Here is a 57,105-nt window from a genome sequence, read left to right on the forward strand (position 1 = left end):
AGGCCAAACGCCATGTTGTCGTAGACCGTCATATGCGGATACAGCGCGTAGTTCTGGAACACCATCGCAATATTGCGCGCTTTGGCTGGAACGTCATTCATTCGTTTGCCGTCGATCAACAGCTCACCGCCGCTGATCTCCTCAAGCCCGGCAATCATACGCAGGGTGGTCGATTTACCGCAGCCCGACGGACCGACAAACACGATGAACTCTTTATCGGCAATCTCCAGGTTGAAGTCCTTCACCACATGCACCTGGTTATCGTAGATCTTTTGAATATGTTGTAACGAAAGCTGTGCCATGTTGATTCCTTTACTATACGTTTTGCCAGAAGGCCGATAACCGCGGCCAGGTCAGGGAGTCCGTTGAGGGCAACAATAATTGCGCCCCGGTTAAGCCCGCGCCGATCCCCACCGAGCGCATACCGCTGGCGTTAATGGCTTCAATGCCCGCCTGCGCATCTTCAATGCCGATACATGCCTGTGGCGGCACGCCCAGCCCAGCACAGGCGGCGAGAAAGATTTCCGGGTCCGGTTTCGAATTTTTGAGTTGGGAAGCGTCCGCGCAGAAGGTGAAAAACTCGCGCAGCTCCAGCGCCGCTAAAATCGTCGGCGCATTCAGGGAGACAGAAGCCAGCCCAACCGGGATCTGCTGTGCACGGAGATCTGCCAGCAAATTGCGAATGCCGGGCAGCACAGCATTAACCGTCAGTTCGCGCAATGAATGGACGTAAAGCAGATTTTTGCGATACGCCAGTTGCGCCCGGTCCTGTGGGTTAAAATCGGCCTCTTTACCCCCGTGCTGCAGAATTCGCCGCAGGGACTCATCGCGGCTGATCCCTTTTAGGGATTCGTTAAACTGCGCATCAATGCTGATGCCAATTTCAGCGGCAATCTGCTGCCACGCCTGGAAATGCAGATGCGCGGTATCGGTGATTACACCATCCAGATCGAAAATTACCCCTTGCAGTTTCATTCACCCTCCTGATGCGTGGTAGCGGTCCCATTGAAGGGCAAAATAAAATCCCCTAAACAGAAAACAGATTCTTCAGAGACTGAAATAAGCTGACCGTTCAAACGCAGTGAAACGGGTGCAGAAGTCCGAATCGCAATGCGCTGCGCGTCAAGAGTGACCTGTAATTCGCAGCCCTGCCAGAACAGAGGGAAAGACAACTGTTGCCACTGCTCAGGTAACGCCGGATTGAGATGCAATTCACCGTCACGCACGCTCACCCCGGCAAAACCCTGAATCGCCCCCAGCCAGATAGCGCCAGTTGCGGCTGCGTGGATACCGTCATCACAGCTATGCGGATCAGCACCAAGATCGATTTCAGTCCCCTCCCGCCAGAACTGATAACTTTGCGCCAACAGGCCACAGCGTGCGGCAACAATGCCGTGGATCGCTTTACTCAGTGAAGAGTCGTGAATGGTGCGCGGTTCATAAAATTGCAGATTGGCAAGACACGATGCCGCTGAGTACTGCTCCGGCAGCATGTAATTGAGCATCACCACATCAGCTTGTTTGAGGATCTGCATCTCGTTCACTTCTGCGCGTGAATAATCCAGCAGAATGGTTTGCTTCCCCGCCGCCGCTTTGTATTTCGCCAGATTAATCGCTGGTTTCGCCATAAACGAATCATCCTGCGGCAAAACGCCGTCGGGCTGAATTTCTGGCAGCCGCAGTTCTTTAAGGAACATTTCGGCGCGATGGATAAACGCATCGTCGCTACAGCCAAACTGACGAGCGATATTCAGCGCCTGCTGGACGTTGTAATACGCCATATAGCTTGTGAAGGCGTTATTATTGACATGTTCGGTATATTCGTCTGGTCCAATAACATTGTGAATTTCCAGACGATCGTTTACCTGTACAGCGCGGCTAATCCAGAACTTTGCGCTTTCCAGAAGTAGCGCCATGCCTTCATGAGCAATGAAACTTTCATCCCCCGTGGTCTGCCAGTATTGAACAACCGCCCAGGCGATATCGGCGACCAGATGATGTTCCGCCTGCGCCGAGGCCACTTTTTGCCGCAGCCCGGTGCGAATGTTAATGGCGGCAAATTCCGGCGTCTCTTCTTCGCCGCTGCGCGCGCTTTCCCACGGAAATAGCGCGCCCTGCCAGCCGTTGCGTCGCGCTTTCTCCTGCGCGCCTGGCAAGTTGTGCCAGCGATAACGCAGTAAACTTCTGGCAATCGTCGGTTCGCTAAACAGATGGAACGGCAGTAAAAATACTTCCGTATCCCAGAAAACGTGGCCTTTGTAGCCTTCCCCGGTCAAACCTTTTGCCGCAATACTGCTGCGCTCGTCGTGAGCAGGCGTCATGATGCGTAGGTGATAAAGCGCATAATCTAACGCTTGCTGATCGTGCGCATCGCCACCGTTTACCGTGATACGACGTTTCTGCCACCATTGACGCCAGTTTTCTGTGGATGCTGCAAGAAGTTGGTCGTAACTCTGCTGTACACACATTTCAAGCTGACGAAGCGATGCACTACCCCACTCGTCTAAAGCGACGTGTCTGTCGTCCCGCCAGTCGATCCACACCCGTTTTTGCAGCGTCAGCGTTTTGCCCGCAGGTAGTTGTGCACTGGTATGTTGCAGCAAGCGGCGCTCTTTGGCGGTATAGCATTGCTGCACGTCACCGCTCACCTGGCAGCAACAGCTGATGGCCACATCACTGCGTCCATCCTGAGTGGTATAGATCCCCTGCATCAAATGCTGACCAAACACCCGCACCTGGGTTTCGTCGAGATGTTGTCGTCCGTGGTTGGTTTGCGTGGCGTCAATGCCTGTTGAAATCAGCACTGACGCGTCAGCGTCCAGCGGCGTAATGCTGATTTCCAGCGCCATCAGCGGCAGTTGTTCTGCCGAAACAAAGCGACGGCTGGCGATGGCATAACGTGCGCCGCTGGCTGAAGACCAGACGACATTGCGACGTAATTCTCCACTGGCGAAGTCAAGCTCGCGCTGCCACGTTTCGCGGGATAGCGCAAAAAGTTCACCATTCAAGGTAATCTCCATCCCTATGACGTCAGGCAGGTTCACCAGTTCGTTGATGTCATTTTTCCCCGCGCGATGATAAAGCCCCGCCAGATACATACCGCGTGTCTGGCGCGTATAATCTTCTTCATGGCTGGCGCGAAGCCCAAGATAGCCGTTCCCCTGCGCCATCAGCGAAGCATACTTGTTCAGGGTATGCTGGCTGAAATGGGGTTCCGTTAACGTTACTGGCCTGGTCATAATTCCACACGCGTCCCTGTTTCTGCGGATTGATACAACGCCGCCACCAGTTGCTGGATGATGTACCCCTGCTCGGCGTCGGCTATCATCACGGGCTTACCTTGTACGTGGTTGATAAAGGCTTCCATACTGCGCAGATGACGGTTGTCGTCTGCCATTTCCCGTTGCATCAGCGTCATTAACTCACCGTTGTTATCGGTGTAGATATGTGCTGGAAACAGCGTCGCCCCGGCTTTATCACCACAAAAGCTGACATTCATAATCGACTGTTCGCGGATGTTGAGTGCAAATGAGGTCTCAAGCCACAGAATGCCGCCGTTATGAAATTCAATGGTGCCAAACAGCGAATCTTCGACGCTGTAGGTTGCCGGGTCCCACTCGCCAAATTGACCGCAGCTCTTTTGTGTGCCGATCTTTTGAAAGCTATGCGCGGTCACGCTTTTCACCGCCGGAAAGCCCAGTACATACATCGCCGCATCCAGCATATGAATGCCGATGTCAATAAGCGGCCCGCCGCCCTGCAATTCTTTATTGGTAAAAACGCCCCAGCCGGGAACGCCGCAGCGACGCAGGGCGCGGGCGGTGGTAACGTAAATCTCTCCCAAAACGCCGTTGGTCACCTGTTCACGCAGCTGTTGCGTATCGAGTGCAAAACGATGGTGAAAGTCGTAGGCCAGCACCTTGCCCTGTTTGCGCGCGGTATCGCACATTTCCCGCGCCTGTTCTGGCGTCATGGCGGGCGGTTTTTCGCACATCACATGGCAGCCCGCTTCCAGCGCCATCAGGGTATGTTCGTAATGAAAACGGTTAGGTGAGCAGACGCTAACCACATCAGGTTTCACCGCCAGCAGCATGGCCTGCGGATCGTCCCACACGGATGCATTCCCGTATTTTTCTGCCAGCGCCTGCGCCTGGGAAAGGCGGCTGTCACAGACAGCCACCAGTTCCAGATCGTTGCGGGTGCAGTAGTACGAAGCATGAACTTTATCCGCCACCTGGCCCGCGCCTATGATCGCGACCCGCAGCGGAGAGCTTGTCATTGCACTTTTCACAAAGACCTCTTAGCAGGTACGCAACCAGGCCAAAGAATCACGGTACGCCTGGGCAGGATCTTCTGCCCGGATACGCCCTTCGTACACCACATAGCCCTGATAGTTATCCGCGCGCAGCTGTTCAAACAGCGCGTGGAAATCCAGGGTGCCGCTGCCCGGCTGGTAGCGATGGTTATCGGCAATATGCACATGACCGAGCAGGTCGCGGTTGTCATGCAGCGCCTGCGCCAGGTTATCTTCTTCGATATTCATGTGATAGAAATCGCCGATAATCTGTACATGTTTAAGATCGTTTTCGACGATGTAACGACGAGCATCGGCGAGGGTGTTGATCATGTGATCCTGATAGCGGTTTAACGGTTCGAGGTACACCACGGTTCCGGTACGTGCGGCCGCCTGTTCCAGTACGCACAGGGAATCACTCACCATTTTGCGGTCGCCGTCCAGGCTACGCGGCGAGGTCATCGGCGGTAAGCGGAAGGTAAACATGCCCCATGCAGCAGGAACGACGATACCTTTACCGCCCACTTCGGCCAGCGCTTCAAGAATGCGTTCGATCTGCTTTAAGCCATTAAGACGACGCTCTTCGATAAAGTCGCCAATCCAGCCGTCATAGCCGCCGCAGGCGGTGGTCACCGGTAAGCCGGTTTCTTTGATTGCCGCTTTGACTTCTTCGATATTGTTGACCAGCAGTTTGCCGTCAATCTCAAAACTATCGAAGCCCATCTCTTTGATATAACGAAATTTCTCCAGAATGTTTTCTGGAAAGAACGCCTGATTCTGTGTGCCGATTTTCATTTTTATCATTCCTTTGAATTAAAACGTGACGCCCATTTTGATGCTCTGTTCCGGATGCTGGTCGACATACTGCATGTAGCTTTCCGGGCTATTGGCAAAGGTCACCACCGGGTCGATTAAATCTTCGCAATTGAGATAACCGTTCATCAGCAATTCCCAGCAGGTTTCTTCAATACGCTTGCGGCTCCAGCGCGGATAATCCGGATTCGGTTCGCTGCACGCGCGAGAGAAGACAATTTTGGCGTTATTGAAATGCGCTTCGCGTCCGAGGTTAAAACCTTCGGCAAACGGTTTGGCAAACGCGACATACGAGATGGTGCCGCCGTAGGCCAGACCGCGGAGCGCCGATTGCAGCGCGTCGGCGTAGCCGCTGGTTTCGATAATCACATCGGCACCCTGCTTGCCGGTCAGCGTTTTGATCTCTTTGCCTACGTCAGTGCCAATGGGGTTAAGGCAGAAATCAGCACCGTGGCGACGGGCAATATCACAGCGATGGGCGATAGGATCGACGCCAATTACCACCGATGCGCCAGCGCGTTTCGCCAGTTGGATGGCAATTTGACCGATCGCGCCAAGCCCTACCACCACGACAAAATCCCCTACGCGTACGTTGGCATCGCGCACGCCGCTCATGGCAAACTGCGCCGGGTCGTAACAGACGGCGTTTTTCCAGGAGCTGCCTTGCGGCATTTTGCGCAGCTTGTAGTTATTCACTGCGTTAATGATGACCGTCTCGGAGAGCGGGCCGTAGCCGCATACGCTGTCGCCCACCGCGTAGTCGGTAACGTCGCTGCCGCACTCGATAATGTCGCCAACCACCATGTTGCCAAGCTGGAATTTGCCAAACTCAATGCCGCGCGGCGCATCTGCGGGACGCGGGGTGAACATCTGCCACTCGCCGTTAAAGTCTTCATCGATAAACGGGCTGGCGGCGCGGAAGTCGACCACTTCCGTTCCGTGTTTCGGTGCGCCGAAACGCACGCGGATCTTCACTTCATTGGCTAAAATCGCCCGATCTTCATACTCAACCAGCGCAGCAACGCGCGGTGCTGTGGCTACTAACTTTTTCATGTAAAACTCCTTGTAAAGAAACTGGCCGCTTTAGCCCTTCACGCCACCGGCGGTCAAACCACTCTTAATAAAACGTTCCGAAAGCGCATACATAATCACCACCGGCAATGCGGTCACCAGCGAGGCCGCCATCATGCGTCCCCAGATGTAATCAGGCGTACTGAACAGCGCGTTCAGGCCCACTGGTAAGGTGAAATTGCTGGCGCTGGAGAGGAAAATCGACGCAAACAGATAGTCGTTCCACGCCACCATAAAGCAGTAGACGAACACCGATATCAGCCCGGACATCGCCAACGGCACGGTGATACGGAAGATAATTTGCAGACGGTTGAGGCCATCCATCATCGCCGCTTCTTCGATCTCATCAGGGATGGTGTCGAAGTAACTTTTCAGCATAAACACGGCGGTGGGCAGAGTTTGCGTCACCATGGTAATGATCAGCGCCATCTCGGTGTCGTAAATGCCAAGCGCGGTGATGATTTTGAACAGCGGCACCACCAGCAAAATGCCGGAGAACATGTACACCGTGTAAAAGCTGGCGTTGATGGTCATCCGCCCTTTAAAGCGCAGGCGGGAAAGCGCGTAAGCCCCGAGAATGCCGAGAAATACTGCTATCACGGATGAAACTACCGACACCACCATGCTGTTACGGAAATAATCGACAAACGGGAAAATCACCGGGTTAAAAATGTCGACGTAATGCTCCAGCGTCCACTGCTGTGGCAGCAGCGTAGGATGCAGCGAGATCGCCTCTTTTGCGCTCTTGAACGAGGTCATCAGCATCACAAAAAACGGAAACAGCATGATGATGAGAAACAGCGCCAGCCCGCAGTAAAAACCGATGCGACTGAGTGTGCGTTTATTTGTTGCCATTGAGGTTCACCCGTTTCCTGGTCAGCAGAATGACAGCGAAAATAATGATGAAGAGCACCACCGAGATCGCCGCCGCTTTCCCTAGGTCATTAAAGGCAAAGGCGGTTTTGTAGAGATAGACACCGAGAATATCGACCTTGGTCGTCAGCAGATAAACATCCGCGAACATGTAGAACATCCAGATGGTGCGCAGCGTCACCACCGTCGCCAGGACCGGCATAATCGCGGGCAGCGTGACGATACGAAACCGTTGCCAGGCATTAGCGCCATCCATCTCTGCCGCTTCGTACAACGATTTATCAATGGTCTGCAAAATCGCCAGAAACGAGATAAAGGCATACGGGAAGTAGCGCCAGATGGCGAACAGCACCACCAGCACAAAGCTACTGCCCGGATTATCGAACCACAGCGGTGCCTGCTCATAGAGATGCAGAAGATCGACGCCGAGGTAGTTCACAATGCCGTAGCCGTTGTTGAACATGTATTTCCAGGCGAACACCAGCGAAATAGACGGCGTTACGTAGGAGAGGATCACCAGCGAACGCGCGGTTTTGCGCAGGCGGAACTCGCGGTTGAAAAACATCGCCACGGCCAGCCCGAGCACGGTGCTGCCCGCCACCACCAGTGTGGTATACCAGACCGTCATCCACAGCGAGTGCCAGAAGCCGGGATCGGAGAGAATACGCACATAGTTACTCACCCCAACAAAGGTTGACTCGATGTTGGGATTGAGCGGCAGACGTAAAAAACTGATTTCGATATTCGACACCATCGGCCACGCCACCAGACCGCCCAGCAGTAATAAGCTGGGCGCGAGAAGCAGCAGTGCAAAAGGCATATCGGAACGACCTGAAAAAAGCCTGTTCATTGCGGATTCCTGTCCTGGGTTTAGTGCTGTTCGATCAGTTCATCCAGCTTTTTCTGGCTCGCTTGCAGCGTGCCAGGGAGATCGGCTTTCCCCACGGTGACGTTATGCACCATTGAACTCACCACGCCAGACCCCGTCACATCGCCCATGCGGGTAAAGTTTTTATCCCCTACTGCGCCAAAGACCTGAATATTTGGCAGTTCGCTGATTAACTGATTTGGCAGCTCACCCAGCGCCTTGATCACGTCGTTGTCTTTCCAGGTGGCGGTAGTCACCACCGCTTTGTTCACCGGCAGCGCCGCGCCTGGCGACATCATCACCCAGTCGGCAATGTTGTCCGCCTGCTCCATAAAGGTGACAAATTTTTCAGCCGCTTCGGTCTCTTCAGTCTTTTGCCCGGCGGTAATGGTCAGCGAGGTCAACATGCCGTAGACCGCAGAGTTTTTCTCCGTTGGCACCACGAAACCGACGTTTTTCGGATCGCCTTCTTTAATCATAGCCGGAAGGATATAGGTGGAGTAAATCGCCATCGGCGCGGTGCCGTTCATAAAGGCATCTTTCACTTCCATGATGTCGTTAGAACCCGGCATGGTGTTGGCGGCAAGGTCGCGGTAATAGGTCAGCGCCTGCATCATCTCTGGGGTATCAAGGGTGATTTTGCCTTCTGCGTTAAAGACGTTGGCCTGGTTGGATAAGGCAAACTGGGAGAAGGATTGTTCCGTCAGCACACTTTCTGCCGTAGGCAGCGCAATGCCATATTTTTTATTCGCCGGGTCATTCAGTTTCTGCGCGACATCCAGCAATTGCTGCCAGTTTTTCGGCTCCTCCAGCCCGGCTTTTGCCAGCACATCTTTGCGATACCAGATACCGCCAATCCATGCGCTGACAGGAACACCGGTCCAGGCGCTACCATCTTCGGTGCGCACAATCCGCAGAACGCCGTCATAAAACGCGCCTTCACCGACATTACTGATGACCGTAGCAACCGCTTTGCGATCGATAAGCTGTTCTTTGTCCATCACTTTGGCGTAGTCATGGCTGGTTTCGATCACTTCCGGCAGCGAGCCGCTACGGGAAAGGGTAATGACTTTGGTGTTATAGGCATCTTCTTCCACCGGCACTTGTTTAACGGTGATGCCTGGGTTTTCTTTTTCAAAACGCGCAATTAACTGACTAATTATCGCCTGGCGTTCCTGTTCCACCGAAGAATGCATAAACTCGATGGAGACATTCGTTTTATTTTCTTCTTTACAACCTGAAATCAGGGCGCAGGAAACCAGTGCTGATAACAGCACGATTTTTGATTTAATCATGAGATGTTCCTTTTTATTTAATCCACATAACCTGCCAGGGGCGCAGCGTTATTTCATTACCCACTATATCAACTTCACTAATCAGATCCCGACCGTGCAGGTCAGTAATATTTATATGCTGAATATTTTCACTGACATTAAACAATCCTGTCAGACAATTACCATCCGCGTTGCTTCTTTGAATACACATTACGGATGAATTAACCGTGTCGATGGTAAAATCATTATCCGGATGAAACTCGTTATGACTTCGACGAATTTTAATTAGTCGCGACAATTCATGATATACCGCGTGCCTTAATGTATCTTCATCGTTCAGTTCTCGGGTTATCTCTTCGCTGTAATATTTTTTACGGTTAATCGCACGGTTATATCCCAGTTTTTCGACACCTGCGTAATCATTACGCGAGCCAAGAATACTTTGAATATATATCGCTGGCACACCGGGGAAACTTAACAAAATCGCATGGGCAAGGATAAACCTGGCGCAACGTTCTACATCGCTACTCTCGCGGCGGCTTAACGCATCCATATAGGTCACATTTATTTCATAGGGACTGCGCGTACCGTCGGGATTATTTTTCCAGTTTACTAATGCCCCTTCCTGCTGTAATGCCTCGACAAGCGCTAATATTTCGCTTTCGGGTAACAAGCCACGCAGTGGGTTCAGCCCGATGCCATCGTGAGAGGCGAGGAAGTTAAACCAGGTGGTGTTGCTGGAAGGTAGTGTCAGGTTTTGCGCCCACGCACAAAGCGCCTCAACGTTCTGTTTTTGCACCGCATGCAGCACCAGCGGCGGCAGCGAGAACTGGTACACCATATGCGCTTCGTCATCACCGTTGCCAAAGTAAGCAATGTTGTCTTTGTGCGGAACATTGGTCTCGGTAATGATCACTGTACCTGGTGCTACGTCATCAATAATCGACCGTAACAGTTTGATAATCAGATGTGTTTTTTCCAGATGGATGCAGCTTGTTCCCGGCTCTTTCCACATAAAGCCAACGGCATCCAGACGGACATATTCTGCGCCCTTTTCCAGGTAGCACAGCAATACATCCACCATCGCCAGTAACACTTCAGGGCTACGGTAATTCAGGTCAATTTGATCGTCACTAAAGGTGGTCCATAAATGGCGCGTTGAATGATCGCGCATCTGGAATGGCGTTAATAACGGTAACGCACGCGGGCGAGTGACGACGCTGAGATCGGTTTGCGGGTCAACGGCAATAAAAAAATCTTCAAAACCTGGCTGCTGTTGTAAATAGTTTTTAAACCATTCACTTTTTGCCGACATATGGTTGCAGACAAAATCAAACATTAAATGACTGCATTCACCGAGTTGCTGAATATCCTGCCACTCCCCCGCTTCACTAGCGACCTGTTGATAATCAATTACCGAAAAGCCATCATCAGATGACCATGGATAAAAAGGTAATAAATGAACATGTGAAAAAATGCTTTGCAGCCATTGAGGGTAAAACTGATTAAATGTGGGTAGTGGTTTTAAATCATTACTGTGAAATTGATCGGCATAGGTGATTAACACGACATCACTTTCATCCCAGTGTTTTTTACGTCGCAGTGTAATTAATCGTTTCGCACTCTCAAGACGCGTTACAAGTTTCTGTAAATGAGTTGCGGTAAATGTTCCACCGTAGATTTCGTCCAGGTAATCCGTAATTTTCTGTTTCATGTTGCCTTTCCGTGGTAGCGGTCCCATGAAACGAGAGACTACTCCGCAGAAAATAAACTGTCAATTGAGCACAAGGGTTTTAGTCACGCAGGAAATCATTTTTTACCAGGGAAAAAGCGTATTTGTGAGCTGACGCAAATAATCTATGGGGATGTAAATAAGGTGTGACAGAAAAAGTAAACGGCGCATAAGCGCCGCTTAGGGTGGATTCTTTTAACCTTTGACCTTCGGCATTGCGATGTCTTTCAGGCCGCCAGCGTTCTCAACGTGGGTATATCCCATCTCGCTAAGGATCTCTTTTGCCTGCCCTGACTGGCGTCCGGCATTGCAATACACTTTCACGGTGTCGTTTTTATCCGGAACGGCGGTGGCAATGCGCTCTTTCACTTCCTTCAGGGGAATATTGATGGCCCCCTGAACGTGCTCTTGCTGATACTGCTCAGGAACACGAACATCGATCCAGTGTTCAGCGGCGAAAACGGGCAGTGAAAACACCAGTGCCAGAGCAAGTAAGCCTTTTTTAAACATGTAAGCGTCCTTCTATGGATGAAAATTGCCATCCATTATACGCCTGAGATTTAACAATTTTTGCGAAATTCCCCTCACCTTTTATAACGCTGTGCCAGTTTATTGGCAGCCCGACTTAACAGCGGTTCCAGCGCCACAGCCAGCAACATTTTCAGCGGTCGGCGAGCAACTGATTTTATCGCCCAGCCCGCCACACCCGCCGGGCCATAGCGCAGTGCGGTAAGAAGTACCAGCTTGCCTGCTAATTTGAACCCAGGCTTCACCTTTTGCCCGGCCTGTTGCCAGCGAGTATTCATAACTTTCCTCACAGTTGACGGAAACGGCTACGTAACGTGAAAGTATCGGAAGTGACATAACGTTCCATCTCGCGTAAACGCGTTTCACTTGCCGCCAGTTCACGGTCGACTTCATCCAGCAATTCGCTGCTGGAAGGTAGCTGCTCACCAAAGGCCATGTTGTCCGGCATTGGATCAAGCGCAAATGACAAAATGATGTAAGCAACCAGGGTAAACAGCGCCAGACCGAAGAAAATCGACAGCACCACCAGGATACGCACCAGTTTTACTGGTACATCAAAATAGTTGGCAATCCCGGCGCAGACGCCACGGACCATGCCCTGCTGTGGAATACGCCATAATTTTTTATTGAGATTAATGCCCGCCATTAGCGATCCCTCCAGTTCGGATGTTCTGCATCAAGAATGGATTCCAGCGCCTGAATACGTTCGCGCATCCGTTTTGCTTCATCAGCCAGTTGCGCTAATCGCTGCTGCTCACTTTGCGACAATTCACTGCGACCAGAACGATTGCTGTAATGCAGCCATAACCAGATCGGTAAAACAAACAGCACAAAAATGGTTAACGGAATAGCCAGAAATAGCGCGCTCATAAGGACTCCTTAGACGATGAGCGGCGGCGCGTTCGGACGCCGCCTGGATGTTATTATTGATTGTCTTGCTTCATTTTGGCTTTTAATTGTGCCAGTTGCTCGCTGATTGCATCATCGGCTTTCAGTTCGGCAAACTGATCGTCCAGCGATTTTTGTTTACCGAAGCTGTGGCTTTCTGCTTCCGCTTCCATCTGGTCGATACGGCGTTCGAAAGATTCGAAACGAGCCATTGCTTCATCCAGTTTGCCACTGTCCAGCTGACGACGCACATCGCGCGACGAGTTTGCCGCCTGATGGCGTAACATCAATGCCTGCTGGCGAGCGCGTGTTTCGCTCAATTTGTTTTCCAGCTCGCCGATCTCTTTCTTCATACGCACCAGCGTATCGTCCACCAGCGTCACTTCATGTTCCAGGCTCTTAATCAGATCGGTCAGTTTCTGTTTTTCAATTAACGCCGCACGCGCCAGATCCTCTCTCTCTTTCAGCAGTGCCAGTTCCGCTTTTTCCTGCCATTCAATTTCACGAGCCGACGCTTGTTCAATACGGCGAGTCAGCTGTTTCTTTTCTGCCAGCGCACGCGCCGAAGTAGAACGTACTTCAACCAATGTATCTTCCATCTCCTGGATCATCAGACGCACCAGTTTCTGTGGATCTTCCGCTTTCTCTAACAGAGCGTTGATGTTGGCATTCACGATGTCGGCAAAGCGAGAAAAAATACCCATAATGTTGTCCTCTTGATTTCTGCGTTCAGGATTGTCCTGCTGAACTGTTAATACAATTTGCGTGCCAATTTTTTATCTTTTTGATTTATAAAGATCTGATTGAAGAATCAACAGCAACATGCCAGGATGAATTAGCGAATTACACTAACAAGTGGCGAATTTCATCATGGCAGAATACAAAGATAATTTACTCGGTGAGGCGAACAGCTTTCTCGAAGTGCTGGAACAGGTTTCGCATCTCGCACCGCTGGACAAACCGGTGCTCATCATCGGCGAGCGCGGCACAGGTAAAGAGCTGATTGCCAGCCGTCTGCATTATCTCTCCTCCCGCTGGCAAGGGCCGTTTATTTCCCTTAACTGCGCGGCGTTAAATGAAAATCTGCTGGATTCCGAACTGTTTGGTCACGAAGCGGGCGCGTTTACCGGTGCGCAAAAACGTCATCCTGGGAGATTTGAACGTGCCGACGGCGGTACGCTATTTCTTGATGAACTCGCTACGGCACCGATGATGGTGCAGGAAAAATTATTGCGTGTGATTGAGTACGGTGAACTGGAGCGCGTTGGCGGTAGCCAGCCATTGCAGGTGAATGTGCGGTTGGTATGCGCGACGAATGCCGATCTCCCGGCGATGGTCAATGAAGGCACTTTTCGCGCTGACCTGCTCGACCGGCTGGCTTTTGATGTTGTGCAACTGCCACCACTGCGCGAGCGCGAAAGCGACATTATGTTGATGGCAGAACACTTTGCCATCCAGATGTGTCGGGAAATCAAGCTGCCTCTGTTCCCGGGTTTTACCGAGCACGCCAGAGAAACATTGCTGAATTATCGCTGGCCGGGAAATATTCGTGAATTGAAAAACGTGGTGGAACGTTCAGTGTATCGCCACGGCACCAGCGATTATCCGCTTGATGACATCATTATTGATCCCTTTAAACGGCGTCCGCCTGAAGACGCTATCGCCGTTTCAGAAACCACCTCGCTTCCAACACTGCCGCTGGATTTACGTGAGTTTCAGATGCAGCAGGAAAAAGAGTTGCTGCAACTCAGTTTGCAACAAGGGAAATATAACCAGAAGCGCGCGGCTGAATTACTGGGGTTAACCTATCATCAGTTCCGCGCGTTGTTGAAAAAGCACCAGATTTAGCGAAGTTGGGCAATACAACTTGCCGGATGCGGCGTGAACGCCTTATCCGGCATACATAATCAATACGTCGTTTGCAGGCCTGATAAGCGCAGCGTATCAGACATTATTGCGTTGACCCTGCTTCTGCGTATTAATCTTTCAGCGCATCCTGCAAAATTTTCATTGCCGCATCGAATTGCGCATCCGGGATGGTCAGCGGATACAGGAAACGAATCACGTTGCCGTATGCGCCACAGGTCAGCAGAAGCAGCCCCTGCGCCAGCGCGCGTTGCTGGATTTTCTGTGCAATCGCCGCTGACGGCTCGCCCGTTTGCGGATCGTTAAACTCTGCCGCAATCATAGACCCCAGACCGCGTACCGCCGCGATGGCCGGAACGCTTTCTTTGGCATCAATCAACGTGTTTGTCAGGCGCTGGCCCAGTTGATTCGCGCGTTCACAGAGTGATTCTTTGTCGATAATATTGAGCACAGCGTGCGCGGCAGCCACCGCCAGCGGGTTCCCGGCGTAAGTACCACCCAACCCGCCCGGCGCGGGCGCGTCCATAATATTCGCGTTACCGACCACGCCCGAAAGCGGCATGCCGCCCGCGAGGCTTTTCGCCATCGTCATTAAGTCCGGCTTATCGGCGTAGTGATCCATGGCAAACAGTTTACCGGTACGCGCAAAGCCGCTTTGCACTTCATCGGCAATCATCACAATGCCGTGCTCGTCGCACAGGCGGCGAATGGCGGCAACCAGCTCTTTTGGTGCAACGTTGAAGCCGCCTTCGCCCTGCACCGGTTCGAAAATAATCGCCGCCACCTGCTTCGCTTCAATGTCAGATTTAAACAAGCGTTCGATGGCGTCGAGAGAGTCCTGCGTTGAAACGCCATGTAAATCTGACGGATAAGGTACGTGATATACCGAACCGGGGAACGGGCCGAAGCCGATTTTGTACGGCGCGACCTTTCCGGTCAGCGCCATGGTCATATATGTACGACCGTGGAAGCCGCCGCTAAACGCAATCACGCCAGGGCGTCCGGTATGGGCGCGGGCGATTTTCACCGCGTTCTCCACCGCTTCCGCACCGGTGGTGAAGAACGCAGTTTTAGCCTGCCCGCTCACCGGGGCAAGGGCGTTGATTTTCTCCGCCAGGGTGACGTAGCTTTCGTACGGCACAATCTGATACGCCGTGTGGGTAAACTGTTGCAATTGCTGCTCCACCGCCGCGACCAGATCAGGGTGGCGATGCCCGGTATTCAGCACCGCAATGCCTGCGGCGAAATCGATGTATTCGTTGCCCTCTACGTCCTTCAGCATGGCGTTTTCTGCCGACTGGGCGAAGAAGTTACACATCACGCCAACCCCGCGAGGGGTAGCAGAAAGACGACGCTGATGGAATTCATTGTTGCTCATGTTTCACACCTTTTGACTCTTCACTGTTAATCGGAAATTAAACGCCCAGACGATCGCGCAGGCTGTAATAAGCCGCGCCCATCGCGGTAAATGGCACGCGCAGCGTGCGCCCGCCGGGGAACGGGTAATGCGGCAGATTGGCGAAGGCGTCGAAGCGTTCGGCGTCACCGCGCAGCAGTTCAGCAATCAAACGCCCGGCAAGATGGGTACAGGTGACGCCGTGGCCGCTGTAACCCTGCATGTAATAGATGTTGGTATCAAGGCGACCGAACTGCGGCATGCGTGACAGGGTCAGCAGGAAGTTGCCCGTCCAGCGGTAATCAATTTTCACGCCCTTCAGCTGCGGGAAGGTTTTCAGCAGTTTCGGCACCACAAGGCGCTCAACATCGTCCGGGTCGCGTGCGCCGTAGGCCACGCCGCCGCCGTACAGCAGGCGGTTATCGGCAGTCAGGCGGTAGTAATCAAGAAGATAGTTACAGTCTTCCACACAGTAGTTTTTCGGGATCAGCGAACGGGCTAAATCTTCCGACAGCCGTTCGGTGGTGATCACCTGCGTGCCGCACGGCATGCTGCGTTTCGCTAGTTCCGGCTCTACTTTATCGCCCAGATACGCATTCCCGGCGACAATCACATATTTCGCCGTCACCTGACCATTGGCAGTCCGCACCACGGCTGGCGTGGTGTGCTGGATCTGCGTCACGGCGGAAAGCTCATACACGCGCCCTCCGTTCAGGCGGATGGCATCGGCTTCACCAATGGCGAGGTTTAGCGGGTGAATATGCCCACCGCTGTGATCCAGCAGCGCACCAGTGTAGCGATCGCTGGCGACCTCGCGGCGAATAGCGTTGGCGTCCAGCAGCTCCAGCTGTTTATTGCCGTAGCGTTCCCAGTTCTCTTTCTGCTCTTCGAGTGTGGCGAGCTGTTTATCATTCATCGCCACAAACAGGCCGCCGGGGCGGTAGTCGCAGTCAATCTGATAACGTTTGATACGTTCGCGGATGATCTCTCCGCCTTCAAACATCATGCTGCCGAGCATACGGGCGGTGTCCATGCCGTAGCTTTTTTCGATCACGTCGATGTCGCGGCTGTAGGAGTTCACAAGCTGCCCGCCATTGCGTCCGCTTGCGCCGAAGCCGATGCGTGAGGCTTCGAGAACCACTACATCAAAGCCCGCTTCCGCCAGATGCAGCGCGGAGGAAAGCCCGGTATAGCCGCCGCCGACCACGCAAACATCGCAGGAAATCGACTCATTCAGCGTGTCGAATGGTGCGTATTTATTCGCACTGGCGGCGTAATAACTGCTGGTATGTTCGGTCATTTCAGGCCTCCAGGCTTATCCAGATAGTTTTCAGTTCGGTGAATTTTTCAAGGGCGTGCAGGGATTTGTCGCGCCCGTTGCCGCTCTGCTTATAGCCGCCAAACGGCACGGTCATATCGCCGTCGTTGTAGTTATTGACGAAGACGGAGCCGGCTTTCAGGCGGCGACTCATGCGGTGCGCGCGGGAGAGGTCGCGCGTCCATACCGCCGCGCCAAGTCCGTACTGGCTGTCGTTGGCAAGCTGTAGCGCCTGTTCTTCTGATGTGAAACGCGTGACCACCAGCACCGGACCGAAAATCTCTTCGCGGCTTAAGGACGCATTCGGGTCTACCTCCACAAAGATGGTCGGGCCGATGGCGGCAGCCAGCTCGGCGTTACGGCCATCCAGCAGCAGTTGCCCTTTGCTTTCGCCTTCCCGAATAAAGCTATGGACCGAGTCGGCGTGGGCGCAGTCGATTAAGGTGCCCATGGTGGTTGCGGGATCAAGTGGATGGCCCGGCTGCCAGTTTTGCGCCTGCTGTTTTAACAGGGCTAAGAATTCATCGGCGATGCTCTCTTCCAGCAACAGGCGCGTTCCGGCGATACACACCTGCCCCTGGTTGTAGAAGATGCCTGCTGCGGTGGCGCTTGCTGCCTGTTGTAAATCCGGGCAGTCGGCGAAAACGATGTTGGCGCTTTTGCCGCCCGCCTCCAGCCAGACACGTTTCATGTTGCTGTCGCCCGCGTCCTTCAGCAGCTGTTTCCCGGTGCGGGTTGAGCCAGTAAAGGCAATGGCATCGATATCGTTATGGCGCGAAAGCGCCTGCCCGGCTTCATGACCAAAACCCGTCACCACGTTCAACACACCATCCGGCAGCCCCGCTTCTTTCGCCAGCCCCGCGAGACGAATCGCACTGAGCGGTGATTTTTCAGACGGTTTTAGAATCACGCTGTTTCCCGCCGCCAGCGCCGGGCCGAGTTTCCAGCAAGTCAGCAGCAGCGGGAAGTTCCACGGCACGATGGCGGCAATCACGCCGACCGGTTCACGCACGATCATCGCCAGCTCATGGCTACTGGTGGTCGCCACTTCGCCATACACTTTGTCGATCGCTTCGGCGTACCAGCGAATGGCGCGCGCCGCGCCGGGAATATCATCACGCAGGCTGTGACGAATCGGTTTGCCGGTGTCGAGCGTTTCCAGCAGTGCCAGCTCTTCGGCGTTGGCTTCCATTAAATCGGCGAGTTTATTCAGTACCGCTTTACGTTTAGCCGGAGAAGAGAGTGACCAGTCGCCGCGTTCAAATACGCCGCGTGCTGCGCTCACCGCACGGTCGATATCGACGCTCTTGCCGCGGGCAATTTTCGCCAGCGGTGCCTGGGTGACCGGATCAACGGTTTCAAAGGTTTCATTTTCCGCAGCTGCAGAATATTCACCGTTAATAAATAAGCGGGTTTCAATGGCGAGACTTAACGCTTTATCCTGCCAGTAAGCCAGATGATGAAAATTCATTATGACTCCTGTTTCACGTCTATCAGATATATGCAGTTTGTGAACGTCAGGGCGCAGAGATCCCCGGGCCGTATGCCCGTTTATTTCTGGCGACATTCTTTATGGATTGCCGGGCGCATTGCGCTTACCCGGCTTACAGAACAAAAAGATTAAAACGTGGTGGGCGTATGGGCGCTGATAATTCGGCAAATACCTGCCGACGTATTACTGAAACTGTGCGGGATGCCGGTATTAATGGCATAACTTTGCCCCGCGACGAGATGATAATCCTGACCATTAATGGTCAGAACAATTTCACCTTCCAGTACAGTGCCTATTTCCTCACCCTGATGCTTAATTCTTTCCCCAGTGGTTGTGCCCGGCTGGTAAGTTTCAAAGATCATCGCCAGCGTGCGATTCGGGTTACCGTTATGAACCAGCTTCATTGACACACCCTGACTGCCCATCTCAATTAAGTCGTCCTGATTAATGACGACCTGCGGCTCATCAGGTTTTTCCGGCTCGGAAAAGAATTCCGAGAGTGACAGACCATACACCTTCAGCAGCTTTTGCAGCGTACTGATGGCAGGGCTGACTTTATCTTGTTCTATCGTACTGATAGCACTGTGAGTCAGCCCGGAGAGTTCGGCGGCACGACGTTGTGAAAGCCCCTGCTGCTGGCGGATTTCCGACAAGCGTTTTCCTGGCGCCAGTCCCTCATCACTCATATTTGCATTTCCTTAAACTGTAGTGGTCAGAGTCGCTGTTTTTCAGCGATATGGTGCTGACAAGCGGTGATAAAGCCCTCGAACAATATACGCGAAAGCGCGTACTCGCTACTGTTCCATTCCGGGTGCCACTGTACGCCCAGCGCAAAAGGATGATTGATGACGCTAACCGCCTCAACTAAGCCATCCGGCGAGCGAGCTTCAACACGCAACCGTGGGCTAACGACCTTCGCCCCTTGTCCATGCAGAGAGTTTACCCAAAAGTTGCTACATTCAGGTAACAACGCAGACAGCAATCCCCCCTCTTCAACCTGAACTTCATGCGACGGTGCATATTGCTGCTCCACCGGCAGTTCGGGATCTTCCCGATGTTCCAGCAATTCAGGCTGTTCGCACAGCTTGCGATGCAACGAACCACCGGTTGCCACCACCAGTTCCTGTAAACCCCGGCAGATGGCGAAAATGGGGATGCGCCTTTCGAGTGCGGCATTAATTAACGCCATGCTCAGAAGATCACGCCCGGGATCGGCGTCAGGCTCATCGCCGTTTTCACCATATAGGTGCGGCTGCACATTGCTGGGACTACCAGGAAGATAAATACCATCGAGTTTCGGCAAAAGTTGTTCAAGTAACGACGGTTCCGCCAGCGCATGTGGTAGCGCTATTGGCAAACCGCCTGCGTGGATGATGGCATTCAGGTACTTTTCTTGCAGAGTCTGGGTCGCATGACCCTTAAGCCTGTTCCTGCACATTACGACACCGATAACCGGATTGTTCATTATATTTTCCATGCTCAATCTCACAAAGTGGACTAAATTATCGCCATTACTGCGCTTTAAATGACCTTTATGTTCAATATTTTTTCAATCTAGCAGCGTGTTTTCATTTTTGCAAACTCAATTTAACATTTGACAAACATTTAGTTTGCATACAGATTCGAATGGTGGTCATTATATTTTACGCTTTGATAACGAGCGGAAAACAAACCAAAGGCGAAGAATCATGGAAACCAATATCGTTGAAGTAGAGAACTTTGTTCAGCAGTCAGAAGAGAGGCGGGGTAGCGCCTTTACGCAGGAAGTGAAACGCTACCTGGAGCGCTACCCGAATACGCAATATGTTGATGTTTTACTTACCGATTTGAATGGTTGCTTCCGTGGAAAACGTATTCCTGTTTCAAGCCTGAAGAAGCTCGAGAAAGGGTGTTATTTCCCGGCCTCGGTGTTTGCAATGGATATTCTGGGCAACGTAGTAGAAGAAGCGGGCCTGGGTCAGGAAATGGGCGAGCCGGATCGTACCTGTGTTCCTGTTCTCGGTTCCTTAACCCCTTCTGCCGCCGATCCAGAGTTTATCGGTCAGATGCTCCTGACCATGGTCGATGAAGATGGCGCTCCCTTTGACGTTGAGCCGCGGAACGTTCTTAACCGCCTGTGGCAGCAGCTGCGCCAGCGCGGATTGTTCCCGGTCGTAGCGGTAGAGCTGGAGTTCTATTTACTGGATCGCCAGCGCGACGCTGAAGGGTATCTGCAACCGCCCTGCGCGCCCGGCACCGATGACCGCAATACACAAAGCCAGGTTTACTCCGTTGATAATCTCAACCACTTCGCCGACGTGCTCAATGATATTGATGAACTGGCGCAGTTACAGCTGATTCCGGCAGATGGCGCGGTCGCTGAGGCCTCGCCGGGTCAGTTTGAAATCAATCTTTACCATACCGATAACGTGCTGGAAGCTTGCGATGATGCGCTGGCACTAAAACGCCTGGTGCGTCTGATGGCAGAAAAGCATAAGATGCACGCCACTTTTATGGCGAAGCCGTATGAAGAGCACGCGGGCAGCGGGATGCATATCCATATCAGTATGCAAAATAACCGTGGCGAGAACGTGCTTTCTGACGCGGAAGGCGAAGATTCGCCGCTGCTGAAAAAGATGCTTGCCGGGATGATTGACCTGATGCCGTCATCAATGGCGTTGCTGGCACCAAACGTGAACTCGTATCGCCGCTTCCAGCCGGGGATGTATGTACCGACGCAGGCGTCGTGGGGCCATAACAACCGCACCGTCGCCCTGCGTATTCCCTGCGGCGATCGCCATAATCACCGCGTGGAATATCGCGTGGCGGGTGCCGATGCCAACCCGTATCTGGTGATGGCGGCGATTTTTGCCGGTATTTTGCATGGCCTTGATAACGAACTGCCATTACAGGAAGAAGTCGAAGGTAACGGGCTGGAACAGGAAGGCTTACCCTTCCCGATTCGCCAGAGCGATGCCCTGGGTGAGTTTATCGAGAATGATCACCTGCGCCGCTATTTAGGCGAACGCTTCTGCCATGTCTATCACGCCTGTAAAAATGATGAGCTGTTGCAGTTTGAGCGCCTCATCACAGAAACAGAAATTGAGTGGATGTTGAAAAACGCGTAATACCCCTTGCGGGGTTGTTTCATCGGCCTGAGCGGAGCCAGGCCTGACATTTGCTGGTAATCCAGACATTTCCCGGATGTCGCGTTATGGAGCGCAGGCGGCAACGGGCTTCCGTTAACGATTAAGACTGTGACGAGGAAATGAGATGATGCCGATGATTAAATCCCCGCATGGCGAGGGAGGCTGCGTATGCGCCCCTCCTGCGACTGACTGGACTCCGCCCCCTCTGCTTCCCTTGCTAAACAGGTTTGATTTCAGGTCGACACGACCGCAAACCTTATTACGCAGGGGAGGCAGCAATTATGGCTATTAATTCACCACTGACTATTGCTGCGCAACCTGGCAAAACCCGTCTGCGAAAATCACTGAAATTGTGGCAGGTGGTGATGATGGGTCTGGCCTATCTCACGCCGATGACCGTATTTGATACTTTTGGTATTGTCTCCGGCATTAGCGACGGTCACGTTCCGGCGTCCTATTTGCTGGCGCTGGCGGGCGTGCTGTTTACCGCTATCAGCTACGGCAAACTGGTTCGCCAGTTTCCGGAAGCCGGTTCGGCCTATACCTACGCGCAAAAGTCGATTAACCCGCACGTCGGATTTATGGTCGGCTGGTCATCGCTGCTGGATTATCTCTTTTTGCCGATGATCAACGTCTTGTTGGCGAAAATCTATCTCTCCGCCCTCTTCCCGGAAGTGCCGCCGTGGGTGTGGGTGGTAACCTTCGTCGCCATTTTAACCGCCGCGAATCTGAAGAGCGTCAACCTGGTTGCTAACTTCAATACCCTGTTTGTACTGGTGCAAATCTCCATCATGGTGGTGTTTATCTTCCTGGTGGTTCAGGGACTGCATAAAGGAGAAGGCGTTGGCACCGTCTGGTCACTTCAGCCGTTTATCAGCGAGAACGCGCACCTGATCCCGATTATTACCGGGGCTACGATTGTCTGTTTCTCGTTCCTCGGTTTCGATGCGGTGACCACGCTTTCAGAAGAGACGCCGGACGCCGCACGCGTGATCCCGAAAGCCATCTTCCTGACGGCAGTCTACGGTGGCGTTATCTTTATCGCTGCGTCGTTCTTTATGCAGCTGTTCTTTCCCGATATCAGCCGCTTTAAAGACCCGGACGCCGCACTGCCTGAGATTGCGCTGTACGTCGGCGGCAAGCTCTTCCAGTCGATTTTCCTCTGTACCACGTTTGTGAACACGTTAGCGTCTGGCCTGGCGTCGCATGCCAGCGTGTCGCGTCTGCTGTATGTGATGGGGCGTGACAATGTGTTTCCGGAGCGCGTGTTTGGCTATGTGCACCCGAAATGGCGCACGCCAGCGTTGAACGTCATTATGGTCGGGATTGTCGCGTTGTCGGCGCTGTTCTTCGATTTAGTTACCGCCACAGCATTGATTAACTTCGGTGCTCTGGTGGCATTTACCTTCGTAAATCTGTCGGTGTTTAATCATTTCTGGCGGCGTAAAGGAATGAATAAAAGCTGGAAGGATCACTTCCACTATTTGCTGATGCCGTTGGTTGGCGCGCTGACGGTGGGTGTGCTGTGGGTTAACCTCGAGTCAACGTCACTGACACTCGGTCTGGTATGGGCTTCGTTAGGCGGCGCATATTTGTGGTATCTGATCCGCCGCTATCGCAAAGTGCCGTTGTATGATGGTGACAGAACGCCGGTGAGCGAAACGTAATAGTCGGATGCGCGGCGCATTATCCTGCCTGAGGGTAATGCACCGCGCCATTAACTATAAAAAGATGTATGACCCGGATCACGAGTGCTATCATCCGCCCTTATGCTTAGCGCATTAACCCCAGGGGCAAATAATGAACCACGATATCCCGCTAAAATATTTTGATATTGCCGATGAGTACGCGACCGAATGCGCAGAGCCTGTCGCCGACGCTGAACGCACACCGCTGGCCCTCTACTTCCAGTTACTGCTCACCCGTTTGATGAACAATGAAGAAATCAGCGAAGAAGCCCAACATGAAATGGCTGCTGAAGCGGGGATTAATCCCGTACGCATTGATGAGATCGCAGAGTTTTTGAATCAATGGGGTAATGAGTAATTATTTCATTGCAGACGATCGGTCAGTATCGTTGTCCGGATAAAGCGTTCACGCCGCATCCGGCTAACAATGACACGCACTGCAGTGTGCCTCAATGGGTTTCTCACGATCGTACCGCTCTGCTCCTCGCTAAGTTGTTCTGTGAGTTATAGTTATAGAGAAATCACGGGTACGAATGTTGAACAGATGGCGACGCCACCTGTTCAACGACCAACCACACGGCCCTCATTACGACCCCTGAACACAAACGGTAATGGCAAATGTCATTAAATATTAGTAAGATAGCCTCTTTACATAAAATCCCTTAATATTATGCGCCAGGTATTATCGTCTCTTTTGGTGATTGCTGGACTTGTGAGTGGTCAGGCAATCGCCGCGCCTGAATCCCCCCCGCATGCTGATATCCGCGACAGCGGTTTTGTCTATTGCGTCAGCGGGCAAGTCAACACCTTTAACCCATCCAAAGCGAGCAGTGGGTTAATTGTCGATACCCTTGCCGCCCAGTTTTATGATCGACTGCTGGATGTCGATCCCTATACCTATCGCCTGATGCCGGAACTTGCCGAAAGCTGGGAAGTACTCGACAACGGCGCGACCTATCGCTTCCACCTGCGTCGCGATGTTCCGTTTCAAAAAACCGACTGGTTTACTCCCACTCGTAAAATGAATGCCGACGATGTGGTGTTTACCTTCCAGCGAATTTTTGACCGCAACAACCCGTGGCATAACGTTAATGGCAGCAACTTCCCCTATTTCGACAGCCTGCAATTTGCCGATAACGTGAAAAGCGTCCGTAAACTGGATAATCATACCGTTGAGTTCCGTCTGGCTCAGCCGGATGCTTCTTTTTTGTGGCACCTCGCGACCCATTATGCTTCGGTCATGTCGGCAGAATATGCAGGGAAGTTAGAGAAAGAAGATCGCCAGGAGCAACTCGACCGTCAACCGGTCGGCACCGGTCCGTATCAGTTGTCGGAATACCGCGCCGGGCAATATATTCGCTTACAACGTCATGATGACTTCTGGCGTGGTAAGCCGTTAATGCCGCAGGTGGTGGTGGATTTAGGCTCCGGCGGCACCGGACGTCTGTCGAAACTCCTGACCGGGGAATGCGACGTTCTGGCCTGGCCTGCCGCCAGTCAGCTATCCATTTTGCGTGACGACCCGCGCTTGCGTTTAACGCTGCGCCCGGGGATGAACGTCGCCTATCTGGCGTTTAACACCGCTAAACCGCCGCTAAATAATCCGGCGGTCCGCCATGCACTGGCACTGGCGATTAATAACCAGCGCCTGATGCAATCCATCTATTATGGTACGGCTGAAACGGCGGCCTCTATTTTACCGCGCGCCTCGTGGGCCTATGACAACGAGGCTAAAATTACTGAATACAATCCGGCAAAATCGCGCGAACAGTTGAAGGCGTTGGGGCTGGAAAACTTAACGCTGAAACTGTGGGTGCCCACACGTTCGCAGGCGTGGAACCCCAGTCCACTGAAAACCGCCGAACTGATTCAGGCGGATATGGCACAGGTTGGCGTAAAAGTGGTGATTGTGCCGGTAGAAGGTCGTTTTCAGGAGGCGCGGTTGATGGATATGAGCCATGATCTGACGTTATCCGGTTGGGCGACGGACAGTAACGACCCGGACAGTTTCTTCCGTCCGTTACTGAGCTGCGCGGCAATTCATTCACAGACCAACCTCGCCCACTGGTGCGATCCGAAATTCGACAGCGTATTGCGTAAGGCGCTCTCTTCGCAGCAGCTGGCGGCGCGTATTGAAGCCTATGACGAAGCGCAAAGTATTCTGGCGCAGGAATTACCTATTCTGCCGCTGGCGTCGTCATTGCGTTTGCAGGCCTATCGGTACGATATCAAAGGTCTGGTACTTAGCCCGTTTGGTAACGCCTCCTTTGCTGGGGTGTATCGCGAGAAACAGGATGAGGTGAAAAAGCCATGATTATCTTCACCTTACGCCGTATTTTGTTATTGATTGTCACCTTGTTCCTGCTGACCTTCGTTGGCTTCAGCTTGAGCTATTTCACCCCACATGCGCCGTTACAAGGCGCGTCACTGTGGAATGCCTGGGTGTTCTGGTTTAACGGCCTGATCCACTGGGATTTTGGTGTTTCCAGCATTAACGGTCAACCGATTGCCGAACAGTTAAAAGAGGTCTTCCCGGCGACGATGGAGCTGTGCATCCTCGCCTTTGGTTTTGCGCTGATTGTTGGCATCCCCATGGGAATGATTGCCGGGATTACGCGCCATAAGTGGCAGGATAACTTGATCAACGCCATCGCCTTACTGGGCTTTTCAATCCCGGTGTTCTGGCTGGCGCTTCTGCTGACGCTGTTTTGTTCACTCACGCTAGGTTGGTTGCCCGTTTCTGGGCGTTTCGATTTGCTCTACGAAGTGAAACCGATTACCGGTTTTGCGTTGATTGATGCCTGGCTTTCGGACTCACCGTGGCGGGATGAAATGGTCATGAGCGCAATCCGCCATATGATATTACCCGTGATCACCCTGTCGGTTGCGCCAACAACTGAAGTGATCCGACTAATGCGTATCAGCACTATCGAAGTGTATGACCAGAACTATGTTAAAGCAGCGGCGACCCGCGGTTTGTCGCGCTTTACTATTTTGCGTCGCCACGTTCTGCATAACGCGTTACCTCCGGTTATTCCTCGCCTGGGCTTACAGTTTTCTACCATGCTGACGCTGGCGATGATCACCGAAATGGTCTTTAGCTGGCCGGGTTTAGGGCGCTGGTTAATTAACGCTATCCGCCAGCAGGATTACGCAGCCATTTCCGCCGGAGTGATGGTGTGTGGCTCACTGGTCATTATTGTTAACGTGATTTCTGATATTTTGGGTGCCATGGCTAACCCTCTGAAACATAAGGAATGGTATGCCTTACGATAGCGTATACAGCGAAAAGCGCCCGCCGGGCACGCTGCGTACCGCCTGGCGCAAATTTTATAGTGACGCCTCTGCGATGGTCGGCCTGTACGGCTGCGCGGGGCTGGCTGTACTGTGTATTTTTGGCGGCTGGTTTGCGCCTTACGGCATCGACCAGCAATTTCTCGGTTATCAATTATTGCCGCCGTCATGGTCGCGCTATGGCGAAGTTTCTTTCTTCCTTGGGACTGACGACCTCGGACGCGATGTTTTAAGCCGTTTACTGAGCGGAGCTGCGCCAACCGTAGGCGGCGCATTTGTGGTGACGCTTGCCGCGACGATCTGTGGCCTGGTACTGGGCACCTTCGCCGGGGCGACGCACGGCCTCCGCTCAGCGGTGCTTAACCATATTCTGGATACCTTACTGGCGATCCCTTCCCTACTGCTGGCAATTATCGTTGTAGCGTTTGCCGGACCGAGTTTGTCTCACGCCATGTTTGCCGTCTGGCTGGCGCTGCTGCCGCGTATGGTACGTTCGATTTACAGCATGGTGCATGACGAACTGGAAAAAGAGTACGTTATCGCCGCCCGTCTGGATGGCGCATCAACGCTGAATATTCTCTGGTTTGCTGTGATGCCAAACATCACCGCCGGGCTGGTCACCGAGATCACCCGCGCACTGTCGATGGCAATTCTCGATATCGCCGCGCTGGGCTTTCTCGATCTCGGCGCACAACTCCCCTCGCCTGAATGGGGAGCGATGCTCGGTGATGCGCTGGAACTGATTTATGTCGCCCCGTGGACTGTCATGCTGCCAGGTGCGGCAATTATGATTAGCGTGCTGTTGGTTAACCTCCTTGGCGACGGTGTCCGTCGTGCAATTATTGCGGGGGTGGAATAATGCCATTACTCGATATTCGTAACCTGACCATTGAATTTAAAACCGGTGATGAGTGGGTTAAAGCCGTCGACCGCGTAAGTATGACCTTAACCGAAGGTGAAATCCGCGGTCTTGTTGGCGAATCAGGTTCCGGCAAAAGTTTGATTGCGAAAGCGATTTGTGGGGTGAATAAAGATAACTGGCGTGTTACTGCTGACCGTATGCGTTTTGATGATATCGATTTGCTGCGTCTCTCCGCACGCGAACGGCGCAAGCTGGTTGGTCACAACGTGTCGATGATTTTCCAGGAACCGCAGTCGTGTCTTGACCCTTCAGAACGTGTGGGTCGCCAGTTGATGCAAAACATCCCAGCCTGGACCTATAAAGGCCGTTGGTGGCAGCGTTTTGGCTGGCGCAAACGCCGTGCCATTGAACTGCTGCACCGCGTGGGGATTAAAGATCACAAAGATGCGATGCGCAGTTTTCCCTATGAGTTGACCGAAGGTGAATGTCAGAAAGTGATGATAGCCATTGCACTGGCGAATCAACCGCGTCTGCTGATTGCTGACGAACCGACAAACTCAATGGAGCCAACAACCCAGGCGCAAATCTTTCGCCTGCTGACGCGTCTCAACCAAAACAGTAATACCACTATTTTGCTTATCAGCCATGACTTACAAATGCTTAGCCAATGGGCGGATAAAATTAACGTGCTTTACTGCGGTCAAACGGTGGAAACCGCGCCAAGTAAGGAGTTGGTGACAATGCCACATCATCCTTATACCCAGGCGCTGATCCGCGCGATACCAGACTTCGGCAGCGCGATGCCGCATAAAAGTCGCCTCAATACGCTGCCCGGCGCTATCCCGCTGCTGGAACAGTTACCGATTGGGTGTCGTCTGGGGCCGCGTTGCCCGTATGCACAACGAGAATGCATTGTGACGCCACGTTTGACGGGGGCGAAAAATCATCTCTATGCCTGTCATTTCCCGCTGAACATGGAGAAAGAATGAGATGATCGAAACGCTGCTTGAAGTGCGTAATTTAAGTAAAACGTTCCGCTACCGGACCGGTTGGTTTCGTCGTCAGACCGTAGAAGCGGTAAAACCCTTGAGCTTTACGCTACGTGAAGGCCAGACACTGGCGATTATTGGCGAGAATGGTTCGGGTAAATCCACGCTGGCAAAAATGCTGGCGGGAATGATAGAACCTACCAGCGGCGAGTTATTGATTGACGATCATCCGCTGCATTTTGGCGATTATTCCTTCCGCAGTCAGCGTATTCGCATGATTTTTCAGGATCCTTCGACCTCGTTGAATCCCCGTCAACGTATCTCGCAAATTCTGGATTTTCCACTGCGTCTGAACACCGATCTGGAACCGGAACAGCGTCGCAAACAGATTATTGAAACGATGCGTATGGTTGGGCTGCTACCGGATCACGTCAGTTACTATCCGCATATGTTGGCACCCGGGCAAAAACAGCGTCTGGGTCTGGCGCGCGCGCTGATATTGCGCCCAAAAGTCATTATTGCCGATGAAGCCCTCGCCTCACTGGATATGTCGATGCGTTCGCAGTTGATTAACCTGATGCTGGAGTTACAGGAAAAACAGGGCATTTCGTATATTTATGTTACCCAGCATATCGGAATGATGAAGCACATTAGCGACCAGGTGCTGGTGATGCATCAGGGCGAGGTTGTCGAGCGAGGCAGCACCGCAGATGTGCTGGCATCGCCGCTGCATGAACTCACCAAACGGCTGATCGCCGGTCATTTTGGCGAGGCATTGACGGCGGATGCGTGGCGTAAGGACCGTTAGTGTTTTGCACCTCATCCTGACAGGGCCCCCCTCAGGATGAGGTGTTCATTACTTTTGATTGTCGATTCTGGTGAGAGCAACCAGCAATGCCAGCGTATAACACACCGTAATTGCCAGACTCATTTTTAACAGTGTTTCTCCGCCAATTCCCGACAATGGCGCGGCTATACCGCCGAAGACAAACATGCTCATCCCCATCAACGCAGACGCCGTTCCAGATTCCTGCGTCCCTACTGCACTCATAGCCTCTGCCCCGCCAACAGTGCCGATGCCGCTACAAAATGCGATGGTGAAAAATAATGCCACCAGTGCCGGAATGGGCAATTGTGTCCATGCGCATAAGACCGTGAGCAATGCACACAAAATTGCCGCTATCAGGCCACCTCGCAACAATGTCATCGCGTTAATCCGTCGCGCCAGGCGCGAGAAGATCCATGAAGCAATGATAAGTCCGATGCCGTTAAGGCCAAACACCAGGCTAAATTGCATTGGACTAAAGCCAAATTCCTTCTGCAACACGAACGACGAAGAGCCGATATATGCAAACAAACCGGCCAGCATAAAACTTTGAATCAGGCAAAAGCGCATAAAACGGCGGTTCTGCACCACGCTTCGTCCGGTTAATAGCAATGATGAGCCCCTTTTATTTTCTGGCAAGGTCTCATTAATAAATAACAGGCAGCCCAGCAACAGTACGGTGCTAATTTCAGCCATTACCCAGAATAAAGTGCGCCAGTCAAAAGTGCTAACAATGTACCCGCCCAGCACTGGCGACAACACCGGTGCCAGGCCATTCACCGTCATTAACAGCGCAAAAAACTGGGTCAACGTTACTCCCTGATATTTGTCACGAGCAATAGAACGAGAGAGCACCGAACCACCCGCCCCCGCGATCCCTTGAATAAAACGCCAGACCACCAGCCAGTAAATATTGTTCGTTGTCGCGCACAAAATGGAAGAAACAATAAACAATAGCAACGACAAGATTAACGGACGTTTACGCCCTATTTTGTCGCTCAGAGGGCCAAATAACAGTTGTCCGACGCCAAGACCAATCAGTGATGCGGTCAGGGTTAATTGCGTTATGGTCGTGGTTGCCGCCAGTTGCTCAGACATCTCCGGCAAAGCCGGCAAATAAAGATCGGTACACATCGGGCCGATACCGGCTAAAAGACCAAGAATCAATGCCCATGAAAGAGAGACTCTAGCCATATTATTCCTTACTTGAGTGATGACATGCCGCCGCCCAGCGACTGCCAGAGCGTGATTCGGTTTGTAAAATCAGTCAGTTGCAGTGCCAGCAGCTCCTGCTGTGCGCTCCACAAGCTGCGCTGCGCCGTCAACACGGTCAGGTAATCACCAACACCCGCCTGATAGCGACGCAAGCCAACATCGACCGTTTGTTGTTCAGCTTTAACATACTGGCGCTGTGCATCCAGTTGCTCTTCAAGCGTGGTCCGCCGCGCCAGTGCGTTAGCGACATCTTTAAATGCGCTCTGAACGGTTTTTTCATAGGTGGCAATGAGTCCACGCTTTTGTGCTTCTGCGTAACGAAGCTGCGCCAGATTACTTCCGCCAGTAAACAGCGGTAATGTGACCGATGGCGCAAATGACCAGATCTGCATTCCGTGGCTGAACAACGACGACAACGCGTCACTGCCAACACCGGCACTGGCAGTCAGCGAAATCGTCGGGAAAAAGTTAGCCCGTGCCGCGCCAATATCGGCATTGGCGCTCTTCAAATTATGTTCCGCTTCCTGGATATCCGGGCGACGCAGCAGAACATCAGATGATACTCCCGCAGGAACCAGACTTATCATTTGTTCCGGCAGGCTTTCCAGTGTTCCCGGTAGCAGATTTTCCGCAAGCGTTGTACCTGCCAGTAAGTTCAGCGCATTTTTATCCTGCATCACTTGTGTCTGATAGCTGGCAACGCTGGCGCGCGCTTGCTGATAAACACTCATCGCCTCACTGACATCTGTCGCTGCCGCCGTGCCAACCTGTTGCTGGCGCTGGATAATTTTCAATGAGTTTTCTGCACTGGCCATCGTTTCTTTTGCCAGGGCCAGGTTGCTGTTATCAGCCGCCAGTGTCAGCCAGGCGGTGCTGATTTCAGCAATCAGCGTTAAATGAGTGTTCTGGGCTGTAAATTCACTGGCAAGCCAGGTTTCCCGCGCCGCCCGAGATAAACTCTGATTACGACCAAACAGATCTAACGTATAACTGGACACCGTGCCGTCAGCCTCGGCAGTTGTTCCCGTACCATTCGCCAGCGAACGACTGCGAGTCGAACTTAAGGCCGCATTCACCGTCGGAAATAACGACGCATTAGTTTGCCCATAGAGCGCCCGTGCTGAGTCAATATCAGCAATCGCTTTTTGCACATCGCGGTTACTGTTCAGTGCAATGGTTACTACCTGCTGCAATCGGGGATCGTGGATCACCTGCTGCCAGTCATGGCTGATTGCCTTCCCCTGGCCCTGTGCTCCCGGCAAGGTCGCCGGGATTGGGGATTCAGGCGTACTGTAGTGAGGATCGAGCGAGACACATCCCGCACTCAACAACACCAGAAAAATAAGAGAACGACGCAACATAACTTACTCCTGACGGCGCGGTTTACCGGCAAACAAACGTTTCACCAGTACAAAAAACAGAGGAACGAAGAAAATGGCCAGTAATGTAGCGGTCAGCGTGCCGCCAATAATGCCCGTACCAATGGCGATGCGGCTGTTCGCCCCTGCGCCAGTTGCTATCGCCAGCGGCATTACCCCCGCAATAAACGCCAGCGAGGTCATGATGATTGGGCGTAAACGAGTCTGCGCCGCGCGTAATGCCGCACGACTCAAGGAATAGCCCTCTGCAACCGCCGCTTCAGCAAATTCCACAATCAGAATGGCGTTTTTCGACGACAAGCCGATAGTAGTTAATAGCGCTACCTGAAAGTAAACGTCGTTGTTTAAATCACGCATCCAGGCCGCCAGCGCCGCGCCAAGAAGCCCCAGAGGGATCACCAGAATGACCGAGAACGGGACTGACCAGCTTTCGTACAGTGCTGCAAGGCAGAGGAAAACCACCAGAATAGAAACTGCATACAGACTTAATGCCTGACCGCTGGCCAGTTTCTCCTGCAATGACAAACCACTCCAGGCCCATGTTGTTCCCGCAGGAAGACTGTTTGCCAGTTCCTCCATTTTTGTCATTGCATCGCCGGAACTAAAGCCAGTCGCGTTTTCGCCCTGAATTTCATAGGCTGCCGAGCCGTTGTAGCGCACCAGTCTTTCCGGTCCATACAGCCAGCGGGTGGTCGCAAAAGCAGAGAATGGTGTCATGGCGTTATCGCTACCGCGCACAAACCATTTACCTAAGTCTGACGGCGCGGAACGAAATTCACTGTCGCCCTGAATGTAGACTTTTTTCACACGACCACGGTCAATAAAGTCATTCACATAAGTACCGCCCCACGCACTGGACAGGGTGTCGGTGACATCATTCAAACTCAACCCTAATGACACCGCTTTATTGCTATCAATATCTACCTGCAATTGCGGCATTTGTGGCAAATCATTGGCGCGTACAGAATGTAACTCCGGACTTTGATTCGCTTTTTCTATCAACTGATTACGCATTTGCAGCAGTGTTTCACGATCGGTTCCACCGTTAGCTAACAATTCAAACGTAAAACCATTGCTTTGCCCCAGCCCATCAACGGCTGGCGGCGTCATCGCAAATACCGTGGCATCACGAATTGTGCCCAGCTCTTTGGTTGCCCGTAGGGCGATAGCCTGGGCGGTGTTTTCTGCCCCTTTACGTTGAGACCAGTTTTTCAACGAAACAAACGCCATCCCGGTGTTCTGTCCGCTGCCGCTAAAACTGAAACCATCAACGGTAAAGATGACATCGGTATTTGCTTTCTCGTTAATCAGGAACCAGTCAACAATCTGGCGATTCACTTCTGCTGTACGGGCAGCGGTCGCCCCGGCCGGCAGCGTGTACTGCACCATGATTTCGCCCTGGTCTTCAGTGGGTAAGAAACTGCCCGGCAGTTTCCACATCATCAGGGCCATTCCACCACCCAGTACGACATAAAGCCCCATCGTTCGAGCAGCACGGCGCAGGACATAAATTACGCCTCGCTGATATTTATCTTCAGTACGACGGTAAAAGCGGTTAAATGCGCCGAAAAAGCCTTTTTTATGTGGCGGAACATGCTGGAGGACGGAACCGCACAGGGCGGGAGTCAAGGTCAATGCCACTACCACGGAAAGCAGCATTGCGGAGATAATGGTTATCGAAAACTGACGATAAATTACCCCCGTAGATCCCCCAAAGAAGGCCATAGGCAGGAATACGGCTGACAACACCAGCGCAATGGCAACCAGTGCGCCAGAAATCTCGCCCATTGATTTTTCCGTGGCTTCACGCGCGGGCAACCCTTCGTCACGCATAATGCGTTCAACGTTCTCCACCACCACAATGGCATCGTCCACCAGCAAGCCGATCGCCAGCACCATTGCAAACAACGTCAGGGTATTAATCGAATAGCCAAACAACGCAAGAACGCCGAATGTGCCCAGCAAAACGACGGGGACAGCTAACGCCGGAATCAGTGTGGCACGCAGGTTTTGCAGGAATAAATACATCACGCAAACCACCAATACGATGGCTTCAAACAGCGTCTGAATTACGTCCTCTACGGAGATTTTAATAAATTCAGTGCTGTCTTTCGGGTATGCGATGTCGTATCCCTGCGGCATGTTCCGCTGGAATTCGGCAATCTTATCCTTGACCAGCGTCGCCGTATTCAGCGCATTCGCACCGGGCGAAAGCATTACAGCAACCCCGGCAGACGGGTGACCGTTAAGTTTGCCGATAGCGGTATAATCTTCACTGCCCATCTCAACGCGAGCCACATCTTTTATACGAACAACTGCGCCGTCTGACTGGCTTTTCACGATAATATTTTTGAACTGATCCACCGTCTGCAAACGAGACTGCGCACGTACCGTTGCGGTCAGTTGCTGAGTATCCGGTGAAGGCAATGCCCCTATTTTCCCGGCAGTAACCTGCACGTTTTGCGCTTCAATAGCACTTTGCACGTCTGAAGGCATCAGCGAGTAAGACGCCAGTTTGGCCGGGTCAAGCCAGATGCGCATAGCGTATTCCGCGCCAAAGACTTGCAGACTCCCCACACCTTCAACACGCGCCAGCGGGTCCTGAACGTTACTGACCAGCCAGTCGGCGATATCCGAACTGGAGGCTTTGTCAGTGGTGTCATACACGGCAGCAATCAGCAAAAAGTTGCTTTGTGATTTCTCCACCGTAACACCCGTTTGCTGCACTTCGCTGGGTAGGCGCGACTCCGCCTGCTGAATTTTATTCTGCACCTGAACCTGTGCAGTATCTGGATCGGTACCTTGTTCAAAGGTCACATTAATACTGACCGAACCATCAGAGCTACTGGTTGAGCTGAAATAGAGTAAATTATCAAGCCCAGTGAGTTGTTGCTCGATAACCTGAGTCACGCTGTTCTCCAGCGTTTCGGCAGAAGCACCAGTATAAGTGGCTGAAATTTTAATGGTCGGTGGCGCAACGTCAGGATATTGCGCGACGGGCAATGTGCGAATAGCCAGAATCCCCGCCAACATAATCAAAATGGCGATAACCCAGGCAAAGACCGGGCGGCGAACAAAAAAGCGCGAAAACATCAGGCATTGCCTCCATTAGCCTGAACTTCAACAGCCTTGACGGTCTGCCCTGAAGTGACTTTGGCAGAACCTTCAACAATCAGTCGGTCGCCGTTGTGCAGGCCGTTCAGCACCAGCCATTTATCACCATACGTTTCTCCCGTTTCGAGCGTTCGCTGCTCTACTTTATTGTCTTTATTCACCACCAGCGCAGTTGCATTGCCTTTAGCATCGCGCGTAACGCCCTGTTGAGGCGCGAGAATAGCGTTTTCCATCACGCCTTCATCGACACGAGCGCGAACAAACATTCCCGGTAATAACTGCTGTTGTGGATTGGGGAAAATTGCCCGTAATGTCACCGAACCGGTAGACTCATCCACCGCGACTTCGGTGAGTTCCAGACGCCCTTTTTCGCTGTAGGTTGTGCCATCTTCCAGAATAAGTGAGACGCTCATGGTGTCACTGTTGGTCGCCAGTGACTGTTTACGCAGACGTAATAAATCGACACTGGAGCGAGTGAGGTCGACATACATTGTATCCAGACCACGAATAGTCGTTAACGCTGTATCCTGCGACGCGGTCACCAGTGCGCCAGGGGTTACCGACGAAATACCAATACGCCCCGAAATCGGTGCGGTTACCGTGGTCCAGTCAAGATTAATGCGCGCAGTTTCCAGTGCGGCTTTTTTCGCCTCTACACTGGCTTTATCTTGTGCACAGGTAGACTGAGCATCATCAGCATCCTGTTGTGAAACACCGTTCTCTTTCACCAGTCGGGCATAACGCTGCGCTTTCTGGCAATCGGCTTTTACCAGTGCCTGTGCTTGTTGTAATGCTGCCCGAGCTTCATTCCATGCAGCCTGATAACTGGCCGCATCAATCTGGTAGAGAGGCTGTCCAGCCTTGACCAGATCACCTTCCTTAAATAAGCGTTTCTGGATAATTCCCCCAACCTGCGGACGTACTTCAGCACTGAGCGCAGCACTGGTACGTCCGGTTAATTCACTGACTACCGAAATCGGTTGAGATTTGAGCGTAACAACGCCGACTTCTGTTTCTGACGGGGATGAATTGTTACTTTGCGTATTATCACAACCCGATAAGAGCAGCATTGCCACTACAGATGTTGCTATATACTTCATTATTTTCTCCAGGGTGAGAAATACCCTCCTCATTGAAATTAATGAGGATATGTCAGGGATATTCAGTTATAACGAACCCGCATCGCGAAATGAATTTCGCAATGAAATAAGGGGGATTAATATCCCCCGCTATTGGTTAATTCTGTTCTTATTTATTTATCAACATACTAACAATATCCTGATATATTTCCTGCAGATGTTGTGGATCGCTTTTTTGTGGTGTTAAACGACGATAAACCGTACCTTCCATCATGGTAGCAAACACTTCAACGCAGCAACGAATGTGCTCGTCGCTAAGATGGGGATGCATTCTTTTCATATGTGCACAACCGTTAGCGAACATTCTGGCGTCAGCTTCTTCAAGCATTGCCATAACCCGCGGGTTGCGTGTGGCTTCTGCAGCCACTTCCAGCATCAGCGCGTCGTCGTCCTCATTTAAGGATTTACGCAAGGCAAGGACTTCCGGGAAGTGATCGGTACGCGCGTCAATGTCCATTTGGGCAATACGAAAGTCGATGATACGGCGAACCATCTCTTCAATAATGGCGTCTTTGTTGGCGAAGTAACGATATATCTGACCCACGCTAAGCTGAGCTTCGCTGGCAATTTGCGACATACTGGCGGCATGAAACCCGCAGCGACGAAAACACCGACGGGCGGCGTTAATGATTTCATCCTGACGCTGTTTGTGGCGTATCTCCAGCTTGCTGGTCATTTCTGTCTCCTGGCCTATCACTTGGTGAGAATGATCGTTCTCATTTTTGCTGATTATACGTTTCTCCAAAGTAATGGAAAGTATTTTTATCTTATTCATGGTGCATATTCTGATAATGAAGAGATTGTGGAGATTCTGTGAAGATAGTTGACAATATTAAGTTGGGGTCAATTCATCAGAAAGGCAGCGACTTGTTGTCGCCAGTTCTGTTTTCATCATCAAACTTATCGGAGCTAATACGAATAGTTTCATAGTCAGATTCTATAAGATATTTCCCCAACCTACCCCTTGCAGGCATCAAGAGTAGATAACGCAAAATGCTCTGTTCCGCAGCTTCTCTCCGGTACAGAAAGCGCAACTATAGCCACCCACAGCCAGGTTGATTATAATAACCGTTTATCTGTTCGTACTGTTTACTAAAACGACGAATCGCCTGATTTTCAGGCACAACAAGCATCAACAATAAGGATTAAAGCTATGGGTTTTCTTTCCGGTAAGCGCATTCTGGTAACCGGTGTTGCCAGCAAACTGTCCATCGCCTACGGTATCGCTCAGGCGATGCACCGCGAAGGAGCTGAACTGGCATTCACCTACCAGAACGACAAACTGAAAGGCCGCGTAGAAGAATTTGCCGCTCAATTGGGTTCTGACATCGTTCTGCAGTGCGATGTTGCCGAAGATGCCAGCATCGACACCATGTTCGCTGAACTGGGGAAAGTTTGGCCGAAATTTGACGGTTTCGTACACTCTATTGGTTTTGCACCTGGCGATCAGCTGGATGGTGACTATGTTAACGCCGTTACCCGTGAAGGCTTCAAAATTGCCCACGACATCAGCTCCTACAGCTTCGTTGCAATGGCAAAAGCTTGCCGCTCCATGCTGAATCCGGGTTCTGCCCTGCTGACCCTTTCCTACCTTGGCGCTGAGCGCGCTATCCCGAACTACAACGTTATGGGTCTGGCAAAAGCGTCTCTGGAAGCGAACGTGCGCTATATGGCGAACGCGATGGGTCCGGAAGGTGTGCGTGTTAACGCCATCTCTGCGGGTCCGATCCGTACTCTGGCGGCTTCCGGTATCAAAGACTTCCGCAAAATGCTGGCTCATTGCGAAGCCGTTACCCCGATTCGCCGTACCGTTACTATTGAAGATGTGGGTAACTCCGCGGCATTCCTGTGCTCCGATCTCTCTGCCGGTATCTCCGGTGAAGTGGTCCACGTTGACGGCGGTTTCAGCATCGCTGCAATGAACGAACTCGAACTGAAATAATCGTTCTGTTGGTAAAGATGGGCGGCGTTCTGCCGCCCGTTATCTCTGTTATACCTTTCTGATATTTGTTATCGCCGATCCGTCTTTCTCCCCTTCCCGCCTTGCGTCAGGATAACGATTTCCTTTACGACCAAGGAGCGCCCATGGAACAACGCCACATCACCGGCAAAAGCCACTGGTATCATGAAACGCAATCCAGTACTGCGGAGTATGACGTTCTGCCTCTGGTCCCGGAAGCCGCAAAGGTCAGCGATCCCTTTCTGCTCGACGTGATCCTTGATGAAGAAACGCTGGCACCCTTCCTTTCATGGCTGGTCCCTGCGCGCGTTCTTGCAGTAGAGTTGTTCCCTGACCAGCTTACCGTGACCCGTTCACAGACCTTCACCGCTTATGAACGCTTGTCGACGGCCCTGACGGTTGCTCAGGTTTGCGGCGTCCAACGGTTATGTAACTACTATTCGGCGCGACTTACGCCGCTCCCCGGGCCTGATTCCTCCAGGGAAAGTAATCATCGGTTGGCACAAATCACGCAATATGCCCGCCAACTGGCTAGCTCGCCTTCTATTATCGACAACCGATCGCGCCAGCATCTGAATGACGTTGGTCTTACTGCCTGTGACTGTGTGATCATTAACCAAATCATTGGTTTTATTGGCTTTCAGGCGCGGACAATTGCAACATTTCAGGCTTATCTCGGGCATCCAGTACGCTGGTTACCCGGGCTGGAGATACAAAACTACGCCGACGCGTCACTGTTTGCTGATGAATCATTACGCTGGCGAAGCAGCTATGAGGTGGAAAAACTCCCTGAAGAGCACACAAAAAGTTCAACTGCAGAACTTTGCCAACTGGCCGAAACACTCTCTCTCCACCCTATTTCACTTTCCCTTCTCGAAAAGTTGCTAAACAGCACACGGGTCAATACACAGCCGGATAATCAGCTTGCGGCGTTGTTATGCGCGCGGATAAATGGCAGTCCTGCTTGTTTTGCCACCTGTATGGATTCATCAAATGAATATAAAAAAATCAGCGCGGGCGAAAATGAAATTAACCAATGGGCTGACCGTCATTCTGTTGAGCGCGCTACCGTTCAGGCGATACAATGGCTGACCCGAGCACCCGATCGCTTTAGCGCCGCCCAGTTCAGCCCATTACTCGAACACGAAAAATCATCAACGCAGATTATTAATCTGCTGGTATGGAGCGGGCTGTGTGGCTGGATAAATCGCTTAAAAATCGCGTTGGGTGAGACATATTAACCTTGCCGCGTCAGACAGATTCGCGTAAAACTGTCAGCCGCTCTAATGGCTACCAAAATAGACAATTATGTTTCAGGACAACCCGCTGCTAGCGCAGCTTAAACAGCAACTGCATTCCCAGACGCCACGCGCTGAAGGGGTGGTAAAAGCCACAGAAAAAGGCTTTGGCTTCCTGGAAGTCGACGCGCAAAAAAGTTATTTCATTCCGCCGCCGCAGATGAAAAAAGTCATGCATGGCGACCGAATTATCGCGGTGATCCACAGTGAAAAAGAACGTGAATCCGCAGAGCCAGAAGAACTGGTTGAACCGTTCCTGACTCGTTTCGTGGGTAAAGTTCAGGGCAAAAATGACCGTCTGGCCATCGTTCCTGATCATCCACTCTTAAAAGACGCCATTCCTTGCCGCGCAGCCCGTGGCCTGAACCACGAGTTTAAAGAAGGCGACTGGGCGGTTGCCGAAATGCGCCGTCATCCGCTGAAAGGCGATCGTTCTTTCTATGCTGAACTGACACAATACATCACTTTTGGTGACGATCACTTTGTACCGTGGTGGGTTACCCTTGCGCGCCATAATCTGGAAAAAGAAGCACCAGACGGCGTCGCTACCGAAATGCTCGATGAAGGTCTGGTTCGTGAAGATCTGACTGCGCTGGATTTTGTCACCATCGACAGTGCCAGCACAGAAGATATGGATGACGCCCTTTTCGCTAAGGCGTTGCCGGATGACAAACTTCAGCTGATTGTGGCGATTGCCGATCCAACCGCGTGGATTGCTGAAGGCAGCAAGCTGGACAAAGCCGCGAAAATTCGCGCATTCACCAACTATCTGCCTGGCTTCAACATCCCTATGCTGCCTCGCGAGCTTTCTGACGATCTCTGCTCACTGCGCGCCAATGAAGTCCGCCCGGTACTGGCATGCCGCATGACGCTCTCCGCTGATGGCACCATTGAAGATAATATCGAATTCTTTGCCGCCACCATCGAATCCAAAGCGAAGCTGGTGTATGACCAGGTTTCTGACTGGCTGGAAAATACCGGTGACTGGCAGCCTGAAAGCGAAGCAATTGCCGAACAAGTCCGTTTGCTAGCGCAAATTTGCCAACGCCGCGGCGAGTGGCGTCATAACCACGCACTGGTGTTTAAAGATCGCCCGGATTACCGCTTTATTCTCGGTGAAAAAGGTGAAGTGCTGGATATCGTCGCCGAGCCTCGTCGCATTGCCAACCGTATCGTCGAAGAAGCGATGATTGCCGCTAACATTTGTGCGGCCCGCGTACTGCGCGATAAGCTCGGTTTTGGCATCTATAACGTGCATATGGGCTTTGATCCGGCGAATGCCGACGCGCTGGCAGCGTTGCTGAAAACCCACGGTCTGCATGTCGATGCCGAAGAAGTGCTCACGCTGGACGGTTTCTGCAAACTGCGTCGTGAACTGGATGCGCAACCAACTGGTTTCCTCGACAGCCGCATTCGTCGCTTCCAGTCATTTGCTGAAATTAGCACTGAACCCGGTCCTCACTTTGGCCTCGGTCTGGAGGCATACGCCACCTGGACTTCGCCGATCCGTAAATATGGCGACATGATCAACCACCGTCTGCTAAAAGCGGTTATCAAAGGCGAAACTGCGACGCGTCCACAGGATGAAATCACTGTCCAAATGGCCGAGCGTCGCCGTCTCAACCGGATGGCAGAACGTGATGTTGGCGACTGGTTATACGCACGCTTCCTGAAAGACAAAGCCGGGACCGACACCCGTTTCGCGGCGGAAATTGTCGATATCAGCCGTGGCGGCATGCGTGTGCGTTTGGTTGATAACGGCGCTATCGCCTTTATTCCGGCACCTTTCTTACACGCTGTGCGCGATGAACTGGTTTGCAGCCAGGAAAACGGCACTGTACAAATTAAAGGTGAAACGGCTTACAAAGTGACTGACGTTATTGACGTCACCATTGCCGAAGTCCGCATGGAAACCCGCAGCATTATTGCGCGCCCGGTCGCGTAATCTCCTTTCACGGCCCATTCCTCATGAATGGGCCGTTTATTTCCCCGCTCCACCTTCGTCATATCCCGGCAGTTTTTTTAACTGACTTTCGTTTGAAAACTGGCGTTTTTCCAAAACTGGATTACAAATAAATATATAAAAAAAACAATGCGTTTAGCCGCCGTTAATTTCATGTAAGTCATGTTGTTCCTTTTATTTAACCGCGGACTCCGCTGTTAACCGGAGGATATGCATCATGAAAACCGTTAGGGAGTCCACAACGTTGTACAACTTTCTCGGATCGCACAATCCATACTGGCGGTTAACGGAAAGCAGCGATGTTTTGCGCTTTTCTACCACCGAAACCACAGAACCTGATCGTACTTTGCAGTTATCTGCCGAACAGGCTGCTCGCATCAGGGAAATGACGGTCATCACCTCCAGCCTGATGATGAGTCTGACCGTCGATGAAAGCGATCTTTCTGTGCATCTGGTAGGACGAAAAATCAATAAACGGGAATGGGCTGGCAACGCGTCTGCATGGCATGACACACCAGCAGTTGCTCGTGATTTATCACACGGACTTTCCTTTGCTGAGCAGGTAGTTTCTGAAGCACATTCCGCAATAGTGATTCTCGACAGCCGGGGGAATATCCAACGCTTCAATCGGTTATGTGAAGATTACACAGGGTTGAAAGAACATGACGTCATTGGGCAAAGCGTGTTTAAACTGTTTATGAGCCGTCGTGAAGCTGCGGCATCCAGGCGCAATAACCGTGTATTTTTTCGAAGCGGCAATGCATATGAAGTCGAACTGTGGATACCAACACGTAAAGGCCAGCGGCTGTTTCTGTTTCGCAATAAATTTGTCCACAGCGGCAGTGGCAAAAACGAGATTTTTTTAATCTGTTCCGGCACCGACATTACCGAAGAGCGCCGCGCTCAGGAGCGACTGCGTATTCTGGCAAATACCGACAGTATCACCGGACTGCCGAATCGTAACGCAATGCAGGAGTTAATCGATCACGCTATTAATCATGCAGATAACAATAAAGTTGGGGTTGTGTATCTTGATTTGGATAATTTTAAAAAGGTCAACGACGCCTATGGGCATTTGTTTGGTGACCAGTTATTACGCGACGTGTCATTGGCTATTTTAAGCTGTCTCGAACATGACCAAGTGTTGGCGCGTCCAGGTGGCGATGAGTTTCTGGTACTGGCATCCAATACCTCACAAAGCGCGCTGGAAGCAATGGCATCACGAATTTTGACCCGCTTACGACTCCCCTTCCGCATTGGTTTAATTGAAGTTTATACCAGCTGTTCAGTGGGTATTTCACTCTCTCCCGAACATGGTTCGGACAGCGCGGCTATTATTCGTCACGCCGACACAGCAATGTACACAGCGAAGGAAGGCGGACGAGGACAATTTTGCGTTTTTACTCCAGAAATGAATCAGCGGGTATTTGAATATCTCTGGCTGGATACCAACTTGCGTAAAGCACTGGAAAACGATCAGTTGGTTATTCACTATCAACCGAAAATCACCTGGCGTGGCGAAGTGCGCAGTCTGGAAGCACTAGTACGTTGGCAGTCACCTGAACGTGGGTTGATTCCACCGTTGGACTTCATTTCCTACGCCGAAGAGTCAGGGCTAATTGTGCCTTTAGGCCGTTGGGTGATTCTCGATGTCGTACGCCAGGTGGCAAAGTGGCGGGATAAAGGTATTAACCTGCGAGTGGCGGTAAACATTTCTGCACGTCAGCTCGCCGATCAAACCATTTTCACCGCCCTGAAACAGGTTCTCCAGGAACTCAATTTTGAATACTGCCCTATTGATGTTGAACTGACGGAGAGCTGCCTGATTGAGAATGATGAACTTGCACTGTCTGTTATTCAACAATTTAGCCAACTAGGTGCGCAAGTGCATCTGGACGATTTTGGTACCGGCTACTCTTCACTTTCGCAACTGGCGCGCTTTCCGATCGATGCCATCAAACTTGACCAGGTTTTTGTTCGGGATATTCACAAACAGCCTGTCTCGCAGTCACTGGTCCGGGCGATCGTCGCTGTGGCACAGGCATTGAATCTTCAGGTGATCGCTGAAGGTGTGGAGAGTAAAAAGGAAGATGCTTTTTTAACCAAGAACGGGATCAATGAGCGGCAAGGATTTTTGTTTGCCAAACCGATGCCCGCCGTCGCCTTCGAACGCTGGTATAAACGCTATCTGAAGCGCGCATAAGTAGATGAATATATATACTTAGCGATATATTCCGTCATTATATATCGTATTACTGGATGATAATTAGCCGTTGCTGTTAAACACTTCTCTTTTAGCGGCAATTTTTGCATTATTCATTTTCCCCCTTTTGCTATAAGGATGTCCTTGATGTCTGAATTTGATGCCCAGCGCGTTGCCGAACGTATTGATATTGTGTTAGATATCCTTGTGGCAGGCGATTACCACTCTGCGATCCATAATCTCGAGATACTTAAAGCAGAACTCTTGCGCCAGGTTGCTGAATCTACGCCAGACATCCCGAAGGCACCGTGGGAGATTTAACAATCGTGCCTTCAGGTTTTCCTATTTGAGGATGCCCGGCGCGTCAGTATTTTTTTATTTAGTATTATAACGTTATAAGAATTACAGCGATGAATTCCCGACAACAAACTATTCTACAGATGGTCATTGACCAGGGTCAGGTTAGCGTAACCGATCTGGCAAAAGCCACTGGAGTTTCTGAAGTTACCATTCGCCAGGATCTCAACACCCTCGAAAAACTGAGTTACCTCCGCCGTGCACATGGCTTTGCAGTATCGCTTGATAGTGATGACGTCGAAACTCGTATGATGAGCAACTATACGCTGAAGCGTGAACTCGCCGAGTTTGCCGCGTCACTGGTTCAACCGGGCGAAACCATCTTTATCGAAAATGGCAGCAGCAATGCCCTGCTCGCCCGGACTCTGGGCGAGCAGAAGAAAAATGTCACGATCATCACGGTCAGCAGCTACATCGCGCATTTGCTGAAAGACGCGCCTTGTGAAGTTATTTTGCTCGGTGGCGTGTACCAGAAAAAAAGCGAAAGTATGGTTGGTCCTTTGACACGCCAGTGCATCCAACAGGTGCATTTCAGCAAAGCATTTATTGGTATTGATGGCTGGCAACCTGAAACTGGGTTTACCGGTCGCGATATGATGCGTACCGATGTGGTCAATGCCGTGCTGGAAAAAGAGTGCGAAGCGATAGTCCTGACTGACAGCTCGAAATTTGGTGCTGTACATTCATACTCCATCGGCCCCGTTGAGCGATTCAATCGCGTGATTACCGATTCGAAAATACGCGCCAGCGATCTGATGCATCTTGAGCACAGTAAACTCACCGTTCACGTCGTTGACATTTAACCATTTCCCTTCTCTACGGATGATTTGCTGTTTTGCAAATCATCCGCTCTAAGATGATTCCTGGTTGATAATTAAGACTATTTACCTGTTATTAACACTCTCAAGATATAAAATTATTATCAGCGATATAACAGGAAGTCATTATCACCTGCGTGATATAACCCTGCGCGCGAGCGGATTTCACGGAATAATTTCACCAGGCTTATTCTTAGCTATTATAGTTATAGAGAGCTTACTTCCGTGAATCATAAATTCAGGAGAGAGTATTATGTTTGTAACGAGCAAAAAAATGACCGCGGCTGTTCTGGCAATTACCCTGGCAATGTCTCTGAGTGCCTGTTCTAACTGGTCTAAACGAGACCGTAACACCGCAATTGGCGCGGGCGCAGGTGCATTAGGCGGTGCAGTACTGACCGATGGCAGTACGTTGGGTACATTAGGTGGTGCAGCCATCGGTGGTGTTATTGGTCACCAGGTCGGTAAATAATCGTAAATAAATGTCGATTATCAACTCGCAATTATAATACGCTTGATTCTGTTCAGTACGAAATAACTGAATAATACACACAGTAAAATATTCGAAAGCCACGGATATATCCGTGGCTTTTTATGTTAGCCGCCTGCGAGTTTTACCTTCATCCCTTTCGCTTCAAGCAGTGATTTTAATAAATCACGCTTATCGCCCTGGATTTCAATAATTCCATCTTTAACTGCTCCGCCGCAGCCGCATTTTTTCTTCAGTTCCGCTGCCAGTTTCGTCAGTTCGGCATCATCGAGATCGACACCGGTAATCAGGCAAACGCCCTTACCTTTACGTCCACTGGTCTGACGCTGAATACGCACCACACCGTCGCCTTTAGGGCGTACAGGGGCCGCTTTTGGCTCATCAATACGTCCGGTTTCCGTTGAGTAGACCAGACGGCTGTTGGAATCACTCATCATGCACTCCGCTGTAAAGAGGCGTTGATCGCTTTCAGCGTCTGCGCTGGATCTACCGATTGCGTTACCGGGCGACCAATCACCATATAATCAACACCAGCCGCCAACGCCTGTTCTGGCGTCATAATGCGGCGCTGGTCACCTGCTTCACTCCCCTGCGGACGAATGCCCGGTGTAACCAGTTTGAACTCCTGACCGAATACCTGTTTAAAGCGCACAGCTTCCTGAGCAGAACACACCACACCATCAAGGCCACATTTTTGCGTCAGTGCCGCCAGACGTTCTGCATAATCTGCAGGTGACAGTGTCACGCCAAGATCGGCCAGGTCGCTGGCTTCCATGCTGGTCAATACTGTCACAGCAATCAAAAGCGGTGCATCTTTGCCAAACGGAACCAGTGCCTCACGCGCTGCGGTCATCATACGCGCCCCACCGGAGGCGTGAACATTCACCATCCACACGCCTAAGTCAGCTGCAGCAGCGACAGCGTGCGCTGCAGTGTTGGGAATATCGTGAAATTTCAGGTCGAGGAAGATATCAAAACCACGCTGTTGAAGTTCGCGTACAAATTGAGGTCCAAACAGCGTAAACATCTCTTTGCCGACTTTCAGACGACAATCGCGTGGGTCGATCTTGTCGACAAAGGCCAGCGCGGCATCACGATTATGATAATCAAGGGCAACAACCACAGGAGAATTCGTAACAGCGCGGGAAGAAGATGAAGCAGTTAACGTCATGACCAGACCTTCTTGATGATGGGCACCGGAAGTGGCGCGAAACAGGTAAACGGCGAGCATTCTACCCGTGGAAATAAAAAATTAACAGTTGCGATTTCTCCCCTGGCAGGCTTTTCTGCGCCCGAGCTACCGGAGCACAATGGAACATCAACAATTAGTATGTTGTAACTAAAGTCGGATTTTTTTAAAAATTACAGGCCATCAAGACCGCGAATCGGTTTAATGGTTGACCAGGCCCGACAAGACGGACAATGCCAGTAGAGAGTGTATGCGGTAAACCCACATTTCTGGCAGCGATAACGAGGCTTACTCCGCACCTTCTCGCCAACCATGTCACGCAGCACCATCAGACTCTCTTTGGCACGCCCTTCTTCCGCTTCATTTAAGTGGTAATCCATTAGCTTATGGAACACACGCATGGTCGGATGACGCTGAAGCTGACGCGTAATATAGACCTGTGCGGCCTCACTACCGTCGCGCGCTTCGATGATGTCCGCAAGCATCAGTTCAGCATCGGCACCGGTGTTCTCTTCCACCGCGCGCTGCAGGAACTCTGCCCATTCGGCAGTTTTACCCAACTGCTGGTAGCAGGTTTGCAGCATTTCCAGCGTTTCGCTGACCAGTTCTCTGTCCTGGGATATGACACGTTGCAGACTTTCGACGGCTTTGGCGTATTCTCCTTTCGCCATAAACACGCGTCCCATCATGATGGATACGCGGGCGCTGTTTTTATCTGCCGCCGCACCTTTTTTTAGCAAAGTCATGGCACGATCGAGATCGTCGCTGGCCATATGCTGCAGAGCTAACTCACAGTAGAAATGGGCAATTTCGACGCGCTGTTTATCTTTACCCAGCTTCACCAGGCGTTCGGCAACATCAATTGCTTTCTGCCACTCGCTGGTAGCCTGGTAGATTTGTAGCAACTGTTGCAGCGCGCCAATGCGGAAGTCAGTTTCATCGGTCAGCTGATTGAACATGTCTTCCGCGCGGTCGTATAACCCGGCAGCCATGTAATCACGCCCCAGTTGTTGAATCGCCAAAAGCCGCTGTTCATAGGTCAGCGAGGCGCTTTCCATTAGGGTCTGATGGATGCGAATAGCGCGATCAACTTCGCCACGCGAACGGAACAGGTTTCCGAGCGTAAGGTGGGCTTCAACGGTACCTGTATCCTCTTTAAGCATATCGAGAAACAGATCTACCGCTTTATCCTGTTGATTACTAAGCAGGAAGTTAACCCCCGCTACGTAATCACGCGACAAGCGGTTGGCTTCATCTTGCTTGTTTTGTTGCGCACTTCTGCGGCCCATATACCAGCCATAGGCAGCGGCTACAGGCAAAAGCAGAAACAACAACTCCAGCATAGAAAGTTATTCCTTCGCCGCTGACGAGTGCGGCGCTACAGCCACGTCAGTCGCGGGTGAAAGCTGGTTTTCCAGTCGCTTTATTTTACGTTCAGCGCGCGCCAGGGAAACACGAACTCGCAGCCAGAACAGGCCACAAATCAACCAACCGATAGCAAACCCCGCAGCAAACAATACCGCCAGCAATGTGGAAATACGGTACTCCCCTTGCGCTAACAGATAATTAAACGTCACCTGTTGATCGTTCTGCGCACCTAACGTAACCGAAATCACGAAGATCGCTAACACCAGTAAGAAAATGAGTAAATATTTCACATTACTTCCCGTTATGTGGTTAGAGCGAATAAATTATGGTCAACTTACCGCAATAGCCCTTTAAAGTACCATTTTCGCGCCGTCTGCGAAATGGCATCCACGCGCATTGTTGATGATTTAAGGGCTAAATTCGGAAAATCAACCAGCGTTAACTTTCTTGTTCTCGTTGCGCTATTTCGCGATTTTCTTCCGCAGGTGGTGTTAATGGCCCACAAATTCGTTGCGCAAGCCACGTTGCCACCGCCACCAGCGCCCACGAAATCAACGTAGCTACTACCAGATCGCGTGGCCAATGCATCCCGAGCAGCAGGCGGCTTCCCATGACTCCAGTTGCCCAGACCAACAAGATAGCAATGGTTAACGTTCGCCGACGCGGCCACAGCAAACCAACGGCCAGCAGTGCCCAACTGGCAGCAAACATCGTGTGACCGGAAGGAAAGGCAAACCCCGTCTCTTTCTGCCAGTGTGAACGCAAATATTGTGGGATATTTTTCTCTTCAGCCAACTGTTCTTTCACTAGATTTCCGCGTTCTGCTCGCTTTAAAGTGTAGAACTCATCAACCGGAATATGATGTGTTTTTTCCAGCCAGATAACAAAAGGTCGTGGTTCCTGGACTTTGTCTTTGATCCAGGATTTAACGCCTTGTCCCACAAGGATTGCCGCCGCCAGAATGGCAAATAATACAAAGGCAGCCTTAATGCGAAAACGCAGACACCAGAGAAACCAGCCGAATAAAATCAAATGTGTAATGACGCCCCAGGGCTGGGTGACAGTTTCAGTAACCCAAAAAGCCGCTTTTAGTAACCAACTTTGTTCTCCAGGTTGCCAACGCCAGCCAGAAATCCATACGGCTACTGGCATAACAAGCAATAGTGCAGTTCCCACTGCGGTACGTCTGGCAATCGAACGCATGGCCTCTCCTTTTTGATAAGTCCCACAATCATAACTGAAAATGCCAGTTCCAGGAAAAATTGACAGATTTGTGCCATTCCGTGAACGATCGACGCGTCGTGATTAGGTGAACCCCTTCTCGTTATGGCAAAATAAGCCAATACAGAACCAGCATTATCTGGAGAATTTCATGCAGCTTAAACGTGTGGCAGAAGCCAAACTGCCAACCCCATGGGGCGATTTCCTGATGGTGGGATTTGAAGAACTGGCAACCGGACACGATCATGTCGCGCTAGTCTATGGCGATATTTCCGGGCATACCCCGGTACTTGCGCGCGTCCATTCCGAATGTCTGACCGGTGACGCCCTGTTCAGCTTGCGCTGCGATTGTGGCTTCCAGCTCGAAGCGGCACTGACGCAAATTGCCGAAGAAGGCCGTGGTATTTTGCTGTATCACCGTCAGGAAGGTCGTAACATTGGTCTGCTGAATAAAATCCGCGCTTATGCACTGCAGGATCAAGGTTACGATACTGTAGAGGCTAACCACCAGTTAGGCTTCGCCGCTGATGAGCGCGACTTCACTCTTTGCGCTGATATGTTCAAACTCCTTGGCGTCAATGAAGTCCGCTTGTTAACCAACAACCCGAAAAAAGTCGAAATTCTGACCGAAGCAGGGATTAATATTGTTGAACGCGTACCGTTGATTGTAGGTCGTAACCCCAATAACGAACATTATCTCGATACCAAAGCCGAGAAAATGGGTCATTTGCTGAACAAATAACCCTCTTGCATTGTGTAATTCATTTGCTTGCCGGAAGCAAAATAACCGGCAAGCAAATACTCGTTACTTCAACATATTACGAATGACATAATGCAAAATGCCGTCGTTCTGGTAGTAGGTCAACTCCGTCGCGGTGTCGATACGACAACGGCAGGGTACGACTTCCTGGCTACCATGCGCGCGCGTAAGCGTCACCGGAACCGTCGCGCCGGGCTGTAGATTTTGCAGATCGCCAATATCAATCTTCTCTTCCCCGGTTAGCCCTAACGTTTTACGCGTTACGCCTTGCGGAAATTCCAGCGGCAGGATGCCCATGCCAATTAAATTCGAACGGTGAATTCGTTCAAACGATTCGGCAATCACCACACGAATGCCAAGTAGACGCGGACCTTTTGCCGCCCAGTCACGGCTGGAGCCTGATCCATACTCTTTCCCGGCAATCACCGCCAGCGGCGTTTGCTCCTGCTTATAGCGCATCGCGGCATCATAAATAGAGATGACCTCGCTGTCAGGTAAATGCCGCGTCATCCCCCCTTCAACGCCTGGCACCATTTCATTACGGATGCGAATATTGGCGAAGGTGCCGCGCATCATCACTTCATGGTTACCACGCCGCGAACCGTAGGAGTTAAAGTCTTTGCGCTCAACACCCCGACCTTGTAGATATCGCCCCGCCGGGCTATCGGGCTTAATGCTGCCCGCCGGAGAGATATGGTCAGTGGTGACTGAATCCCCCAGCATTGCGAGGATCCGCGCACCGTGAATATCTTCCACAGGTGCTGGTGTTGCCTGCATTTCATCAAAGAAAGGCGATAAGCGAATATAAGTTGAATCTTCCTGCCAACCGTAGGTATCGGATCGTGTGACGTTAATTTCCTTCCACTCTGCTGTGCCTTCAAAAACTTCTGCGTACTCTTTGCGGAACATTTCTGTGGAGACTTGTTCTACCGCACGGGCAATTTCTTGTGCCGAGGGCCAGATATCTTTCAGATATACCGGGTCGCCTTTACGATCGTGACCAATAGGCTCAGAAGCGAGGTTAATATTCATATTTCCCGCTAGCGCATAGGCAACCACCAGCGGCGGCGAGGCCAGCCAGTTAGTTTTAACCAGCGGATGGATACGGCCTTCAAAGTTACGGTTGCCGGACAGCACCGCACCGACGGTTAAATCGCCTTTTTTGATTGCCGTTTCGATAGGATCGGGCAATGGACCAGAGTTACCAATACAGGTGGTACAACCGTATCCCACAAGGTTAAACCCCAGTTCATCGAGATACGGTGTCAGTTTCGCTTTTGCCAGATAATCAGAAACGACTTTCGAGCCTGGTGCCAGCGACGCTTTGACCCACGGTTGCCGCTTGAGGCCCAGAGTTACAGCTTTTTTCGCCAGCAAACCTGCGGCCATCAGCACACTTGGGTTAGAGGTGTTGGTGCACGACGTTATCGCAGCAATGACCACCGCGCCATCAGGTAACTGATACTGATGTCCGTTCATAACATAATCGACCGGCTGGCGATCTTTATGCGTGGCATTTACTTCCAGTTCGTTACTGGCGGCAAATGCTTTTGGTACATCGGGCAGTGCAACGCGATCCTGTGGGCGTTTTGGCCCTGCCAGGCTCGCTTCAACGTCATTCATATCCAGTTCTAACGTACTGGTAAAAATCGGTTCATCGCCCGGGTTACGCCACATGCCCTGCGCTTTGGCATATTTTTCGACCAACTCGACCTGATCTTCGCTGCGCCCGCTTAAACGCATGTAATCGAGGGTGACAGCATCGATTGGGAAGAAGCCACAGGTGGCACCATATTCTGGCGACATATTGGCAATGGTGGCGCGATCCGCCAGCGGTAGTGAATCCAGCCCATCACCATAAAATTCGACGAATTTCCCCACCACGCCATGTTTGCGCAGCATTTGGGTAACGGTGAGAACCAGGTCTGTGGCGGTAATACCTTCACGTAATTTTCCGGTGAGTTTAAAGCCCACTACGTCCGGGATAAGCATGGAAACCGGCTGGCCTAACATTGCGGCTTCGGCTTCGATCCCACCAACGCCCCACCCCAGCACGCCAAGGCCGTTGATCATGGTGGTGTGCGAGTCAGTACCAACGAGTGTATCCGGATAAGCAATCCATTCACCGTCCTGCAATTCGCTCCACACTGCTTTGCCGAGATATTCGAGGTTAACCTGATGGCAAATGCCTGTGCCTGGCGGCACGACGCTAAAACGACTGAACGCCTGCTTTCCCCATTTCAGGAACACATAACGTTCGTGGTTGCGCTCCATTTCCAGGCGCACGTTTTCTTCAAATGCCTCATCATCACCAAAACGATCGACGGTCACCGAGTGGTCAATGACCAGGTCGACCGGTGAGAGCGGGTTAACCTTTGCAGTATCGCCGCCGAGGCGTTTAACCGCTTCGCGCATTGCCGCCAGATCAACAACGGCAGGTACGCCGGTAAAGTCCTGCATCAGCACTCTTGCCGGGCGGTAGGCAATTTCACGGTCAGCATGGGCATTTTTCAGCCATCCCGCCAGCGCGTGGATATCCTCTTCGGTAACCGATTTACCATCCTGCCAACGCAGCAGGTTTTCGAGCAAAACTTTGAGTGACTTGGGTAGACGGGTGATATCGCCCAGTGATTTGGCAGCAAGCGGCAGGCTGTAGTAGTGGTAAGTTTTATCTTTGGCCTGCAACGTGTCCTTACTGGCTTCTCGTAGGGTTGACGACATAGCTCCTCCTTAATGACAGGGTTGCGACGCCCTGATTCTCTTCAGGGTGAGTATTAAAGATAACACAAACATCGCGTAACGATTTGATAACAACCCAAATTGATAAAAGAGGAGAAACCTTGTGGAAAGCAAATGAAAACCCCCGCCGCAGAGGGGTCAGGGATCAGTGAGTAATGATCCAGAGGAGTTCGGCCCAGAAGAGCATTGACAGAGAAAACGCGCCCATCCAGGACCAATATTTCATATTTGTGTTGATCATAGGCTACACCCTTAACGGTTATTACTTTGTGTTGAGATAACTCAACCTGTTATTGCTGCGGTGTATTAAAAGCCCTGTAATTCATTAAAAATGGGTAATAAGAATGATGATAATTATTGTTTCGGCTGATCATCTTCAGCAAACAGTTCTATAAAGGCTTGCTGCTGCGATGTTAGTTGCCAGTCGTCTGGAATAACGACGGAACATTCCCGTTTCGTTTCTGGTTCATTATCACTATGCTGACATAATGGTGACGACTCCAGTTGCTCCTGACCGACCATAGTTATCCCCACACTTTCCAAATCAGCAGTGCGATAACCACCCAGAAAAGTGCAGAACCAAGAAAAACCGCCAGCCAGGCTTTACGTTTTAATTCAGGATCGCGGCGGGGTTCCTGATTTCCAGAAGGCATTGCTAACCTCATATAATCGCCATCACTTATCAGCAAGACGTTGAACGATTGGTGTAATTAATCATACGATGAGACAAATCCTAAAGAAACTTTAGTCAAAAATCCAGCGAATTTACGAATCGTCGCCAGTGAATAATTCAATCTTTTGACCTGAAATAGATATTTGAAAACGGGAATTTGCTAGGCGGGTAATTAGACACTACTTTACAGGTAATTTACCCTATAAATATGAGGGGTAAAAATATTGTGCACGGTATAGAAATAAGTAACAAAAGAGAACATATTCCGGCACCTTCGCTACATAAAAGGTGCCGAAAATAACGCAAGAAATTATTTTTCCGGCAGTTTTATATCTTTAAACATGGCCTCAATTTCTTCATTAGAGCGCAATGCGACAGCCGCATCAACGACATCACGCGTTAAATGCGGTGCAAAACGCTGAATAAAATCATACATATAACTGCGCAAAAAAGTACTACGGCGAAAACCAATTTTGGTTGTACTGTGGCTGAAGATATCGTGAGCATCAACACGCACAAGGTCGGGATCGGCGACCGGATCCACCGCCATGCTGGCAATGACCCCTACCCCCAGCCCTAACCGGACGTAAGTTTTAATGACGTCAGCATCCGTTGCCGTGAAGACGATACGCGGCGTTAACCCTGCGCGGTTAAAGGCAGTATCCAGTTCTGAGCGTCCGGTAAAGCCGAAGGTATATGTCACCAACGGATATTGCGCCAGTTCTTCAATGGTAATGGCTTTTTTGCCTGCCAGCGGGTGATCCGGAGTGACTACAATAGCCCGATTCCAGTGGTAGCACGGTAACATCACTAAATCTTCATACAGATGCAGCGCTTCTGTGGCGATAGCGAAATCGGCATTGCCTTTAGAGACGGCATCAGCAATTTGTGTCGGCGAGCCCTGGTGCATATGCAAAGAAACGCGAGGATAACGCTCAATAAAGCCTTTGATGACGTTTGGTAACGCGTAGCGTGCCTGGGTATGCGTGGTGGCGATATACAGCGAGCCTTTATCCGGCCAGGTGTGCTCTCCGGCGACCGATTTTATGGCATCGACTTTCGACAGGACTTCGCGAGCGATACGAATTATTTCTTGTCCTGCTGGCGTTACCTGCGTCAGGTGCTTGCCGCTTCGGGAAAAAATTTGAATGCCTAGCTCGTCTTCCAGCATTCTGACTTGTTTACTGATCCCGGGTTGTGATGTGTAAAGTCCTTCCGCTGTTGATGAGACATTCAGGTTATGATTGACCACCTCAACAATATAGCGAAGTTGTTGTAATTTCATGTTAAACCATCCACTTAGACGCCATCAGAACATCGTTTTTTCGTCACGCCAGGCGGGTGACTAATACGATTTAATAATAAAAAAGGGGCTAACTATAACCACTATATCATTTATAGCCTTAGTGTATAGGTGTGAAGAAAAAATAATATGCAATAAAAAAGGGCCGCTTTCGCGACCCTTTGTTTATAAAAACCTGACAAAATTAAAGGTTATTTTTTCCCTTCAACCCATTTGCCATCAACATAAAATGCTGACCAGCCAGTCGCCTTTCCGTCTTTTTCCGAAGAGACATATTGCTGTTTGGTTTTACGGCTAAAGCGAACCATGGTCTTATTACCTTCCGGATCCTGCTGTGGCGCATCGGCCAGATAACGCAGTTTTTCCGGCAGACGGTCGCGGAAGCGATAAAGCTCTTCCACCAGTGGCGCACGTGTTTCACGCGATTTCGGGAAAGTGTTGGCAGCCAGGAACACACCGGCAGCACCGTCACGCAGCACGAAATAAGCATCTGATTTTTCGCACGGCAGCTCAGGTAATGGCACCGGATCTTCTTTCGGTGGTGCTACTTCGCCGTTACGTAAAATCTTACGTGTGTTTTTACACTCTTCGTTGGTGCAGGCCATGTATTTACCGAAACGCCCCATTTTCAGGTGCATTTCAGAACCACATTTTTCACACTCAACGATCGGGCCGTCATAACCTTTAATGCGGAATTCGCCCTCTTCGATCTCGTAACCGTCGCAGGTTGGGTTATTACCACAGACATGCAACTTACGTTTCGGATCGATGAGATAGCTGTCCATCGCCGTGCCGCATTTCGGGCAACGACGTTTTGCGCGCAGCGCGTTGGTTTCAGCGTCTTCGCCTTCCAGCACGTTCAGCACTTCGTTTTCCGGCACCAGGTTAATGGTGGTTTTGCAACGCTCTTTCGGCGGCAGCGCATAACCAGAACAGCCAAGGAATACCCCGGTGCTCGCTGTGCGAATCCCCATTTTGCGACCACAAGTCGGGCAGTCAATGCTGGTCAGAACCATCTGGTTCGGGCGCATACCACCCTCTTCCGGATCTTTTTCAGCTTTATCTAACTGCTGAGTGAAATCCGAGAAGAAGTGATCCAGTACAGTTTTCCACTCTGCTTCGTGATTTGCCACCTGGTCGAGGCTGTTTTCCATCTGCGCGGTGAAGTCGTAGTTCATTAACTCACGGAAATTCTCTTCCAGGCGATCGGTGACGATTTCACCCATTTTTTCCGCATAGAAACGACGATTTTCTACTCGCACATAGCCACGATCCTGAATGGTCGAAATGATCGACGCATAGGTAGAAGGACGACCGATACCGCGTTTTTCCAGTTCTTTAACCAGCGATGCTTCACTGAAACGGGCTGGAGGCTTGGTAAAGTGCTGGGCTGGTGTCAGTTCAACGAGCGTCAGAGCATCGCCTTTATCGACTGCCGGTAAGATACGATCTTCATCGCCTTTACGCAGTGCAGGCATCACTTTCGTCCAGCCATCAAAGCGTAAAATACGACCGCGTGCTTTCAGGCGGAAATCGCCCGCACCAACGGTCAGCGTCGTGGAGTCATATTTCGCTGGGGTCATCTGGCAGGCAACGAACTGACGCCAGATTAACTGGTACAGTTTTTGCGCATCTGCTTCCATATCCTTCAGCGATTCCGCCATCACATTGACGTCAGAAGGACGAATCGCTTCGTGCGCTTCCTGTGAGTTTTCTTTGCTGGCGTACTGATTCGGACTTTCCGGCAGATATTTCTTACCAAAATTATCGCTGATATAACCGCGAACCATATTTACCGCGTCCTGACTCAGGTTAGTGGAGTCGGTACGCATGTAAGTGATATAGCCTGCTTCATACAAACGCTGCGCCATCATCATGGTTTTTTTCACGCCAAATCCAAGACGGGTGCTGGCAGCTTGTTGCAGCGTAGAGGTAATAAAAGGAGCGCCAGGTTTACTGGTTGTCGGTTTGTCTTCACGTTCCAGCACGCTGTAGCGCGCTTTTTCCAGCAGACTTACCGCAGCCTGAGTTTGTTCTTTGTTGACCGGACGGAACGGTTTGTCGTTCTGATGAGTGACCTGTAACGCCAACGCTTCACCAGATGGCGTGGTCGTGCTGGCATCGACTTCCCAGAACTCTTCCGGCACGAACGCTTTAATTTCACGCTCACGCTCGACCACCAGGCGAACCGCCACCGACTGCACACGACCGGCAGACAGACCACGAGCGATCTTTTTCCATAGCAGCGGCGAAACCATATACCCCACCACGCGGTCCATAAAGCGACGCGCCTGCTGGGCATTAACACGATCAATATTCAGCTCACCCGGTTTGTTAAATGCCTGGCGGATCGCGTTTTTAGTAATTTCGTTAAACACCACTCGGCTATAGCGCGCATCATCACCACCAATCACTTCCCGCAGGTGCCATGCAATGGCTTCCCCTTCGCGGTCAAGGTCGGTTGCGAGATAGATGTGGTCGGCTTTTTCAGCCAGTTGTTTCAGTTCAGAGACGACCTTCTCTTTACCAGGCAACACTTCATAGTGCGCCTCCCAATTGTGCCACGGGTCAACCCCCATACGGTTGACGAGAGCGCCACGTTCATCCTTTTTAGGCTTTTTAGCCGTCTTGGTGGAGGTAGAGTCGGCACTCTTTTTGGCAGCTGAGCCACTGGTCGGCAAATCGCGGATGTGACCGACGCTGGATTTCACCACGT

At 51.4% G+C, this 57,105-nt stretch carries 56 protein-coding genes (2 of these 56 running past the window's edge); 18 read left to right on the forward strand and 38 right to left on the reverse strand.

Going from position 1 to position 57,105, the window contains the following annotated elements; genetic code table 11:
• The 15 genes from ACJHYW_RS12955 to pspA all read right to left on the reverse strand — a co-directional run.
• Positions 1–302, reverse strand: the 5' portion of a protein-coding gene (locus ACJHYW_RS12955; RefSeq protein ID WP_000068002.1) for an ABC transporter ATP-binding protein. 781 nt of this gene lie to the left of the window's left edge; 302 of the gene's 1,083 nt are visible here — the first part of the coding sequence; it begins with the start codon at positions 300–302; the stop codon falls past the left edge of the window.
• Between the two features lie 13 nt (positions 303–315).
• Positions 316–975, reverse strand: a complete 660-nt coding sequence (gene pgmB / locus ACJHYW_RS12960) for a beta-phosphoglucomutase (protein WP_000775777.1) — start codon at positions 973–975, stop codon at positions 316–318.
• On the reverse strand, positions 972–3,239 hold the full coding sequence (locus ACJHYW_RS12965) for a glycoside hydrolase family 65 protein (protein WP_000198068.1): 2,268 nt from the start codon (positions 3,237–3,239) through the stop codon (positions 972–974). The genes pgmB and ACJHYW_RS12965 overlap by 4 nt, the downstream gene beginning before the upstream one ends.
• The gene (locus tag ACJHYW_RS12970; protein ID WP_000833579.1) at positions 3,236–4,291 is read right to left on the reverse strand and encodes a Gfo/Idh/MocA family protein; all 1,056 of its coding nucleotides are present in this window, start codon (positions 4,289–4,291) and stop codon (positions 3,236–3,238) included. The genes ACJHYW_RS12965 and ACJHYW_RS12970 overlap by 4 nt, the downstream gene beginning before the upstream one ends.
• Before the next feature lie 9 nt (positions 4,292–4,300).
• Complete coding sequence (locus tag ACJHYW_RS12975; protein WP_001361678.1) at positions 4,301–5,089, reverse strand: sugar phosphate isomerase/epimerase family protein; 789 nt, start codon at positions 5,087–5,089, stop codon at positions 4,301–4,303.
• Between the two features lie 18 nt (positions 5,090–5,107).
• Entirely contained in the window at positions 5,108–6,160 is a 1,053-nt protein-coding gene (locus ACJHYW_RS12980) for a zinc-dependent alcohol dehydrogenase (RefSeq protein WP_000737347.1), read from the reverse strand.
• Between the two features lie 30 nt (positions 6,161–6,190).
• On the reverse strand, positions 6,191–7,033 hold the full coding sequence (locus ACJHYW_RS12985) for a carbohydrate ABC transporter permease (RefSeq protein ID WP_000224650.1): 843 nt from the start codon (positions 7,031–7,033) through the stop codon (positions 6,191–6,193).
• On the reverse strand, positions 7,020–7,901 hold the full coding sequence (locus tag ACJHYW_RS12990) for a carbohydrate ABC transporter permease (RefSeq protein WP_001080798.1): 882 nt from the start codon (positions 7,899–7,901) through the stop codon (positions 7,020–7,022). Before ACJHYW_RS12990 ends, ACJHYW_RS12985 begins: the two co-directional genes overlap by 14 nt.
• A 20-nt stretch (positions 7,902–7,921) precedes the next feature.
• Positions 7,922–9,214, reverse strand: coding sequence for an ABC transporter substrate-binding protein (locus ACJHYW_RS12995; protein WP_000597440.1), 1,293 nt, complete (start codon positions 9,212–9,214; stop codon positions 7,922–7,924).
• 13 nt (positions 9,215–9,227) lie between these two features.
• The gene (gene ycjM / locus ACJHYW_RS13000) at positions 9,228–10,907 is read right to left on the reverse strand and encodes a glucosylglycerate phosphorylase (protein ID WP_061092959.1); all 1,680 of its coding nucleotides are present in this window, start codon (positions 10,905–10,907) and stop codon (positions 9,228–9,230) included.
• Positions 10,908–11,120: 213 nt separating this feature from the next.
• Positions 11,121–11,435: a thiosulfate sulfurtransferase PspE gene (pspE, locus tag ACJHYW_RS13005; RefSeq protein WP_000473109.1), complete on the reverse strand. Its 315-nt coding sequence runs from the start codon at positions 11,433–11,435 to the stop codon at positions 11,121–11,123.
• Positions 11,436–11,509: 74 nt separating this feature from the next.
• Positions 11,510–11,731, reverse strand: coding sequence for a phage shock protein PspD (pspD, locus tag ACJHYW_RS13010; RefSeq protein ID WP_001295585.1), 222 nt, complete (start codon positions 11,729–11,731; stop codon positions 11,510–11,512).
• An 8-nt stretch (positions 11,732–11,739) separates the two neighbouring features.
• The gene (gene pspC, locus ACJHYW_RS13015; RefSeq protein WP_000907387.1) at positions 11,740–12,099 is read right to left on the reverse strand and encodes an envelope stress response membrane protein PspC; all 360 of its coding nucleotides are present in this window, start codon (positions 12,097–12,099) and stop codon (positions 11,740–11,742) included.
• Positions 12,099–12,323, reverse strand: coding sequence for an envelope stress response membrane protein PspB (gene pspB / locus ACJHYW_RS13020; protein WP_001274963.1), 225 nt, complete (start codon positions 12,321–12,323; stop codon positions 12,099–12,101). Before pspB ends, pspC begins: the two co-directional genes overlap by 1 nt.
• A 53-nt stretch (positions 12,324–12,376) precedes the next feature.
• Complete coding sequence (pspA, locus tag ACJHYW_RS13025; RefSeq protein ID WP_000511017.1) at positions 12,377–13,045, reverse strand: phage shock protein PspA; 669 nt, start codon at positions 13,043–13,045, stop codon at positions 12,377–12,379.
• 166 nt (positions 13,046–13,211) lie between these two features.
• Here pspA and pspF point away from each other — a divergent pair, with 166 nt between their 5' ends.
• Positions 13,212–14,189 carry a phage shock protein operon transcriptional activator gene (gene pspF, locus ACJHYW_RS13030; protein WP_001361677.1) on the forward strand — a complete coding sequence of 326 codons (978 nt, stop codon included), beginning with the start codon at positions 13,212–13,214 and terminating at the stop codon, positions 14,187–14,189.
• 130 nt (positions 14,190–14,319) lie between these two features.
• Here pspF and puuE read toward each other — a convergent pair whose 3' ends face one another.
• The 5 genes from puuE to puuD all read right to left on the reverse strand — a co-directional run bounded on the left by puuE (position 14,320) and on the right by puuD (position 19,890).
• The gene (gene puuE, locus ACJHYW_RS13035) at positions 14,320–15,585 is read right to left on the reverse strand and encodes a 4-aminobutyrate transaminase (protein ID WP_000069209.1); all 1,266 of its coding nucleotides are present in this window, start codon (positions 15,583–15,585) and stop codon (positions 14,320–14,322) included.
• A gap of 37 nt (positions 15,586–15,622) precedes the next feature.
• Positions 15,623–16,903, reverse strand: coding sequence for a gamma-glutamylputrescine oxidase (gene puuB / locus ACJHYW_RS13040; RefSeq protein ID WP_000134847.1), 1,281 nt, complete (start codon positions 16,901–16,903; stop codon positions 15,623–15,625).
• 1 nt (position 16,904) lies between these two features.
• Positions 16,905–18,392, reverse strand: coding sequence for an aldehyde dehydrogenase PuuC (gene puuC, locus ACJHYW_RS13045; RefSeq protein ID WP_001009131.1), 1,488 nt, complete (start codon positions 18,390–18,392; stop codon positions 16,905–16,907).
• A gap of 149 nt (positions 18,393–18,541) precedes the next feature.
• Entirely contained in the window at positions 18,542–19,099 is a 558-nt protein-coding gene (puuR, locus tag ACJHYW_RS13050) for an HTH-type transcriptional regulator PuuR (RefSeq protein ID WP_001278727.1), read from the reverse strand.
• A gap of 26 nt (positions 19,100–19,125) precedes the next feature.
• Positions 19,126–19,890, reverse strand: a complete 765-nt coding sequence (gene puuD / locus ACJHYW_RS13055; protein ID WP_001307158.1) for a gamma-glutamyl-gamma-aminobutyrate hydrolase — start codon at positions 19,888–19,890, stop codon at positions 19,126–19,128.
• Between the two features lie 211 nt (positions 19,891–20,101).
• Between puuD and puuA the strand changes: the two genes are divergently transcribed.
• The 9 genes from puuA to sapF all read left to right on the forward strand — a co-directional run bounded on the left by puuA (position 20,102) and on the right by sapF (position 29,182).
• On the forward strand, positions 20,102–21,520 hold the full coding sequence (puuA, locus tag ACJHYW_RS13060) for a glutamate-putrescine ligase (protein ID WP_001296746.1): 1,419 nt from the start codon (positions 20,102–20,104) through the stop codon (positions 21,518–21,520).
• A 148-nt stretch (positions 21,521–21,668) separates the two neighbouring features.
• A complete protein-coding gene (locus ACJHYW_RS13065) occupies positions 21,669–21,833 on the forward strand; it encodes a protein YmjE (RefSeq protein WP_120795382.1) in 165 nt (54 codons plus the stop codon).
• Positions 21,823–23,208, forward strand: a complete 1,386-nt coding sequence (puuP, locus tag ACJHYW_RS13070) for a putrescine/proton symporter PuuP (RefSeq protein ID WP_001361676.1) — start codon at positions 21,823–21,825, stop codon at positions 23,206–23,208. The genes ACJHYW_RS13065 and puuP overlap by 11 nt, the downstream gene beginning before the upstream one ends.
• A 133-nt stretch (positions 23,209–23,341) precedes the next feature.
• Positions 23,342–23,587: a YmjA family protein gene (locus tag ACJHYW_RS13075; RefSeq protein ID WP_001015102.1), complete on the forward strand. Its 246-nt coding sequence runs from the start codon at positions 23,342–23,344 to the stop codon at positions 23,585–23,587.
• Between the two features lie 312 nt (positions 23,588–23,899).
• Complete coding sequence (gene sapA / locus ACJHYW_RS13080; protein ID WP_001250202.1) at positions 23,900–25,543, forward strand: ABC transporter substrate-binding protein SapA; 1,644 nt, start codon at positions 23,900–23,902, stop codon at positions 25,541–25,543.
• A complete protein-coding gene (gene sapB, locus ACJHYW_RS13085) occupies positions 25,540–26,505 on the forward strand; it encodes a putrescine export ABC transporter permease SapB (RefSeq protein ID WP_000583265.1) in 966 nt (321 codons plus the stop codon). Before sapA ends, sapB begins: the two co-directional genes overlap by 4 nt.
• Entirely contained in the window at positions 26,492–27,382 is an 891-nt protein-coding gene (gene sapC / locus ACJHYW_RS13090; protein ID WP_001146163.1) for a peptide ABC transporter permease SapC, read from the forward strand. The genes sapB and sapC overlap by 14 nt, the downstream gene beginning before the upstream one ends.
• A complete protein-coding gene (sapD, locus tag ACJHYW_RS13095) occupies positions 27,382–28,374 on the forward strand; it encodes a peptide ABC transporter ATP-binding protein SapD (protein ID WP_001128858.1) in 993 nt (330 codons plus the stop codon). Before sapC ends, sapD begins: the two co-directional genes overlap by 1 nt.
• A 1-nt stretch (position 28,375) precedes the next feature.
• Positions 28,376–29,182, forward strand: coding sequence for a peptide ABC transporter ATP-binding protein SapF (sapF, locus tag ACJHYW_RS13100; RefSeq protein ID WP_000573407.1), 807 nt, complete (start codon positions 28,376–28,378; stop codon positions 29,180–29,182).
• Between the two features lie 48 nt (positions 29,183–29,230).
• On the opposite strand, the gene ACJHYW_RS13105 is transcribed toward sapF, so the two are convergent.
• From ACJHYW_RS13105 to ACJHYW_RS13125, 5 genes are all read right to left on the reverse strand, one after another.
• The gene (locus ACJHYW_RS13105; protein WP_000135019.1) at positions 29,231–30,394 is read right to left on the reverse strand and encodes a multidrug effflux MFS transporter; all 1,164 of its coding nucleotides are present in this window, start codon (positions 30,392–30,394) and stop codon (positions 29,231–29,233) included.
• Positions 30,395–30,402: 8 nt separating this feature from the next.
• A complete protein-coding gene (locus ACJHYW_RS13110) occupies positions 30,403–31,776 on the reverse strand; it encodes an efflux transporter outer membrane subunit (RefSeq protein ID WP_061092958.1) in 1,374 nt (457 codons plus the stop codon).
• A gap of 3 nt (positions 31,777–31,779) precedes the next feature.
• Positions 31,780–34,887: an efflux RND transporter permease subunit gene (locus ACJHYW_RS13115; protein WP_000492807.1), complete on the reverse strand. Its 3,108-nt coding sequence runs from the start codon at positions 34,885–34,887 to the stop codon at positions 31,780–31,782.
• Complete coding sequence (locus tag ACJHYW_RS13120; RefSeq protein WP_000873797.1) at positions 34,887–36,008, reverse strand: efflux RND transporter periplasmic adaptor subunit; 1,122 nt, start codon at positions 36,006–36,008, stop codon at positions 34,887–34,889. The genes ACJHYW_RS13115 and ACJHYW_RS13120 overlap by 1 nt, the downstream gene beginning before the upstream one ends.
• Before the next feature lie 148 nt (positions 36,009–36,156).
• Positions 36,157–36,723, reverse strand: a complete 567-nt coding sequence (locus ACJHYW_RS13125; protein ID WP_000202113.1) for a TetR/AcrR family transcriptional regulator — start codon at positions 36,721–36,723, stop codon at positions 36,157–36,159.
• 477 nt (positions 36,724–37,200) lie between these two features.
• Between ACJHYW_RS13125 and fabI the strand changes: the two genes are divergently transcribed.
• The 3 genes from fabI to rnb all read left to right on the forward strand — a co-directional run bounded on the left by fabI (position 37,201) and on the right by rnb (position 41,250).
• Positions 37,201–37,989: an enoyl-ACP reductase FabI gene (gene fabI / locus ACJHYW_RS13130; protein ID WP_000506490.1), complete on the forward strand. Its 789-nt coding sequence runs from the start codon at positions 37,201–37,203 to the stop codon at positions 37,987–37,989.
• Positions 37,990–38,132: 143 nt separating this feature from the next.
• Positions 38,133–39,248: a carboxymuconolactone decarboxylase family protein gene (locus ACJHYW_RS13135; protein WP_001361675.1), complete on the forward strand. Its 1,116-nt coding sequence runs from the start codon at positions 38,133–38,135 to the stop codon at positions 39,246–39,248.
• A 67-nt stretch (positions 39,249–39,315) separates the two neighbouring features.
• On the forward strand, positions 39,316–41,250 hold the full coding sequence (gene rnb / locus ACJHYW_RS13140; protein ID WP_000484983.1) for an exoribonuclease II: 1,935 nt from the start codon (positions 39,316–39,318) through the stop codon (positions 41,248–41,250).
• A 77-nt stretch (positions 41,251–41,327) separates the two neighbouring features.
• Here rnb and ACJHYW_RS13145 read toward each other — a convergent pair whose 3' ends face one another.
• Positions 41,328–41,432 (reverse strand): hypothetical protein, encoded by a 105-nt coding sequence (locus tag ACJHYW_RS13145; RefSeq protein WP_000221855.1) that lies wholly within the window; start codon positions 41,430–41,432, stop codon positions 41,328–41,330.
• Between the two features lie 53 nt (positions 41,433–41,485).
• Between ACJHYW_RS13145 and pdeR the strand changes: the two genes are divergently transcribed.
• Positions 41,486–43,471 (forward strand): cyclic di-GMP phosphodiesterase, encoded by a 1,986-nt coding sequence (gene pdeR / locus ACJHYW_RS13150; RefSeq protein ID WP_061092957.1) that lies wholly within the window; start codon positions 41,486–41,488, stop codon positions 43,469–43,471.
• Here the strand turns inward: pdeR and ymiD are convergent.
• A complete protein-coding gene (ymiD, locus tag ACJHYW_RS13155; RefSeq protein WP_023143869.1) occupies positions 43,453–43,581 on the reverse strand; it encodes a protein YmiD in 129 nt (42 codons plus the stop codon). The two genes, pdeR and ymiD, sit on opposite strands and share 19 nt — an antisense overlap.
• 37 nt (positions 43,582–43,618) lie before the next feature.
• Here ymiD and yciZ point away from each other — a divergent pair, with 37 nt between their 5' ends.
• The 3 genes from yciZ (at position 43,619) to osmB (ending at position 45,118) form a co-directional block, all read left to right on the forward strand.
• A complete protein-coding gene (yciZ, locus tag ACJHYW_RS13160; RefSeq protein WP_001288368.1) occupies positions 43,619–43,792 on the forward strand; it encodes a protein YciZ in 174 nt (57 codons plus the stop codon).
• Between the two features lie 89 nt (positions 43,793–43,881).
• Entirely contained in the window at positions 43,882–44,631 is a 750-nt protein-coding gene (locus ACJHYW_RS13165) for a DNA-binding transcriptional regulator YciT (protein WP_001088621.1), read from the forward strand.
• Between the two features lie 268 nt (positions 44,632–44,899).
• Complete coding sequence (osmB, locus tag ACJHYW_RS13170; protein ID WP_000498251.1) at positions 44,900–45,118, forward strand: osmotically-inducible lipoprotein OsmB; 219 nt, start codon at positions 44,900–44,902, stop codon at positions 45,116–45,118.
• Between the two features lie 125 nt (positions 45,119–45,243).
• On the opposite strand, the gene yciH is transcribed toward osmB, so the two are convergent.
• From yciH to pgpB, 5 genes are all read right to left on the reverse strand, one after another.
• Positions 45,244–45,570, reverse strand: coding sequence for a stress response translation initiation inhibitor YciH (gene yciH / locus ACJHYW_RS13175; RefSeq protein ID WP_001353236.1), 327 nt, complete (start codon positions 45,568–45,570; stop codon positions 45,244–45,246).
• Positions 45,570–46,307, reverse strand: coding sequence for an orotidine-5'-phosphate decarboxylase (gene pyrF / locus ACJHYW_RS13180; RefSeq protein ID WP_000176265.1), 738 nt, complete (start codon positions 46,305–46,307; stop codon positions 45,570–45,572). The genes yciH and pyrF overlap by 1 nt, the downstream gene beginning before the upstream one ends.
• A 191-nt stretch (positions 46,308–46,498) precedes the next feature.
• Positions 46,499–47,668, reverse strand: coding sequence for a lipopolysaccharide assembly protein LapB (lapB, locus tag ACJHYW_RS13185; protein WP_000891353.1), 1,170 nt, complete (start codon positions 47,666–47,668; stop codon positions 46,499–46,501).
• A gap of 6 nt (positions 47,669–47,674) precedes the next feature.
• Positions 47,675–47,983 carry a lipopolysaccharide assembly protein LapA gene (gene lapA / locus ACJHYW_RS13190; RefSeq protein WP_000876284.1) on the reverse strand — a complete coding sequence of 103 codons (309 nt, stop codon included), beginning with the start codon at positions 47,981–47,983 and terminating at the stop codon, positions 47,675–47,677.
• A 148-nt stretch (positions 47,984–48,131) separates the two neighbouring features.
• Positions 48,132–48,896 carry a phosphatidylglycerophosphatase B gene (gene pgpB / locus ACJHYW_RS13195; protein ID WP_001256556.1) on the reverse strand — a complete coding sequence of 255 codons (765 nt, stop codon included), beginning with the start codon at positions 48,894–48,896 and terminating at the stop codon, positions 48,132–48,134.
• A gap of 169 nt (positions 48,897–49,065) precedes the next feature.
• On the opposite strand from pgpB, the gene ribA reads away from it, so the two are divergent.
• Entirely contained in the window at positions 49,066–49,656 is a 591-nt protein-coding gene (ribA, locus tag ACJHYW_RS13200; protein ID WP_001176295.1) for a GTP cyclohydrolase II, read from the forward strand.
• Between the two features lie 63 nt (positions 49,657–49,719).
• Here ribA and acnA read toward each other — a convergent pair whose 3' ends face one another.
• The 6 genes from acnA to topA all read right to left on the reverse strand — a co-directional run.
• Entirely contained in the window at positions 49,720–52,395 is a 2,676-nt protein-coding gene (gene acnA, locus ACJHYW_RS13205; RefSeq protein ID WP_000099488.1) for an aconitate hydratase AcnA, read from the reverse strand.
• 163 nt (positions 52,396–52,558) lie between these two features.
• The gene (ymiC, locus tag ACJHYW_RS13210) at positions 52,559–52,654 is read right to left on the reverse strand and encodes a small membrane protein YmiC (RefSeq protein ID WP_001310756.1); all 96 of its coding nucleotides are present in this window, start codon (positions 52,652–52,654) and stop codon (positions 52,559–52,561) included.
• Between the two features lie 113 nt (positions 52,655–52,767).
• On the reverse strand, positions 52,768–52,935 hold the full coding sequence (gene yciX / locus ACJHYW_RS13215; RefSeq protein WP_000233043.1) for a protein YciX: 168 nt from the start codon (positions 52,933–52,935) through the stop codon (positions 52,768–52,770).
• 2 nt (positions 52,936–52,937) lie between these two features.
• Entirely contained in the window at positions 52,938–53,078 is a 141-nt protein-coding gene (locus ACJHYW_RS13220) for a YmiA family putative membrane protein (RefSeq protein WP_212734155.1), read from the reverse strand.
• A gap of 318 nt (positions 53,079–53,396) precedes the next feature.
• Positions 53,397–54,371 carry an HTH-type transcriptional regulator CysB gene (gene cysB, locus ACJHYW_RS13225; protein ID WP_000776252.1) on the reverse strand — a complete coding sequence of 325 codons (975 nt, stop codon included), beginning with the start codon at positions 54,369–54,371 and terminating at the stop codon, positions 53,397–53,399.
• 209 nt (positions 54,372–54,580) lie between these two features.
• Positions 54,581–57,105 carry the 3' portion of a type I DNA topoisomerase gene (topA, locus tag ACJHYW_RS13230; RefSeq protein ID WP_001361672.1) on the reverse strand. The gene runs 73 nt beyond the window's last position, so the window shows 2,525 of its 2,598 coding nt (coding positions 74–2,598); its start codon lies off the right edge, out of view; the stop codon is at positions 54,581–54,583.

Source organism: Escherichia sp. WS3063 (assembly GCF_046486595.1).
GTDB lineage: Bacteria > Pseudomonadota > Gammaproteobacteria > Enterobacterales > Enterobacteriaceae > Escherichia > Escherichia coli.

What these genes read in the sequence shown, in the direction of transcription:
- pgmB (WP_000775777.1), bottom strand. Translation starts at nt 975, where the DNA reads ATGAAACTGCAAGGGGTAATTTTCGATCTGGATGGTGTAATCACCGAT.
- ACJHYW_RS12965 (WP_000198068.1), bottom strand. Translation starts at nt 3,239, where the DNA reads ATGACCAGGCCAGTAACGTTAACGGAACCCCATTTCAGCCAGCATACC.
- ACJHYW_RS12975 (WP_001361678.1), bottom strand. Translation starts at nt 5,089, where the DNA reads ATGAAAATCGGCACACAGAATCAGGCGTTCTTTCCAGAAAACATTCTG.
- ACJHYW_RS12980 (WP_000737347.1), bottom strand. Translation starts at nt 6,160, where the DNA reads ATGAAAAAGTTAGTAGCCACAGCACCGCGCGTTGCTGCGCTGGTTGAG.
- ACJHYW_RS12985 (WP_000224650.1), bottom strand. Translation starts at nt 7,033, where the DNA reads ATGGCAACAAATAAACGCACACTCAGTCGCATCGGTTTTTACTGCGGG.
- ACJHYW_RS12990 (WP_001080798.1), bottom strand. Translation starts at nt 7,901, where the DNA reads ATGAACAGGCTTTTTTCAGGTCGTTCCGATATGCCTTTTGCACTGCTG.
- ACJHYW_RS12995 (WP_000597440.1), bottom strand. Translation starts at nt 9,214, where the DNA reads ATGATTAAATCAAAAATCGTGCTGTTATCAGCACTGGTTTCCTGCGCC.
- ycjM (WP_061092959.1), bottom strand. Translation starts at nt 10,907, where the DNA reads ATGAAACAGAAAATTACGGATTACCTGGACGAAATCTACGGTGGAACA.
- pspE (WP_000473109.1), bottom strand. Translation starts at nt 11,435, where the DNA reads ATGTTTAAAAAAGGCTTACTTGCTCTGGCACTGGTGTTTTCACTGCCC.
- pspD (WP_001295585.1), bottom strand. Translation starts at nt 11,731, where the DNA reads ATGAATACTCGCTGGCAACAGGCCGGGCAAAAGGTGAAGCCTGGGTTC.
- pspC (WP_000907387.1), bottom strand. Translation starts at nt 12,099, where the DNA reads ATGGCGGGCATTAATCTCAATAAAAAATTATGGCGTATTCCACAGCAG.
- pspB (WP_001274963.1), bottom strand. Translation starts at nt 12,323, where the DNA reads ATGAGCGCGCTATTTCTGGCTATTCCGTTAACCATTTTTGTGCTGTTT.
- pspA (WP_000511017.1), bottom strand. Translation starts at nt 13,045, where the DNA reads ATGGGTATTTTTTCTCGCTTTGCCGACATCGTGAATGCCAACATCAAC.
- pspF (WP_001361677.1), top strand. Translation starts at nt 13,212, where the DNA reads ATGGCAGAATACAAAGATAATTTACTCGGTGAGGCGAACAGCTTTCTC.
- puuE (WP_000069209.1), bottom strand. Translation starts at nt 15,585, where the DNA reads ATGAGCAACAATGAATTCCATCAGCGTCGTCTTTCTGCTACCCCTCGC.
- puuB (WP_000134847.1), bottom strand. Translation starts at nt 16,903, where the DNA reads ATGACCGAACATACCAGCAGTTATTACGCCGCCAGTGCGAATAAATAC.
- puuC (WP_001009131.1), bottom strand. Translation starts at nt 18,392, where the DNA reads ATGAATTTTCATCATCTGGCTTACTGGCAGGATAAAGCGTTAAGTCTC.
- puuR (WP_001278727.1), bottom strand. Translation starts at nt 19,099, where the DNA reads ATGAGTGATGAGGGACTGGCGCCAGGAAAACGCTTGTCGGAAATCCGC.
- puuD (WP_001307158.1), bottom strand. Translation starts at nt 19,890, where the DNA reads ATGGAAAATATAATGAACAATCCGGTTATCGGTGTCGTAATGTGCAGG.
- puuA (WP_001296746.1), top strand. Translation starts at nt 20,102, where the DNA reads ATGGAAACCAATATCGTTGAAGTAGAGAACTTTGTTCAGCAGTCAGAA.
- ACJHYW_RS13065 (WP_120795382.1), top strand. Translation starts at nt 21,669, where the DNA reads ATGCCGATGATTAAATCCCCGCATGGCGAGGGAGGCTGCGTATGCGCC.
- puuP (WP_001361676.1), top strand. Translation starts at nt 21,823, where the DNA reads ATGGCTATTAATTCACCACTGACTATTGCTGCGCAACCTGGCAAAACC.
- ACJHYW_RS13075 (WP_001015102.1), top strand. Translation starts at nt 23,342, where the DNA reads ATGAACCACGATATCCCGCTAAAATATTTTGATATTGCCGATGAGTAC.
- sapA (WP_001250202.1), top strand. Translation starts at nt 23,900, where the DNA reads ATGCGCCAGGTATTATCGTCTCTTTTGGTGATTGCTGGACTTGTGAGT.
- sapB (WP_000583265.1), top strand. Translation starts at nt 25,540, where the DNA reads ATGATTATCTTCACCTTACGCCGTATTTTGTTATTGATTGTCACCTTG.
- sapC (WP_001146163.1), top strand. Translation starts at nt 26,492, where the DNA reads ATGCCTTACGATAGCGTATACAGCGAAAAGCGCCCGCCGGGCACGCTG.
- sapD (WP_001128858.1), top strand. Translation starts at nt 27,382, where the DNA reads ATGCCATTACTCGATATTCGTAACCTGACCATTGAATTTAAAACCGGT.
- sapF (WP_000573407.1), top strand. Translation starts at nt 28,376, where the DNA reads ATGATCGAAACGCTGCTTGAAGTGCGTAATTTAAGTAAAACGTTCCGC.
- ACJHYW_RS13105 (WP_000135019.1), bottom strand. Translation starts at nt 30,394, where the DNA reads ATGGCTAGAGTCTCTCTTTCATGGGCATTGATTCTTGGTCTTTTAGCC.
- ACJHYW_RS13110 (WP_061092958.1), bottom strand. Translation starts at nt 31,776, where the DNA reads ATGTTGCGTCGTTCTCTTATTTTTCTGGTGTTGTTGAGTGCGGGATGT.
- ACJHYW_RS13115 (WP_000492807.1), bottom strand. Translation starts at nt 34,887, where the DNA reads ATGTTTTCGCGCTTTTTTGTTCGCCGCCCGGTCTTTGCCTGGGTTATC.
- ACJHYW_RS13120 (WP_000873797.1), bottom strand. Translation starts at nt 36,008, where the DNA reads ATGAAGTATATAGCAACATCTGTAGTGGCAATGCTGCTCTTATCGGGT.
- ACJHYW_RS13125 (WP_000202113.1), bottom strand. Translation starts at nt 36,723, where the DNA reads ATGACCAGCAAGCTGGAGATACGCCACAAACAGCGTCAGGATGAAATC.
- fabI (WP_000506490.1), top strand. Translation starts at nt 37,201, where the DNA reads ATGGGTTTTCTTTCCGGTAAGCGCATTCTGGTAACCGGTGTTGCCAGC.
- ACJHYW_RS13135 (WP_001361675.1), top strand. Translation starts at nt 38,133, where the DNA reads ATGGAACAACGCCACATCACCGGCAAAAGCCACTGGTATCATGAAACG.
- rnb (WP_000484983.1), top strand. Translation starts at nt 39,316, where the DNA reads ATGTTTCAGGACAACCCGCTGCTAGCGCAGCTTAAACAGCAACTGCAT.
- ACJHYW_RS13145 (WP_000221855.1), bottom strand. Translation starts at nt 41,432, where the DNA reads ATGACTTACATGAAATTAACGGCGGCTAAACGCATTGTTTTTTTTATA.
- pdeR (WP_061092957.1), top strand. Translation starts at nt 41,486, where the DNA reads ATGAAAACCGTTAGGGAGTCCACAACGTTGTACAACTTTCTCGGATCG.
- ymiD (WP_023143869.1), bottom strand. Translation starts at nt 43,581, where the DNA reads ATGCAAAAATTGCCGCTAAAAGAGAAGTGTTTAACAGCAACGGCTAAT.
- yciZ (WP_001288368.1), top strand. Translation starts at nt 43,619, where the DNA reads ATGTCTGAATTTGATGCCCAGCGCGTTGCCGAACGTATTGATATTGTG.
- ACJHYW_RS13165 (WP_001088621.1), top strand. Translation starts at nt 43,882, where the DNA reads ATGAATTCCCGACAACAAACTATTCTACAGATGGTCATTGACCAGGGT.
- osmB (WP_000498251.1), top strand. Translation starts at nt 44,900, where the DNA reads ATGTTTGTAACGAGCAAAAAAATGACCGCGGCTGTTCTGGCAATTACC.
- yciH (WP_001353236.1), bottom strand. Translation starts at nt 45,570, where the DNA reads ATGAGTGATTCCAACAGCCGTCTGGTCTACTCAACGGAAACCGGACGT.
- pyrF (WP_000176265.1), bottom strand. Translation starts at nt 46,307, where the DNA reads ATGACGTTAACTGCTTCATCTTCTTCCCGCGCTGTTACGAATTCTCCT.
- lapB (WP_000891353.1), bottom strand. Translation starts at nt 47,668, where the DNA reads ATGCTGGAGTTGTTGTTTCTGCTTTTGCCTGTAGCCGCTGCCTATGGC.
- pgpB (WP_001256556.1), bottom strand. Translation starts at nt 48,896, where the DNA reads ATGCGTTCGATTGCCAGACGTACCGCAGTGGGAACTGCACTATTGCTT.
- ribA (WP_001176295.1), top strand. Translation starts at nt 49,066, where the DNA reads ATGCAGCTTAAACGTGTGGCAGAAGCCAAACTGCCAACCCCATGGGGC.
- acnA (WP_000099488.1), bottom strand. Translation starts at nt 52,395, where the DNA reads ATGTCGTCAACCCTACGAGAAGCCAGTAAGGACACGTTGCAGGCCAAA.
- ymiC (WP_001310756.1), bottom strand. Translation starts at nt 52,654, where the DNA reads ATGATCAACACAAATATGAAATATTGGTCCTGGATGGGCGCGTTTTCT.
- yciX (WP_000233043.1), bottom strand. Translation starts at nt 52,935, where the DNA reads ATGGTCGGTCAGGAGCAACTGGAGTCGTCACCATTATGTCAGCATAGT.
- ACJHYW_RS13220 (WP_212734155.1), bottom strand. Translation starts at nt 53,078, where the DNA reads ATGAGGTTAGCAATGCCTTCTGGAAATCAGGAACCCCGCCGCGATCCT.
- cysB (WP_000776252.1), bottom strand. Translation starts at nt 54,371, where the DNA reads ATGAAATTACAACAACTTCGCTATATTGTTGAGGTGGTCAATCATAAC.